This is a genomic window from Streptomyces griseus subsp. griseus (genome assembly GCF_000720255.1).
In the GTDB taxonomy this organism is placed as follows: domain Bacteria; phylum Actinomycetota; class Actinomycetes; order Streptomycetales; family Streptomycetaceae; genus Streptomyces; species Streptomyces griseus_I.
The window spans coordinates 115,343-165,014 of sequence record NZ_JOJE01000012.1 but is presented as its reverse complement, the minus strand read 5'-3'; the positions used below and the strand labels follow the sequence as shown (position 1 = coordinate 165,014).

Sequence of the window (49,672 nt, the reverse complement as noted above, 5' to 3'; positions counted from 1 at the left end):
CGCACCACAGCAATCTCGTCCGGAGTCACACACCCTCAACGCCGCACCCGTCCCGAAGGACACGCGCCACCACAACCGACCTGACCAAGCCCTACTAGGTGCGCGCCGGGGAACCCGGCCGTGCGTCCCGAGCGAAGATCAGACGAACGGTGGGCCCTGTCGGGCAAAGCCCACGTCAAGTGTCCATCATCTCGGTAAAGCGCACGTCAAGTGCCGGCGCGGAGGTGCGGGAACCCGGGCGTGGCCGGAATCGTTCCCTGATTCCAGAGCCATCGACCCCAGAGCCATCGACCCCAGAGCCATCGATTCCAGAGCCATCGACCCCAGAGCCATCGGAGGAGTACCGCCCTTGTCCGCCGAACCGACGGACCCCGCACACCTACCGGCGACTTGCCGATGAGCGCCATGGAGGCCTGGCTGGGTCTGCTGGCCGTCCTCGTCCTCACCGCCGGCACCGGCTACTTCGTCGCTCAGGAGTTCGCCTACGTCTCCGCCGACCGGCTCGCCCTCACGCGGGAGGCCGATGCCGGGGACCGGAGGGCCGCTCGCGCGCTGAAGGTGCTGGAGCGGCTGTCGTTCATGCTGTCGGGGGCCCAGCTCGGCATCACCGTGACCGGTCTGGTCGTCGGTTTCATCGCGGAGCCGTCCGTGTCCGCGCTGCTCGCGCCCGCGCTGTCCGGGATCGGCGTCCCCGAGGGCGCCGTCAGCGGTATCTCGGTGGTGCTCGCCTTCGTGGGGGCCACGGTCGTGCAGATGGTGCTGGGCGAGCTGGCACCGAAGAACCTCGCGATCGCCGTGCCCGAGCGGCTGGCGAAGGGGCTGGCCGGGTCCACGCTGGCGTATCTGCGGGTCGTCGGTCCGGTGGTACGGATCTTCGACGGCGCGGCGGACCGGCTGCTGCGCGGGGTCGGTATCGAGCCCGTCGAGGAACTGCACCACGGCGCCACCCTGGAGGAGCTCGGCCATCTGATCGGCGAGTCCCACGAGCGGGGCGAGCTGCCCAAGGACACCGCGGCCCTGCTGGACCACGCCCTGGAGTTCTCCGAGCGGACGCTGGACGAGGTGCGGGTGCCGCGCGCGGACGCCGTGTTCGTGCGCAAGGACGCGAGCGCCGCGGAGGCGGTCGACCTGATCGCCAAGCACGGCCACTCCAACTACCCCGTCCTGGGCGACCACCCCGACGACGTCACGGGCGTGCTGGGCGTACGGGAGCTGATGCGGCTGCCCGCCGAGAGGCTCACCGGCACCACCGCGGGCGCCCTGGCCCGGCGTCCGCTGCTGCTGCCCGACACGCTGCCGCTGCCGGAGGCGGTGGAGCGGATGCGGGAGTGGGACGACGAGTTCGCGGTCGTCCTGGACGAGCACGGCGGGGTCGCCGGCATCGTCACCTACGAGGACATCGCCGAGGAGCTGGTCGGTGACATCGCCGACGAGTCCGACACGGTCACGGAGGTCGCCGTCGCCGACGGGGACGGCTGGCTGGTGGACGCCGGGCGGCGCCTGGACGAGGTCGCCGAGGTCACGGGCATCGAGCTGCCCGAGGAGGAGGACTACGACACCGTGGCCGGCCTGGTCGTGGACCGCCTGGGCCGCTTCCCCACGGTCGGTGACCGTCTCACGGTCGAACTGTCCGACGGGGGCCGCGCCACCGTCGACGTACGCGCCCTGGACCGGCACGTACCGGAGCGGGTCCGTCTGGAACGGGTGCCCGTGGCGAGGCGGGAGGAGGAGCGGGCGTGAGTTTTCCGATGGCGCTGTTCGTGACCGTGCTGCTGCTGATCGGCAGTGGTTTCTTCGTCGCGGCCGAGTTCGCGCTCGTCGCCGCCAAGCGGCACCGTATGGAGAAGGCGGCGGCCCGGGGGCAGCGGGGTGCCGGGGCCGCGCTGGCCGGGATGCGTGAGCTGTCGCTGATGCTGGCCGGCGCCCAGTTGGGCATCACGGTGTGCACGCTGGGCCTGGGCTCGGTGTCCAAGCCGGCGATCTCGCACGAACTCGACCCGCTGCTGCACCGGCTGGGGCTGCCGAGCGCGTTCAGCTACGGGGTCGCGTTCGCCGTGGCGATGATCGTCGTGGTGTTCCTGCACATGGTGGTCGGCGAGATGGCCCCCAAGTCCTGGGCCATCGCCCACCCCGAGCGTTCCGCGATGCTGCTCTCGCCGGCGTTCCGGGGCGTGGTGAGGGTCGTACGGCCGCTGATCGGGGTGCTGAACCGGGTGAGCAACGCACTTGTACGGCTGTGCCGGGTCGCTCCGCGCGACGAGCTGGCCTCGGTCCACGACCGGGAGCAGCTGACCCAGCTGGTGGAGGAGTCGCAGCGGCTCGGTCTGATCAGCGAGACCGACTCGGAGCTGCTCACCCGCTCGTTGACCGAGCCGGAGACGCCGGTGGGCGAGCTGCGGGTGCCGGCCGCGGAGATCACCTCGGTCGAGGGCGACGCCGGTGTGGAGGAGATCCTGCGGGTGGCCGCCGACAGCGACCGCACCCGGCTGCTGGTGCGGGAGGGCGGCGCCGTCCTCGGCTCGGTGCACGCCCGGGACGCCCTGGTCGCCCGGGCCCGGGGCCGGGTCACGAGTGCCCGTGCGCTGGCCCGGCCGGTGCCCGAGCTGGGTGAGGACACCACCGTCGCCGACGCGATCGAGCTGCTGCGCGCGCGTCGCGCCTCGCTGGCGGTCGTACGGGACGGGTCGGGCCGGCTGACCGGGATCGTGAGCCTGGACGACCTGCTGGCACGGTTCCTGCAACCGCAGACGGCCTGACCGGACGGTTCTCCCCCGAACGGTACGGGGGTTTGCCGTAGCCCCGCCGTCCACCGATCGGTGGACGGCGGGTTCCACCGGACACCTCTGTCCGCCAACTGCCCTGCTCAGCGAGGCTTTTGGGCATGAACTCACTCACTGTGCGCATGGCGCGCTGGAGCGCCCGGCACCCATGGCGGGCCGTCGTCGGATGGCTGGTGTTCGTGGTGCTGTGCCTGGTCGTCGGCGGAGCCGTCGGCACCAACAGCGCCAGGACCGCGGACTACCGGGTCGGCGAGGCCGGGCGGGCCGAGGCCATGGCGGCCGAGGGACACCTGGAACGCCGGTCCACGCAGCAGGTGCTGATCTCCGCGCGCTCGGAAACCCGGCAGCCCGACAAGCAGGCCGCCGAATCCGCCGCCCGCGACCTCACCACCCGGATGACCGCGTTACCCGACGTCGAGGGCGTGGCCGACCCGCTGTGGTCCCGCGACGGGCGGATCCTCATGGTCGAAGTGGCCCTGCGGGGCGAGGAGCGGGACGCCAAGGACAAGGTCGACGCGCTGACGGGGCAGACGGAGGCCGTGCGGAAGGCGTATCCCCGGCTGCTGCTGCAGGAGACCGGCTCTCCGTCCATCAGCAAGGGCGTCGACCAGCAGCGCGCCGACGACCTCGCGCTGTCCGAGAAGATCACGCTCCCGGTCACGCTGGTGCTGCTGCTGGTCGTCTTCGGCTCGGTCGTGATGGCCGCGGTGCCCCTGCTGCTCGCGCTGTCGTCGATCGCGGCGGCCATCGGGCTGTCGATGGTGGTCTCCCACGTCTCCCCCGACGCCGGGGTCGGCACGAACGTCATCCTGATGATCGGTCTCGCCGTGGGCGTCGACTACACGCTCTTCTACCTGAAACGGGAGCGTGAGGAGCGGGCCCGCGCCGGGGGCCGGCTGAGCGCCGAGGCGCTGACGGAGATCGCCGCGGCCACCTCGGGCCGGGCCGTCGTGGTGTCGGGAATGGCGGTCGTGGCCTCCACCGCGACGCTGTACCTCGCCTCCGACGTGATCTTCTCCTCGCTCGCCACCGGCACCATCGTGGTCGTCCTGGTCGCCGTGGCCAGCTCGCTCACGGCGCTGCCCGCCCTGCTGACCGTCCTCGGCAAGCGCGCCGAACGCCGGGCACGGCGTCGGGCGGAACACGGGAAGCCGCCCCGGCGCGCCCGCGGCCGGGACGGCGGCCGGATCTGGAACACGCTGCTCAGGCCCGCCGCCCGACACCCCCTCGGCACGCTCTGCGTCTCCGTCCTCGCCCTGCTCGCCCTGGTCCTGCCGCTGACCGGGCTGAGGATCACGGAGATGAGCCGGGACACCCATTCCCGGGAGATTCCCGCGATGCGGGTGTACGACCGTCTCAACGAGGCGTTCCCCGAGCAGCGAGTCACCCACGACGTCGTCGTACGCGCCGACGCCTCACGCGCCCAGGATGTCGCCCGCGAGCTGCGCGGGGCCGCCGGACTCGCGGGCCGGGACCCGCTGTTCACCGACGGTTCCCGTGTCCGCACCTCCGCCGACCGGCGCATCAGCGTCCTGCGGCTGAAGGTGCCGTATCTCGGCAACTCCGAGGAGGCGTACGACTCCCTCGACCACCTGCGCCACGACTACCTGCCCGCCACCGTGGGCCGGGTCGAGGGTGCGGAGTACGGCGTGAGCGGTGACGTCGCCCGCTACGCCGACTATCCGGCCCACCAGAACAGCAAGCTGCCGCTGGTCCTGGTGGCGTTGCTGCTGGTGACGTTCGGGATGACCCTGTACGCCTTCCGGTCCGTCGTACTCGGTCTGATCGGGGTCGTACTGAACCTGCTGTCGGCCGCGGCCGCGCTCGGGCTGCTCGTCCTCGTCTTCCAGGGGACCTGGGCGGAGGGGGCGCTGGACTTCCACTCCACCGGCTCGATCGGGTCGCGTGTCCCGCTGTTCCTCTTCGTGATCCTCTTCGGACTCTCCATGGACTATCAGGTATTCGTGGTGAGCCGGATCAGGGAGGCCGTCCTCGCCGGCGTACCGACGCGGCAGGCGGTGCCGGCCGGGATCCGTACATCGGCGAGTGTGGTGACCAGTGCCGCCGTCGTGATGACGACCGTCTTCGTGAGCTTCGTCTTCCTGCACATCATCGAGATGAAGCAGATCGGTTTCGTGCTGGCCGTGGCCGTGCTGCTGGACGCCTTCGTGGTGCGGATCCTGGTGCTGCCGGCGGCCATGCTCCTGCTGGGCGAGAGGACCTGGTGGCCGTCGCGTCCGACGCGGGGCGCTCCCGCCACCGCGGCTGATACGGCCCCCAACGCATCGCTGGCCGACGTACGTTGATCGGTATGACCGCTCTCGCCGGGCCCTCCGCCGACGCCTTCTGGGCCACTTCGCTGCGCCGCTGGAACATGGTGTGCTGGGTACTGTTCGCCGGGATGGCCGTCGGTCTCGCCACCATGGACCGGCCCGGCGCGAGCAGGTTCGGGGCGCTGGCGCTGCTCGGCTGCGTGGTGCTCTGCTACGCGCTGCTGGACCGTTTCCCGGACAACCCGGTGGTACGGCCGCACGCGTATCTCGGCGTGCTGGTTCTCGCCCTCGGCGGGACCGCGTATCTGGGCAGCAGCTACGCGGCGCTGTTCATGGTGACGCTGCCGCACTACTGGATGTTCGGGCGGACCCCCAGGGCCTCGATGGGGTTCCTGGGCGCGGCCGCCGTCGCCACGCTGGCGGGGACCTTGTCGCGGCAGGGCTGGTCGCGGGAGTTCCTCAGCGAGACGCTGGTGTCCACCCTGATCGTGGTGGCCGTGGGGGTGCTGATCGGACTGTGGGCGCACTCGGTGGTCGAGCAGAGCACCGAACGGGCCCGGCTGATCACGGAGTTGGAGCGGACGCAGGCGGAGCTGTCGCAGGCGCACCAGCGGCAGGGGGCAGCGGACGAGCGGGAGCGGATGGCGCGGGACATCCATGACACGCTCGCGCAGGGGTTCGCGTCGATCGTCATCCTCGCGGAGGCGGCCCGGGCCGGGATCTCCACCGATCCGGAGCGCAGCGCCCGGCAGTTGCGGTCGATCGAGTCGACGGCCCGCGAGAACCTCACCGAGGCGCGGGAACTGGTGGGCTCGGCGCACACGCGGGTGCAGGGGGAGACGGGTCCCGGCGGGGCGGCCGCCGGATCGGTGGGCCGGACGCTGCGCCGCGTCCTCGACCGCTTCGCGGAGGACACGGGGCTGACCGTGGACGCCGACCTGGCGGAGGTGGCGTGCGACCAGCAGACCCGGATCGCGCTGCTGCGCTGCACCCAGGAGTCCCTGGCCAATGTCCGCAAACACGCCCACGCGTCCACGGTGGGGGTGCTCCTGACCCGGCGGCCGTACGGGGTGGAGCTGGAGGTCACCGACGACGGCACGGGCTTCGCCCCCGAGAAGTCGACGGGGTTCGGGCTCGACGGGATGCGCAGGCGTCTGGCGGAGCTGGGCGGCCGGCTGACGGTCACCAGCTCGGTCGGCGACGGCACGCGGATCCTGGCGGTGCTGCCTCTGGAGATACCCGGCCACGAGCGGGAGGAGGTACGGGTATGACCGGCGGACCGATCCGGGTGGTCGTGGTGGACGACCACACCGTGATGCGGGCGGGCGTGGTGGCGCTGCTCGCCGGTGATGACGGCATCGAGATCGTCGGGGAGGCGGGGGACGGCAGGGCGGCCCTCGAACTCGTCGAGCGGTACGAGCCCGATGTCGCGCTCGTCGACCTGCGGATGCCGGTGCTCGACGGGGTGGGGACGACCGCCGAGATCGTCGCCCGGCACCCGCGCACCAGGGTCCTGATCCTGACGACGTACGACACCGACCAGGACATCGAACGCGGGGTGGAGGCGGGCGCCATCGGCTATCTCCTCAAGGACACCACCCGCGAACAGCTCGCCGACGCGATCCGTTCGGCGGCGCGCGGTGAGACCGTGCTGGCGCCCCGGGTGGCCGAGAAGCTGATCGCACGCATGCGGCGCCCGGCGCAGGAGCCGCTGACCGCCCGCGAGACCGACGTCCTCGACGCGGTCGCCGACGGCCTGACCAACGCCGAGATCGGCCGACGCCTCGTCATCACCGAGGCCACGGTCAAGACCCACCTCCTGCGCATGTTCGCCAAGCTCGACGTGAACGACCGGACGCGGGCGGTGGTGGTGGCGATGGAGAGGGGGCTGCTGCGGCGGCCCTAGTCCAGCAAGGGGCGGGTGGTGGTCGTCAGCTCTGTGACACTCCTGTTGCCGGAACTGTGAGCTCCACCACACGTGGGGCGGGCCGGGCGTGTTGGACTCGGGCGATCACTCGATCACGTTGTCGATCGCCGGAAATCGGGAGCCACGCATGTTCTACCTGCTCCTGCTGCTCGTCATCGTCGCGGCCGTCACCACGTTCGGTCTCACCGGGTTCGGCCTCGGCCGGCTCGCGCGGACCGGCGTACGGGAGGCCGAAGCGGCGACCGAGTTGCGGGCCCTCGGCGCGCTCACCGGTGCGGCCGCGCTCGCCGTGTACACGTGGGGGCTGCTCATCGTCTGCGGGGCGGTACTGACCGCGGAGGACGGCGGGACGGACTCGTCGCCGCCGCAGTCCTGCCGTACGGCCGGATGGGAGGCGCGGCACCAGCAGGGCATCGACATCGTCGACTACACCGTGGACTTCGTCCCCCTCGGCTTCGTCTGCGAGACCAGCGACGGCGGGAGCTACGACAACGGCGACGTACCCGGGTACGTCAACCCCGCCTCCTTCGGGCTCGCGTTGCTCTCCGTGGGCTGTGCCGTGGGGGCGCGCCGCGTGGCCGGGCGGCGCGCCGGGGCGGTGGGGGTCAGCCCGACGGCGTGAGCCGCGCGCGGCCGAAGAGGAGCGCGTAACCGGGCGGGAGTCGGTCCAGGACGCGGTCGGTCAGTTCGTCGCCGACCAGCTTCGGCAGGACGCCGAGGACCGAGCTGACGTCCCAGCGGGCGGTCGCGGTGGTGGCGTGTTCGACGCGGGCGGCGACGGACTCCACGAACTGTGCTGCCGTGAGGGGGCGGATGGCCGGGACCTGGGAGGCCACGATCCTGGCGGCCTCCTCGGGCAGGGCGCGGGCCAGGTCGACGCGTTCGTCGCCGACGACATGCCCGCCGAGGGCGGACAGGACGACGCGGGTAACGCGTTCCGCGTCCGCTCGCGTCGGGTACTGGCCCGCCTCCGCGACCGCGTCGACCAGTCGGGTCCAGCCGTCGGTCGGGCCCTCGCCCGGCGGGGCGGGAATGCTGGTCGTCGGGTGTACGTCGGTCAGCAGCCTCGTCGGCATGCTCGGCACCGTCGTCACGGTCATCGTGCGGGGTCCTCCTCGGTTCCGCGGTCGGGGTGGGCAGGGGTGAGCGCGTCCCGCGGCCCGGCCGGAGCCGCGGGGCGCTGAGGTGGGGTCGGCTGCTCGTTGCTCAGCCGCTGAGGTGGGGTCGGCTGCTCGTTGCTCAGCCGCTGATCTGCTTGCGGCCGCTGTCGCCGCCGCTGATCTGGATGCGGCGCGGCTTGGCCTGCTCGGCGACCGGGACCCGCAGGGTCAGGACGCCGGCCTCGTACGAGGCGTCGATGCGTTCCGTGTCGAGGGTGTCGCCGAGGAAGAGCTGGCGGGTGAAGGTGCCCGTCGGGCGCTCGGCGACGATCGGTTCCGCGCCCTCGGGGGCGGGGGAACGGCGCTCGGCGCGGACGTTCAGGACGTTGCGTTCGACGTCCAGCTCGATCGTCTCGGGGTCGACGCCGGGGAGGTCGAAATGGACGACGAAGTCGTCACCGGACCGGTAGGCGTCCATCGCCATCGCGGCGGGACGGTCGGCCGAGCCGAAGACCTGCTGCGCGAGGCGGTCGAACTCGCGGAAGGGGTCGGTACGCATGAGCATCACAGGTCACTCCTTTCGTCGGGTGCTGGGTGCGATGCCCTACAGGTACTTATATAGCTCGGAGGAGGAAACTTGACAAGCCTGGACTCAGGTCCGGTGAAGGGGCTGGTCGGGGCGTTAGCCTCAAGGCATCACGCGGAGTCGGTCCGAGTCAGTCGGAGGCAGTCATGGCGAGGGTTCCCAGTTCGGTGATCGCGGCGGGTGGGCTCGTCGGCGGGTACGGAGTGGCCCGCTGGACCCGGAAGCGTGAGCTCGGCGGCGTCGTCCTGGCCGTCGCGGGGGCCGCGGCGGCGCAGCAGTGGCGGCAGCGGGCGGGCGGGACGGCCGCGGGCGCGCTGACCGCCGCGTATGTCGCCGCCTTCGCGGGGTCCCACCCGCTGGCCAAGAAGGTCGGCGCGTGGCCGTCGGTGTTCGGCGTGGCGGGCGCGGTCGCGCTGGCGTCCTGGGCGGTGGCGGACCGGCGGGCGTGAGCGGTGCGGTGACGGCCCGATGATCGTCCACCCCGGGCCCACTACCGGGGCGTGAGATGCGCCGGCACGTTCACCACTCTGGTGAGCCGACCTCGACGTCGGGAATGATCCTCAACGGCCCCCGACGGCATTCGACGGATCCTCAGTTTTCGTTATCGTCCCGGCTCCCGCACGTCTCCTCTCCGTCCCCTCCACAGGAACGCGACTCACGACGCCGAGGTAGAAGACGTGACACGACAGATCAGCCGCCGGAGCATGCTGAAGGCCTCGGGCGCGGCAGCCGGAGCGGTCGGCATCGGTACGGCCGTCTCCCCGGGCACCGCGGCCGCGGCCGGCACCGCCTACGCGCACCCCGGCCTGCTGCACACCCGCGACGACCTGGCCCGTATGGCCGCCAAGGTGAAGGCGGGCGCCGCGCCCTACACCACCGGGTTCGCCAAGCTCACCGCCAACCGGCACGCGCAGAGCGGCTGGACGGCCAACCCGCAGGCCACCGTGTACCGGGGCGCGGGCAGCCCGCAGAACTACGCGATCCTCTACAACGACATCCACGCGGCCTACCAGAACGCCCTGCGCCACCACGTCAGCGGCGAGCGCGCGCACGCCGACACCGCCGTCGCGATCCTCAACGCCTGGTCGGCGAAGCTGACGTCGATCGAGGGCAGCGCCGACCGGTTCCTCGCGGCCGGCCTGTACGGCTACCAGTTCGCCAACGCCGCCGAACTCGTCCGCGACCACGACGGCTTCGACCTCGCCCGCGCCCAGAAGGTGCTGCGCGACGTCTTCGCCCCGCTCAGCGAGTCCTTCCTCAAGGACCACAACGGCGCCGTCGTCACCAACTACTGGCCCAACTGGGACCTGGCGGCCCTCGCCTGCGTCCTCGCCGTCGGCATCTTCTGCGACGACAGCGCCAGGGTCGAACAGGCTGTCACCTACTTCAAGCACGGTGCCGGGCTCGGCTCGGTCAAGAACGCCATCCCCGTCGTGCACGACGACGGACTCGGCGAGTGGCTGGAGGCCGGCCGCGACCAGGGGCACGCGCTGCTCGGCGTGGGCCTGATGGGCACAGTCTGCGAGATGGCCTGGAACCAGGGCATCGACCTCTACGGCTACGACGACAGTCGCTTCCTCAAGGGCGCCCAGTACGTCGCCAAGTGGAGCCTCGGCGGGAATGTGTCGTACACCGCCAACACCCGGAAGAAGGGCGCCATCGGCGGCTGGTCGGGGACGGAGACCGCCACCGACGCCGTCGGCGTCGACCCGGCGATGACCCGCCCCATCTGGGCGATGATCGCCAACCACTACACCAAGCGGCGGGGCCTTTCGGCGTCGTACCTGACGCGCGCCGCCGCCAAGGCCGCGCCCGAGGGCGGCGGCGGGGACTACGGCCCCAACAGCGGCGGCTACGACCAACTGGGGTTCGGGACGCTGGCGTACACCCGGGACCGGGCGGCGGACGTGTCGGCCGCGCCGCGGGCGCAGGGCGCGTCCACACCGTCGCCGGCCGCCGCGGCCACCGCGCGGGGTGGGGCGAAGGGCGGCTCGAAGGACGGGGCGAGCGGCGGCTCTATGCACGCTGACCTCGCGGCCACCGGCTCCGCCGACCTCGTCGGCTGGACCGCCGCGACGGGGGTCACCGCCCTCGCCGGAGGACTGCTGTTGCTCCGGCGGCGCGGCCGGGTGCGGGGCGAGTCCGAGTAAGCCGCAAGGGGTGCCCCCTCAGCCCCAGGGGGGCACCCCTTGCTCTGTCAGGTCGCCTCGCGCTGTCAGGTCGACGCCGTCCGCGAGTCCCGCTTCCGCTGCCTCGCGTCCCTCGCCTTCGTCGCCGCGGCAGTCAGCGGCTTGGCGACGTCCTCCAGGGAGCGCCGCTCGGCGTTCACGGCCAGCAGCGCGGCCACCAGCCCGGCCGCGCACATCAGCCCCGCGCCGATCTGGAAGGCGAGCACCGTGTCGCCGACCTGGCCCGTGCCGGTGAGGTCGGCGAACAGCAGCGGGCCGCTGATACCGCCGGCGGCGGTGCCGATGGCGTAGAAGAAGGCGATGGACATCGCCCGGGTCTCCATCGGGAAGACCTCGGAGACGGTGAGGTACGCGCTGGACGCGCCCGCCGAGGCGAAGAACAGCACCGCGCACCAGCAGGCCGTCAGCGTCCCGGCGCCCAGCGAGCCGTGGTCGAACAGCCAGGCGGTGACGAAGAGCAGCAGGCCGGAGAGGAGGTACGTCGACGAGATCATCACCCGGCGGCCGACGGTGTCGAAGAGCTTGCCGAGCAGCAGCGGGCCGCAGAAGTTGCCGATGGCGATGACGGCGAAGTAGTAGCCGGTGTTGCCGCTCGGCACGTCGAAGAACGTGGTGAGGATCGCGCCGAAGCCGAAGGTGATGGCGTTGTAGAGGAACGCCTGACCGATGAAGAGGGCGAAGCCGAGGATGGCCCGCTTGCGGTAGTCGGAGAAGACCGTGCGGCCGATCTCGAGGAACGTGACGCTGCGGCGCTGGTGGATGGTGATCTCGCCCTCGGCGGGCGGCAGCCGTTCGCCCTTCTCCTCCTCCACGCGCTGCTCGATCGAGGAGACGATGCGTTCCGCCTCGCCGTCGCGGCCGTGGATCATCAGCCAGCGCGGGCTCTCCGGGACGTGCCGTCGCACCAGGAGGATCACCAGGGCGAGTACGGCACCCAGGGCGAACGTCAGCCGCCAGCCGACGTCGGCCGCGAAGATGTCGGTGTTCAGCGCGACGATCGACAGCAGGGACCCGCCGACCGCGCCCAGCCAGAAGCTGCCGTTGATCATCAGATCGACGCGGCCGCGGTACTGCGCCGGGATCAGCTCGTCGATGGCGGAGTTGATCGCCGCGTACTCGCCGCCGATGCCGAAGCCGGTGAGGAAGCGGAAGAGCAGGAACCACCAGGTGTCGAAGGAGACCGCGGTCAGGGCGGTGGCGGCGAGATAGACCGCCAGGGTGATCATGAAGAGTTTTTTGCGGCCCCAGATGTCCGTCAGCCGGCCCCAGAAGAGGGCGCCGACGCAGGCACCCGCCACATACAGCGCGGCCGCGATTCCGGTGACCTGCCCGGAGGTGATCGGCAGTCCGCTGTCGGGCTCCGACAGACGGCTGGCGATGTTGCCGACGACCGTGACTTCCAGGCCGTCGAGGATCCATACGGTGCCGAGTCCGATGACGATCGTCCAGTGCCAGCGGGACCAGGGCAGGCGGTCCAGGCGGGCGGGGACGTTCGTGGTCACGGTACGGCCGGTCGCGGCGTGCGCGGTGGTCATGGGCTCCCTCCCCATCGAGCGAACCCCGGTCGGGTGCCCTGGGACGGCTGCCCTACGCCCCCAGCACGCGTGACACCGTGTAGATCAGCAGGCCCGCCAGGGAGCCCACCACCGTGCCGTTGATGCGGATGAACTGCAGGTCGCGGCCGATGTGGGCCTCGATCTTGCGGGTGGTGTGCTCGGCGTCCCAGCCCGCCACCGTGTCGGTGATCAGGGAGGTGATCTCCTTGCGGTAGGTGGTCACGACGTGCACGGCGGCGCCCTCGACCCAGCTGTCGACCTTGTTCTGGACCTTGGGTTCGGTGGCCATACGGGTGCCGAGGGAGAGGAAGGACGCGCGTGCGCGCAGGCGCAGTTCGCTGCGCTCGTCCTCGGCGGCCGACACGATCATGGCCCGTACGGCGGTCCAGGCGGAGGCGATGAGGTCCTGGACCTCGCCGCGGCCCAGCACCTCGCCCTTGAGCCGCTCGACGCGCGCGCGGGTGTCCGTGTCGGACTGGAGGTCGGAGGCGAAGTCGGTGAGGAAGCGGTCGAGGGCGCCGCGGGCGGGGTGGGAGGGCATGTCGCGCATCTCGGTGACGAAGCGCAGCAGCTCCTTGTAGACGCGCTCGCCGACCTTGCGGTCCACGAAGCGGGGGGTCCAGCCGGGCGCGCCGCCCTGCACTGCGTCCATCACGGAGTCGCCGTGCAGCACCAGCCAGTCGTGGGCGCGGGCGACGACCAGGTCGACGACGCGTTTGTGGCCGCCGTCCAGGACGATCCCCTCCAGCATCTTGCCGATGGCGGGCCCGATCTCCTTGGCGTTGGCACGGCGGGTGATCGCCTCGCCGACCACCGCCTGGACGTCCGAGTCGCGCAGGACGGTCAGCGCCCCCCTGAGGGCGGTCGACAGCTCGGCGGTGACCCGGTCGGCGTGCTCCGGCTCGGCCAGCCACGCGCCGAGGCGGCTGCCGATGCCGACGGACCGCAGCCGCTGGCGTACGACGTCCTCGGAGAGGAAGTTCTCGCCGACGAACTCGCCCAGGGAGACGCCCAGCTGGTCCTTCTTGTTCGGGATGATCGCGGTGTGCGGGATGGGCAGGCCCAGGGGGTGGCGGAAGAGGGCGGTGACGGCGAACCAGTCGGCGAGCGCGCCGACCATGCCGGCCTCGGCGGCGGCGGCCACGTACCCCGCCCAGGGGCCGGCGCCCTGGTGCCTGGCCCACTCGGCGAGGACGTACACCAGCGCCACGAACAGCAGCAGCCCGGCGGCGGTGAGCTTCATCCGGCGCACTCCGCGCCGCTTCTCCTCGTCGGCGGCGCTGAAAACGGTCATCGCGCGCGGGGGCCGCCCCGGCCGCCCCACATCCGCCGCGTCCGTTTCGCCCGGATTCATACGCTTCATCCGCTCCATCCGTCACCTTTTTCCAGACACATTGTCCCTTCCTGCCTTACTCCTGGAACAGATCGGGAGTTCCCAGCGTCTGTGTACCGGGGGCCCAATGGGGGGCCTGCTCAATCCTCCTTCACCGCATGTCGCATCATGAGGTGATCATTTTTCGGAGCTCTCGGCTCCCCTCCTCTAGGAGACGCACACCCGCATGACCAAGCGTCACGGTTATGCCCTGCTGTCCGCGATCATCGCCGTGATCGTGGCTCTGTCCGCCGCCATATACGTCGGGGTCGCAGCGGACGACGGCAACAGCGAGGACACCCTCGCCGCACCCCGCACTCCCCACAACTCCGCCGCCCCCGCCTCCACCGGCGTCTGGGTCGGCACCTGGGCCGCGGCCCCCGTGGGCGCCGAACCCGGCACCGAGGTGAACGGCCTCGCGGGCCACTCGGTCCGCAACGTCGTCCACACCGGCGTCGGCGGGACGAGTGCCCGCATCACGCTGTCCAACCTCTACGGCACCCAGCCGCTGACCATCGCGCACGCCTCCATCGCCGTCGCCGCCGCCGACAACACCGCCGCGGCGGCCGCGGAGACCATGCGGAACCTCAGCTTCAACGGCGACCCCGCCGTCGTCATCCCGGCCGGCGGCCAGGTGATCAGCGACGCCGTCGCCGTGCTCATCCCGCGCGACACCGACGTGCTGGTCTCCACCTACTCCCCCACCCCGTCGGGGCCGGTCACCTACCACCCGCACGCCCGGCAGCTCTCCTACCTCGCCCAGGGCGACCGGACGGAGGACATCACCGGGTCCGTGTACACGGCCGACCGGCTCGACTACTGGCGGTACCTGACCGCGCTGGACGTGCTGAGCAACGAGGCCGACGGCACGGTCATCACCTTCGGCGACTCCATCACCGACGGCGTCACCTCCACCCTGGGAGCCAACCGCCGCTGGCCCGACGTCCTCGCCGAGCGGGTGCGCTCGGCGGTCGAGGAGGGCACGGGCGTACCGCGCTACAGCGTCGTCAACGAGGGCATCAGCGGCAACCAGATCCTCGTGGACGGCCGGGGACGGCCCGCCGACAACCCCAGCGGCCTCAAGCGGTTCAGCCGCGACGCGCTCGGCCGGACCAACGTCAAGGTCGTCGTCATCGACCTCGGCATCAACGACATCCTGCGCAACCCCCGCCTCGCCGACCCCGACCGGATCCTGACCGGACTGCGCCTGATGGTCAGGCAGGCCCACGCCCGCGGCATCAAGGTCGTCGGCGCGACCCTCATGCCCTTCCAGGGCCACCGCGGCTACACCCCGGCCCGCGAGGCCGTCCGCCAGGAGATCAACGCCGCAATCCGCGCCGGCGACGTCTTCGACGCGGTCGCCGACTTCGACAAGGCCCTGCGCGACCCCTACGACCCCCGCCGCTTCCGCCCGGACTACGACTCCGGCGACCACCTCCACCCCAGCGACGCCGGCTACGCCCGGATGGCGGAGGCCTTCAGCCTGTCGGCCCTGAAGGGCTCGGCCCCGGCGGAGCTGTAGCGCACGGCCTCTGTGCCGACGGGTGGGCCGCGCACCTCGGCGCTGCCGGGTCGCCGCCCGCGCCCACCCGTGCCGCCGTGCGACGGCGGGAGGGCCCGGGCGGCGCCCTGTCAGCGCGTGGCCGCGCGGCCGGTTTTCCGGCCCGGCACCACTCCGCCCCAGCCCGCAGCGGCCGATCAGTGTTCCCGGTGGCGGTGCCTGTCCCGGCGTTCCTCATGACGTTCGTCGCGGCGCCTCTCGCGGCGTTCCTCGCGGCGTTCCCGCATCGCGTCGCGGTGCCCGTCCAGCATCTTGCGGTGGGCCTCCTGGATGTCCTCGCGGAAGGTCTCGTGGAGTTCCCTCATGGCCGCCTTGCGGTCCAGCTTCGCCTGCCTCCGCTCGGCCTTCGTCAGCTTGCGCTCGACGCCCACCCCGCCCCAGAAGGCGAACCCGGTGATGACCACGCGGGGCGCCCCCGGCTCACCGGGCACCCCCTCCTCGTGGTGGTCGAAGCCGCCCATCACGCCGATGCCGCGCACCACGACCTCGACCCCGGGCGGCACGACGACGTTCACCCCGCCCATGATCGCGACGCAGTTGATCTCGACCTCGCCGTCCGCGAAGTTCGCCTCGCGCAGGTCGATCTCGCCGCCGCCCCAGAAGGCGAAGCAGTTGAACCGCCTGGGCACGGTCCAGCGCCCCTTGCGCTGGAACCCCGACATGACGGCCACCGCCCACGTCGACGACCCGTCACCGCCCACGATCCGCCGGCCCCAACCGGGCCCACCCTCCGGCTCCTTCGTCAGGGACACCGACGGCGGCGCGACCCCCGGGGCCGGCAGATCACGGGTGATCGGCGCCAGCTCGCCGTACGTCCGCGCCTTGTAGGTCGTCTCCAGCCGCTCCTCGAACTCCTCCATGTCGAGACGCCCCTCGGCGAGAGCGTCCCGCAGGACCTCGGCGACTCGCTCACGATCGGCGTCGGAGGCCCGCAGTTCCGGGGCGTTGTCGGTCATATCAGCAGACTACGAGTTCCCGGAGCGGGGCACTATGCCGTTCACAGCACTATGCCGTCGTACGCTCCGGCGGGGGTTTCGGGGTGTCCCCCAAAGAGTGCAGCATCTTGGCGATCACCGCCTCGATGTCCGGCTCCCGCACCGACAGATCCACCAGCGGATATTCCTGCGCGATCCGGGCCACCAGCGGTGCCGCCGACTGTGACGCGGGGAACGCCAGCCACTGCCGCGGCCCCTCCACCCGCACCACGCGCGCGGGCGCCGGCGCCTCGATGGGCGGCAGTTCCCGCTCCAGGTCCACCACCAGGGTCCGCTCGCTCTCCCCGGCCTCGTGCAGGCCCGCGAGCGGACCGTCGTACATCATCCGGCCGTGGTCGATGACCATCACGCGGGAGCACAGCTGCTCGATGTCCTGGAGGTCGTGGGTGGTCAGCAGCACCGTCGTGCCGCGCTCGGTGTTCAACTCCCGCAGGAAGTCACGCACCTTGGCCTTGGAGACCACGTCCAGGCCGATCGTCGGCTCGTCGAGGTACAGCACCTCGGGGTCGTGCAGCAGGGCCGCCACGATGTCGCCGCGCATCCGCTGGCCGAGCGAGAGCTGCCGTACGGGCACGTCCAACAGTTCGCCCAGGCCGAGGAGTTCGACGAGCCGGTCCAGGTTCTCGCGGTAACGGGCGTCGGGGATGCGGTACATGCGGTGCATCAGCCGGTAGGAGTCGATCAGCGGCAGGTCCCACCACAGGGTCGTACGCTGCCCGAACACCACCCCGATGCGGTGCGCGAGGCGGGTGCGCTCGCGGGACGGGTCGATGCCCGCCACTCGCAGCCGGCCGCCGCTCGGCGTGAGGATCCCCGTCAGCATCTTGATCGTCGTCGACTTCCCGGCACCGTTCGGCCCGATGTAGCCGACCATCTCCCCGCGCGCCACGGTGAAGGAGAGCGAGTCGACCGCCCGGACCCGCCGCACCTCCCGCTTCAGGAAGCCGGTCTTCTTGCGCACGTCGAAGACCTTCTCGACGCGGTCCATCTCGATGAAGGCGCTCTCGGTCACGCTCAACTCCCTGTACTCCGATACGACCGCAGCCCCGCCCGCCAGGCCAGCCCCGCCAGCGCACAGCACACCGCCGCCACCAGCGGAGGCGTGAACGCCGCCCACTCCGGCAGGCCGAGCGGGTACGGCCGCCCCAGCACGTACGCCGCGGGCACCCAGTTGACGAAGGCCAGCGGCAGTACGAAGGTCACCCCGCGCACCAGTTCCTTGCCGAAGACGGTCGGCGGGTACTGCAGCAGCGTCGTCCCGCCGTACGTGAACGCGTTCTGCACCTCCGCCGCGTCCTGCGCCACGAACTGGAAGGCCGCGCCCGCCACGAACACCGCGCAGAAGATCAACCCGCCGCTGGCCAGCATCACCGGCATGAGCAGCAGCTTCAGCGGGGTCCAGGCGATGTCGCAGGCGGCGAGCCCGTAGCCCAGCACCACGGTTCCCTGGGTGATCCGGCCGATGCGGCGCAGCGCGAAGCGGTCCGCGGCGACCTGCGCGAGCACCGGCGCGGGGCGCACGAGCAGCGTGTCGAGGGTGCCGTCGCGGACCCGGGTGCCCAGCCGGTCCATCGAGCCGATCGCCAGGTCCGCGAAGCCGAACGCCAGCGCGGACAGCCCGTAGAGGAAGGCGATCTCGGGCAGCGCGTAGCCGCCGAGCGTGTCGATCCGCGAGAACATCAACAAGATCGCTACAAAATCGAGCCCGTTCACGACCAGACCGCCGACCGCGGTCAGGGCGAAGGAGAGGGGGTAGGCCATGGTGGAGCGGATCCACATCACGGCGATCAGCCGGTAGGCGCGCAGCCCTTCGCGGAGCCGGCTGTCCTCAGTCGCCCAGGTGTCCTCAGCCACCCTGCACCACCACCCGCCGCGTCGCCGCCGACTGCAGCAGACGCCCCGCCGTCAGCAGCGCCACCGCCCACGTCACCTGAAAGACGTACGTGCCCAGTGGAGCGGCCTCACCCATGAGGACGTCGGCGGGCATCTGGAGCATCGCCGACCACGGCAACGCCCGTACGACCTCCCCGAACGCCCCCGGGAACACGTTCAGCGGCAGCATCATCCCCGAGCAGAACATGCCGGTGATCACCAGCGTCTGCGTCACGCCCGTGCCGTCCAGCAGCCAGAACGCGCTCAGGGCGACCAGGTACCGGACGGCGAAGCTGACGATCCATCCGAGCGCCACCGCGACCAGGAACGCCACCCAGGTCAGCCAGTGGTCCGGCAGCGCCATCGGGAAGAACAGCATCCCGAAGGCGAAGGGGACCACACCCCGTCCCGCCAGCTGGAACAGTGCCCGCCCCAAGTCGGTCGCCAGCCACCACAGTTGGAGGTCCGCCGGCCGGTACAGGTCGACGGCGACCTCGCCGGTGCGGATGCGCGCCATGAGATCATTCTCGAAGCCGCCCCCCTGGACGGCCAGCGTCGAGTACAACGCCTGCCCCAGCCACACGTAGGTGACGGCCTGCGCCTGGTCGTAACCGCCCAGATGCGGCCGCTCGTCCCACAGGGCGAGATATGTGTAGACGAGGATCAGGCCGAAGACCGTGTTGGTGAACACCCCGGCGGCAGTCGCCGCCCGATACGTCGCGTACCGTCGGAAACCACCCGCCGCGACGGCCGCGTACAACCGCGCCGAACCCACGGCAACCGCCCTCCTCGTCCGCCCGAAGCCTGCTCGACACCGAAGCGCAGGAGCCTAGCCCCGGGCGACCTGGTGTGCCACGCCTTTTCCGGGCGCCACGCGTGTGACCAACACGTGCCCTTTGACCGGGAACGGAACGCACCGGTGCGACAGTCTTCAACCGGGGGCGCAGAAGGCGTACGAGGGCGTACGAGGGCGTACGGGAACGTACGACGCGAAACAGACGCGAAACAGGAGTCCGTGCACGAATGAGTGACGAGCCGCAGCCGCAGCAGGCGACCCAGGCCCTGCCACCGAGTGAGCCCGAGGGGGACGGCAAGAAGGCGAAGCGACCCAAGCGCACCGGCTGGCGCCGGATCATCCCGACCTGGCGCATGGTGCTCGCCACCTTCGTCCTCGGCGTGCTGCTCCTCGTCGGCCTGTTCTTCCTCGGCTACTCGATGGTGAAGATCCCACCGGCCAACGCGCTCGCCATGCAGCAGGCCAACGTCTACCTGTACGCGGACGGCAGCGAGATCGCCCGCGACGGCAAGACCAACCGCGAGAACGTCACCCTCGCGCAGATCTCCAAGGACGCACAGCACGCCGTCCTCGCCGCCGAGGACCGCGACTTCTACACCGAGTCCGCCGTCGACCCCAAGGCGATGCTGCGCGCCGGCTGGAACACCGCCCTGGGCAAGGGCAAGCAGTCCGGCTCCACGATCACCCAGCAGTACGTCAAGAACTACTACCTCGCGCAGGAGCAGACCGTCTCCCGCAAGGTGAAGGAGTTCTTCATCTCGATCAAGCTGGACCGCACCCAGAGCAAGAACCAGATCCTCCAGGGCTACCTCAACACCAGCTACTTCGGCCGCAACGCCTACGGCCTCCAGGCCGCCGCCCAGGCGTACTACGGCGTCGACGCCATCGACCTCACCCCGGCCCAGGGCGCCTACCTCGCGGCCCTGCTCAACGCGCCCAGCGAGTACGACGTCGTCGCCCACCCGCAGAACAAGGCCGCCGCCGAGGCCCGCTGGAAGTACGTCCTGGACGGCATGGTCAAGAAGGGCTGGCTCACCGAGTCCAAGCGCGAGGGCATGAAGTTCCCCGTGCCGAAGGAGCAGACCGTCTCCACCGGCCTGTCCGGGCAGCGCGGCTACCTCGTCGAGGCGATCAAGGAAGACCTGCAGAAGAACAAGATCCTCACCTCGGACGAGCTGACCGCGGGCGGCTACCGCATCACCACGACCATCCAGAAGAAGAAACAGGACGCGTTCGTCGACGCCGTCAACGACCAGCTGATGTCCAAGCTGGACAAGAAGAACCGCAAGGTCGACAACTACGTCCGGGCCGGCGGCGCCTCGGTCGACCCCAAGACCGGCAAGATCATCGCCATGTACGGCGGCGTCGACTACGTCAAGCAGTACACGAACAACGCCACCCGCGGGGACTTCCAGGTCGGTTCCACCTTCAAGCCCTTCGTGTTCACCTCCGCCGTCCAGAACGGCTCCGTCACCCAGGACGGCCGCGTCATCACCCCGAACACGATCTACGACGGCACCAACAAGCGCCCCGTCCAGGGCTGGACCGGCGGCACCTACGACCCCGAGAACGAGGACCAGAGGTCCTACGGCGACATCACGGTGCGCACCGCCACCGACAAGTCCGTCAACTCGGTGTACGCGCAGATGGCGGTCGACGTCGGCGCGGAGAAGGTCCGGGAGACCGCGATCGACCTCGGCATCCCCGCGGGCACCAAGGACCTCAACCCCTACCCCTCCATCGCGCTGGGCACCGCCACCGCCAGCGTCCTCGACATGGCGGAGGCGTACGCGACGCTCGCCAACCACGGCAAGCACGGCACGTACACGCTGATCGACAAGATCACCAAGGAGGGCAAGGACGTGGTGGAGCTGCCCAAGCGCAGCACCCGCCAGGCCGTCCCCCGCGAGGCCGCCGACACCACGACCTCGATCCTGCAGAGCGTCGTCCAGAACGGCACCGCGACCGCCGCGCTCGCCGCCGGCCGCCCCGCCGCCGGCAAGACCGGCACCGCCGAGGAGGACACCGCGGCCTGGTTCGCCGGCTACACGCCCGACCTGGCCACGGTCGTCGCCGTCATGGGCCAGGACCCGGTCACGGCCGCCCACAAGCCGCTGTACAACGCGCTGGGCCTGCCCCGCATCAACGGTGGCGGCGCGCCCGCCGACATCTGGGCCCAGTTCACCAGGAACGCCCTCAAGGGCAAGCCGGTCAAGGACTTCGACCTGGAGCTGGAGGACGGCGCCGAACAGATCCAGGAGCCCCCGGCCCAGTCCAGCCCCGATCCGAGCGCGAGCGAGGAGGAGGACGACGAGGAGAAGACCCCCAGCGGCCAGGCGACCGACAAGGGCCGCACCGCGGGTCAGAGCCAGGGCCAGACCAACGGCGGATCCACCGCCGGTGCCGGCACCCCCTCGGCGCCCACGAACGGCGGCACGCAGGACGGCGGAACCACCGCCGGTACGCCCACCTCGGGCGGCACGGAGGACGGCGGCACCACCGACGGCACCACCGACGGCGGGACCACCGACCAGGGGACCACGACCGGCACGACCGCGGGCACCGGCACCAACACGGGGACCACGAGCGGAACGGACCCGTTCCAGCCGGCCCGCAGGGAGTGAGAGCGCCGACAGGCATGAGGAAGGGCTGGTGGCAGTGGGCCACCAGCCCTTCCTCGTACGCGTTGCCCTACGGGTCTCTGAAGATCCCTACAGGTACAGCCCGGTGGAGTCCTCCGACCCCTCGAACCGGTCGGCGGCCACGGCGTGCAGGTCACGCTCACGCATGAGCACGTACGCCACGCCCCGCACCTCCACCTCGGCGCGGTCCTCCGGGTCGTACAGCACCCGGTCGCCCGGCTCCACGGTCCGTACGTTCTGCCCCACCGCCACGACCTCGGCCCAGGCCAGCCGACGGCCCACGGCCGCCGTGGCGGGGATCAGGATGCCGCCGCCGGAACGCCGCTCGCCCTCGCTGGTTTCCTGCCGCACGAGTACACGGTCGTGCAGCATGCGGATGGGCAGCTTGTCCTGGTGGGTGCTGTGCTCGTTTCTGTTGGCGCTCACGCCTTAGAACCTACCTGTGTGAAACGGATCCGTACGCCGCCGGGTCAGCCCTTGCGCCGCCGCGTGCTCAGGGCGAGCAGCCCCACCACGCCGACGACGGCGAGCGCGACCGGCACGACCCGCTCCAGACGGGGCGCGCCGTCCTCGTCCACGAACTGGGCCCGCACCTGGCTCACGGCCCGGTTGACCTGGACGTAGGCCCGCCCGACCGTGTGGTCGATGTTGGCCGCCACCTTGGCCTTCGCGTCCCCGACGATGGTCTTCGGGTGCACCCGCACCCCGATCTCGTCGAGCGTCTCGGCCAGCACCTCGCGGCGACGCTTGATGTCCGCCTCGATCTGCGCCGGGGTTCTGGTGTCCGACGTGTCCGCCACCGTACGGCCTCCGAAGTCTGCTGATGCTGTTCTGGACAGTCTGTCAGCTTCATGCCCGCTATCACCGTCAGGACCCCCCGTTAGGCTCGGACCGACACCGCACCGCCGCGCACACGAGGAGACGACACCGATGTCCGAGCGACTGCAGCCCGGGGACGAGGCCCCCGCGTTCACCCTGTCCGACGCCGACGGCAACGAGGTGTCCCTGTCCGACCACCTGGGCCGCAAGGTCATCGTCTACTTCTACCCGGCGGCCCTCACGCCCGGCTGCACCAAGCAGGCGTGCGACTTCACCGACAACCTCGACCTCCTCGCTGGCGCGGGCTACGACGTCATCGGCATCTCCCCGGACAAGCCCGAGAAGCTCGCCAAGTTCCGCGAGAAGGAGTCCCTCGAGGTCACCCTGCTCGCCGACCCCGACAAGAAGGTCCTGGAGGCGTACGGGGCGTTCGGCGAGAAGAAGCTCTACGGCAAGACGGTCGTCGGCGTCATCCGCTCCACGGTGGTCGTCGACGAGCAGGGCAAGGTCGAGCGCGCCCTCTACAACGTGAAGGCGACGGGGCACGTGGCGAAGATCATCAAGGACCTGGGGGTCTGAGGGCACGTGCTCGCGGAAGCGGCTCACACCGGGCGCCCGGTGTGAGCCGCTTCACGCTTTTCGGGCGCGACGGTCCGAGCTTGGGCCCGTTTCTCCGTGCGAGTACACGAACGGACAGTCGAGGCAGGGGGACCCATGGGTGCACAGAGGGCGTCGCAACGTTCGGGCGCTACGGCAAAGAGCGGCTGGCGTCGGCAGTCGCCGAAGCGGGTAACTGGACGGATCTGATGCGGCGGCTCGGTCTGAGTCCAAGTGGCGGTCAACGGCGGGTACTGCAGGAGCACGTTGCGCGTCACGGAATCGATACGAGCCACTTCGTCAAGCGCAGCCCATGGCGAAAGTACCCGGACGCCGCGATCGCGGAAGCTGCCGCTTCCTCGTCCTCGCTGCGTGAAGTGGCCCTGAAGCTGGGTGCCACGCCCGCTACGGGAACCCTCTCCCACATCCGGCGGCGCATCGATGCCGCAGGCATCGACATCAGCCATTTCCCTGGCGTTGACCGTCCCGAATTGGACCTGCCTTTCACACCGGAACAACTTCGGGCGGCCGCCCGCGCAGCCACAAGCGTGCGTGGCGTCGCCCGTGCGCTGGACATTCCCGATGAGGGCCGGTCCCGGGCGCCACTGAGTCGCATACTGGCGACCGAACACATCGACACCAGCCATTTCTCGCATCGGCGCGTAGTGGTTGCCGAAGCCACGTTGCGGAGCCTGGTACGGACCTCCACCAGCTACGCCGACGTCATGCGCGGTCTCGGTATGGAGGTCAACGACACCAATCACCGTCGTGTACGGCGGACCGCTTCTCGCCTCGACCTCGACACCAGCCATTTCAAGCGCCGGTCCTGGGGGCGGCCCGAGCGCCCGGCGCCTCCACCGACCGCGCATCGAGTGCTCGTCGTCCTGCCCGAGCAAGCCGGACGGACGAACAGGACCCGGCTTCATCAGGCCCTGACCGAGATTGGGGTGCCCTACGCATGTGCGGAGTGCGGCAACACCGGCGAGTGGCGGGAGCGGCCCATCACCTTGCAGATCGACCATGTCAACGGGAACTGGCGGGACAATCGCCGGGAGAACCTGCGATACCTGTGTCCCAACTGCCACGCTGTGACGGAGTCGTGGTGTCGCCAGAAGGGCAGAGTCTCACTCGCCGAGTGACCGACAGCCCCGTACACTGAGGGCCGCCGGTCGAGCGTGATGACCGTTATTGAGCGGCCGTGATGGAATTTGGCAGTCATGCTGGGTTTAGGTCCCAGTGGGTTCACACCCGTGTGGGTTCGAGTCCCACCGGCCGCACGCAGACAGAGGGGCCGCCCGGCTGAGCGGCCCCTCTCCCGTGTCTCAGCCCAACAGCTCCCGAACCACCGGCACCAACGCCCGGAACGCCTGCCCCCGATGACTGATCGCGTTCTTCTCCTCCGGCGTCAACTGCGCGCACGTACGCGTCTCGCCGTCCGGCTGGAGGATCGGGTCGTAGCCGAAGCCGTTGGTGCCGACGGGGGTGTGGCGGAGGGTGCCTCGCAGGCGGCCCTCGACGACCCGTTCGCGGCCGTCAGGCAGTGCCAGCGCTGCCGCGCAGGCGAAGTGGGCCGCCCGGTGCTCCTCGTCGATGTCGGAGAGCTGGGCCAGCAACAGCTCCAGGTTGGCGCGGTCGTCGCCGTGCTTGCCGGACCAGCGGGCCGAGAAGATGCCCGGGGCGCCGTTGAGGACGTCGACGCAGAGGCCGGAGTCGTCGGCCACGGCGGGCAGGCCGGTGGCCTGGGCGAGGGCGTGGGCTTTGAGGAGGGCGTTCGCCGCGAAGGTGACTCCCGTTTCCTTGACGTCCGGGATGTCGGGGAAGGCGTCGGCGCCGACGAGGTCGTGCGTGAGCCCTGCGTCGGCGAGGATCGACCGGAGCTCGGTGATCTTTCCGGCGTTGCGGGTGGCGAGGATCAGGCGGGTCATGGGACCAGTATCCCGACCCTCGGTTCCAGCCCTCCTACGGCGTGCACACCTTCGTCAGTTCGCCCGCCGCGTCCGTGATCGGGGTCAGGTCGGGGGTCTTGTCACCGTTGTCGACCGCGGTGCGGACGTTCTTCACCGCCGTGCCCAGGTCCTCGACCGCCTTGTTGACGTCGGCGTTGTCGGTCTTGTCGCCGATCTTGTCGAGGTTGTTGTCGATGGAGGTGAGGGACTCGTCCAACTGCGTCGGGTCGTTGGCGGCGTTGTTGACGGCCTGCTGGAGGTCCGTGACGCTGTCGGCGATGGCGTCAGCGGTCTGGACGCAATCGAGCGCCTTGTTCACGGCGTCGCAGCCGGTGGTGAGCCCGGCGGTCAGTGCGACGGCCGCCAGGGTGGCGGCAACGGCGGCGGTGCGGCGTCCGCGTCGGCGGCTCGCGGCCATGGAACGGTCCCTCCCTCGTTCGGGCCCCGTCGGGGCACCGGGTCATGGCCGGGCGCACGGCGGTGAGCCGTGCGCCCGTACTCCTGGAGACGCGATGGCGGTCGGTGTGGTTGCCGCCGCCGATCGATTCCTTTGGCGCGCCTTTTACCTTTCGAGGGCCGCGTCGAGGGCCTTGTGCTGGAGCGCCGCGAGGTCGGTGCAGCCGGCAACGGCCAGGTCGAGCAGGGAGTCGAGCTCGGCGCGGTCGAACGGCTGGGCCTCGGCCGTGCCCTGGACCTCGACGAAGCGGCCGTCGCCGGTGCAGACGACGTTCATGTCGGTCTCGGCGCGGACGTCCTCCTCGTAGCAGAGGTCGAGGAGGGGGACTCCGCCGACGATGCCGACGGAGACGGCGGAGACCGTGCCGGTGAGGGGCTGGCGGCCGGCCTTGATGAGCTTCTTGCCCTGGGCCCAGGCGACGGCGTCGGCGAGGGCGACGTACGCGCCGGTGATGGCGGCGGTACGGGTGCCGCCGTCGGCCTGGAGGACGTCGCAGTCCAGGACGATGGTGTTCTCGCCGAGTGCCTTGTAGTCGATCACCGCGCGCAGGGAGCGGCCGATGAGGCGGCTGATCTCGTGGGTGCGGCCGCCGATCTTGCCCCGGACGGATTCGCGGTCGCCGCGGGTGTTGGTGGCGCGGGGCAGCATGGAGTACTCGGCGGTGACCCAGCCCTCGCCGCTGCCCTTGCGCCAGCGGGGGACGCCTTCGGTGACGGAGGCGGTGCAGAAGACCTTGGTGTCGCCGAAGGAGACGAGGACGGAGCCCTCGGCGTGCTTGCTCCAGCCGCGTTCGATGGTGACCGGGCGGAGTTGTTCGGGGGTGCGGCCGTCGATTCGAGACATGGCCTTGAGCCTAGCCGCACAAGGGCTGAGGCCTCTCCCACGGTGGGGAAAGGCCTCAGTCCGGGACACCTCAAGGTGGTCCGGGTGTCACATCATGTCTTCGATCTCCGCGGCGATGGGGTCGGCGTCGGTGCCGATGACGACCTGGATCGCGGTGCCCATCTTGACGACGCCGTGGGCGCCGGCGGCCTTCAGGGCGGCGTCGTCGACCTTGCCGGCGTCGATGACCTCGGTGCGCAGGCGGGTGATGCAACCCTCGACTTCTTCGATGTTGTCGATGCCGCCGAGCCCGGCAACGATCTTCTCAGCCTTGGTGGCCATGTTCCTTCTCCTGTCGAGGACGTCATGAGGATACGAAAGGGGTCAGTCGGCGCCACGGAGGGTAGCGCTCCGGTTGCGGGATCCGAACGGGTTCCTTATCCCGCCTTCATCATGCTACAAACAGGTCTACACCACTGAGTGGTGTAGACCACCACCGATGGAGGACGTATGAGCACCGCCACCGCAACGGCGGCCCCCGCGAAGAAGCGGGGTTCCGGTCTGTTCCAGGGCCTGCAGAAGGTCGGCCGCAGCCTTCAGCTCCCCATTGCCGTACTGCCGGCGGCGGGCATCCTGCTTCGGCTGGGCCAGCAGGACGTGCACGACAAGCTCAACCTGCCCGACAAGGTCACGGCGGTGTTCGCCACTGCAGGTGGCGCGATCTTCGACAACCTGCCGATGTTGTTCTGCATCGGTGTCGCGATCGGCTTCGCCAAGAAGGCGGACGGCTCCACCGCGCTGGCCGCCCTGGTCGGCTTCCTGGTCTACAGCAACGTCCTGAAGGCGTTCCCGGTCACCGAGGCGAAGATCCAGAAGGGCGCGGACATCGCCGCGACCTACAACAACCCCGGTGTGCTCGGCGGCATCGTGATGGGTCTGCTGTCCGCCGTGCTGTGGCAGCGCTACCACCGCAAGAAGCTGGTCGACTGGCTCGGCTTCTTCAACGGCCGCCGTCTGGTACCGATCATCATGGCCTTCGTCGGCACCGCCATGGGCGTCTTCTTCGGCCTGGTCTGGAAGCCGATCGGCGAGGGCATCTCGGACGTCGGCGAGCAGATCACCGGTCTCGGCGCCGCGGGTGCCGGTCTGTTCGGTCTGATCAACCGCGCCTTGATCCCGATCGGCATGCACCAGTTCGTGAACTCCGTCGCCTGGTTCCAGATCGGCGACTTCAAGGACTCCGCCGGCACGGTCGTGCACGGTGACCTCACCCGCTTCTTCGCCGGTGACCCGACCGCCGGACAGTTCATGTCGGGCTTCTTCCCCATCATGATGTTCGGCCTCCCGGCCGCCGCGATCGCCATCGCGCACTCCGCCCGCCCCGAGCGCCGCAAGGCCGTGCTGGGCATGATGATCTCGCTCGCGCTCACCTCCTTCGTGACCGGTGTGACCGAGCCGATCGAGTTCTCGTTCATGTTCATCGCCCCGGTCCTGTACGCGATCCACGCGGTGCTCACCGCCCTGTCCATGGCGATCACCTGGGCGCTCGGCGTGCACGCCGGGTTCACCTTCTCCGCGGGCTTCATCGACTACGCGCTGAACTGGAACCTGGCCACCGAGCCATGGCTGATCATCCCCATAGGCCTGGTCTTCGGCGCCATCTACTACTTCGTCTTCCGCTTCGCCATCGCCAAGTGGAACCTCCCCACCCCCGGCCGTGAACCCGAGGAGGAGGTCGAGGACCTCACCAAGGCCTAGCCGCACGACACACCCAGGCCACGACACACCGAAGGCCCCCGGAGCCCTGAACCGCTCCGGGGGCCTTCTGTGTGGCGGGACTAGATCTCGTACGTCGTGCGGGGTACCGCGAGTTCCACCGGGCCGTCGTAGACGTCGCGGGCGTCGACGAGGTTGGCCTGCGGGTCGGTCCACGGGGGGATGTGGGTGAGGACCAGGCGTCTCGCCTTGGCGCGGCGGGCCGTCTCGCCGGCCTCGCGGCCGTTGAGGTGCAGGTCGGGGATGTCTTCCTTGCCGTACGTGAACGCGGCCTCGCACAGGAACAGGTCGGCGTCCCGGGCGAGTTCGTCGAGGTGCGCGCTGACGCCGGTGTCGCCGGAGTAGGTCAGCACCTTCCCGCCGTGCTCGATGCGGATGCCGTACGCCTCCACCGGGTGGGCCACGCGTTCCGTGTGCACCGTGAACGGGCCGATGTCGAAGGTGGAGGGCTTCACCGTGTGGAAGTCGAAGACCTCGCTCATCGAGGAGGCCGACGGGGTGTCGGCGTAGGCGGTGGTCAGCCGGTGTTCGGTGCCCTCGGGCCCGTAGACCGGCAGGGGGGCGCAGCGTCCGCCTTCGTGCCGGTAGTAGCGCGCCACGAAGTACGCGCACATGTCGACGCAGTGGTCGGCGTGCAGATGGCTGAGGAAGATCGCGTCGAGGTCGTAGAGACCGCAGTGGCGCTGCAGCTCGCCCAGGGCGCCGTTGCCCATGTCGAGAAGCAGCCGGAAGCCGTCGGCCTCGACGAGGTAGCTCGAGCAGGCCGATTCCGCGGACGGAAACGACCCCGAGCAGCCGACGACGGTGAGCTTCATGGAACAGAAACCTCCGCTGGCGGGGGAACGGGAGAAGGGGCGTCGGGGGTCGTGCGGTCCGTCGAGCGTAAGGCGCAAAACCCCCGGTCGCTCCTCCGCCAAGGGCTGTTGTGGGCGAACTCACCTGTGCTGTCACCGGTTCGGCTGGCCCTGAGCGCCACTGCTTGTACCGTCATCCAGTATGGACACGTCCTGGTGGCTGGCGATCGCGGCGGTGGTGCTGCTCGCCCTGGTCTCGACCCTCGTCGACGGGTGGGGGCGCGGGCGGCGTCCCGGGGGTCGCAGGACACGGCCGCCGGGGCGGCCCGGGCGGCGGCCCGCCGGGCGGCCGCAGCCTGCGGAGATCTGGTGGGCGAAGGTGCCGTTCGAGGACGGGCGGGGTGAGAAGGACCGGCCGTGTCTGGTGCTGGCGGTGCGGGGGCGGCACGTGACCGTCGCGAAGATCACCAGCAAGAACCACAGCGGGCGGGCCGGGGTGATCGCGCTGCCGCCGGGCTCCGTGGGCGACGCTCGGGGCCGGGCGAGCTTCCTGGAGACGGACGAGGTGCGCCGCGTCCGGGTGGACGACTTCCGTCGCCGGGTGGGTGTGGTGGACCCGGTCCTGTGGGACCAGGTCCGTCACCTGACGGGGTGAGCCGGGTTCACGCCCAGAGCTGCCCCTGGAGGGTCTCGATCGCTTCCTCGGTGGTGGCGGCGGTGTAGACGCCGGTGGAGAGGTACTTCCAGCCGCCGTCGGCGACGACGAACACGATGTCGGCGTTCTCGCCCGCCTTCACGGCCTTGTTGCCGACGCCGATGGCGGCGTGCAGGGCGGCGCCGGTGGACACGCCCGCGAAGATGCCCTCCTGCTGGAGCAGCTCACGGGTGCGGGTGACGGCGTCCGCCGAGCCGACGGAGAAGCGGGTGGTGAGGACGGAGGCGTCGTACAGCTCGGGGACGAAGCCCTCGTCGAGGTTGCGCAGGCCGTAGACCAGGTCGTCGTAGCGCGGCTCGGCGGCGACGATCTTCACGTCCGGCTTGTGCTCGCGCAGGTAGCGGCCGACGCCCATGAGGGTGCCGGTGGTGCCGAGGCCCGCGACGAAGTGGGTGACCGAGGGGAGGTCGGCGAGGATCTCCGGGCCGGTGGTGGCGTAGTGGGCGCCCGCGTTGTCCGGGTTGCCGTACTGGTAGAGCATCACCCAGTCGGGGTGCTCGGCGGAGAGCTCCTTGGCGACGCGGACGGCGGTGTTGGAGCCGCCCGCGGCCGGGGAGGAGATGATCTCGGCGCCCCACATGGCGAGCAGGTCCCGGCGCTCCTGTGAGGTGTTCTCGGGCATCACGCAGACGATGCGGTAGCCCTTGAGCTTGGCCGCCATGGCCAGGGAGATGCCCGTGTTGCCGCTGGTCGGCTCCAGGATGGTGCAGCCGGGGGTCAGGCGGCCGTCCTTCTCCGCCTGCTCGATCATGTGCAGGGCCGGGCGGTCCTTGACCGAGCCGGTGGGGTTGCGGTCCTCCAGCTTGGCCCAGATCCGGACGTCGGCGGACGGCGACAGCCGCGGCAGGCACACCAGGGGGGTGTTGCCCACCGCAGCCAGCGGGGAGTCGTAGCGCATAGGGATCAGGCCATACCGCCGGCGACGGCCGGCAGGATCGTCACGCTGTCGCCGTCGGACAGCTTGGTGGTGATGCCGTCGAGGAAGCGGACGTCCTCGTCGTTCAGGTAGACGTTGACGAAGCGGCGCAGCTGCTCGCCGTCCACGATGCGGGCCTGGATGCCCGCGTGCCGGGTCTCGAGGTCGGCGAACAGGTCGGCGAGGGTGTCACCGCTGCCCTCCACCGCCTTCTGACCGTCGGTGTACTGGCGGAGGATGGTGGGGATGCGGACCTCGATGGCCATGGCTCAGGGCTCCTGTCGGATGGTGTCGGGTCGGTGGGCGCGCGGCAGCGCGGGTGAAGCGGTACAGCAGGAGTGTGACGCGCCACGGCTCACGGGCCGTACGGCGGCAGGGCCGGCGTCAACAGATGGCGCTGGCGAGCCTGCACAGGTCGACGTGCAGCCGCGCGACGAGCAGCGGGCCCGGCGTCTTGTCGCTCACGTCGTGGAAAACCATGGGCTCATCGTATCGATTCCCGGTCCGGCTCCTGGAATGTGATCCCACATCGCGGACGAATTCCGGCCGGGTAGTGAGACCACCCTGTTCAGACGGGCGGGTACGGCCGCTCAGGCGGAGTCGCGCCGCACCAGTTGTGTGGGTATGACCACGGAGGACACGTCCGTAGCGGCGATCCCGGCGGTGCGGTCGAAGAGCAGGCGGGCCATCAGCCGGCCCATCTCCTCGGCGTCCTGGCGGATCGTGGTCAGGGGCGGGTCGGTGGCCTCGGCGATGTCGGTGAGGTCGTCGAAGCCGACGACGGCCACGTCCTCGGGGACCCGGCGGCCGTGCTCCCGCAGGGTCTGCAGGGCGCCGGAGGCCATGAGGTCGGAGGCGACGAAGACGGCGTCGAGGTCGGGGCACCCGGCGAGCAGCTTGGCCATGGCGTCGGCACCGCCCTGCCGGGTGTAGTCGGCGCGCTCGACGAGGTCCGAGGAGGTGTCGGGGAGGACGTCCCGGTAGCCGGCGAGGCGTTCGGCGGCGGAGTTCTCCTGGTCGTAGGGGCCGGTGACGGTGGCGACGCGGGTGCGGCCGAGCGAGACGAGGTGCTGGACGGCCTGGCGGGCCCCGCCGCGGTTGTCCCCGTCGACGTAGGGGTGGCGGGGCGCGGTGTCGCCGTCGCCGGGGAGGGGGCGGCCGCCGAAGACGGCGGGCAGGCCGGCCCGGTCGGTCATCTCGGGCAGCCGGTCGCCGGGGCGCAGGGAGAACAGCAGGGCGCCGTCGACGTGGCCGCCGCCGAGGTAGTCGGCGACCCGGGCGTGGTCGTCGGGCTCGTCGAGGAAGAGCAGGACCGGCTGGGAGCCGTGCCGGGCGAGTTCCCGGCGGATGCCCCGTAAGAGGCAGTCGAAGAACGGGTCGAGGAAGAGCCGGTCCTGTGGCTGGGTGGCCACGACCGCGACGGCGTTCGTGCGGCGGGTGACGAGCTGACGGGCGGCCTGGTTGGGGACGTAGCCGAGCTCGGCGATCACCTCGCGGACGCGTTCGACGACCTCGGCGCGCACCTTGGGCTCGGCGTTGATCACCCGTGACACCGTGGATCTCGACACCCCCGACCGGCGTGCGACGTCCTCGATCGTGGGGCGCTGTCCGTGCGGGCGTCGCGTCAACACCATCTCCGATACGGCGAGTTGTCCGAGCGTACGACGTGTGCGTACGACGGTCAGTATGCCTCGACGACCTTGACGTCCTCCTCGGTCACCACGCCCTCGACGATGCGGAACGAGCGGAACTGGAAGTCGCCGGCCCCGTCGGTGTCGGCGGTGGAGACCAGGACGTAGTGGGCGCCGGGCTCGTTGGCGTAGGAGATGTCGGTGCGGGAGGGGTAGGCCTCGGTCGCGGTGTGGGAGTGGTAGATGACCACCGGCTCCTCGTCGCGGTCGTCCATCTCGCGGTAGAGGTTGAGCAGGTCCTGCGAGTCGAACTCGTAGAAGGTGGGCGAGCGGGCCGCGTTCAGCATGGGGATGAAGCGCTCGGGGCGGCCGGAGCCCGCGGGGCCCGCGACGACGCCGCAGGCCTCGTCGGGGTGGTCCTCGCGCGCGTGGGCGACGATCTGGTCGTGGAGGGCCTGGGTGATGGTCAGCATGGTCGTCAGGATAAGCATGTGGGCCACCGCGTACCGAGGGATGGTACGCGGCGGCTCATATGCCGGACGTCCTGAGCGGCTGCCGTGGGGAGTGCCACGAGTACTCCCTACGGCCGGACGTCCTGTCGGGTACCGGTCAGCCGATCTTTTCGAGCTCCGGGTCGCGGCGCTGGGTGACCTGCGGGTTGCTCGCCTTGAGGGCGAACCAGCCGATGGCGAGGGCGGCGGCCCAGCCGGCCATGACGTACAGGCAGACGCGCGATTCGCTGTCGTAGGCGATGAGGCCGGTGACGAAGAGCAGGAAGACGATGGCGATCCAGCTGCACACCGTGCCGCCCGGCGCCGGGAAGGAGGAGGCGGGCAGGCGGCCCGCGTCGACCGCGCGGCGGTAGAGGACGTGGCTGACCAGGATCATCAGCCAGGTCCAGATGCCGGCCGCGGTGGCGACGGAGGTGACGTAGCCGAAGGCCTTCTCCGGGACGATGTAGTTCAGGACCACGCCGATGCCCATGAAGAGGACCGAGACCGTGATGCCGAAGGCCGGGGTCTTGGACCCGGACAGCTTCTTGAAGACCGCGGGGGCCTCGCCGCTGTCGGCGAGGTTGCGCAGCATGCGGCCCGTGGAGTACATGCCGGAGTTGCAGGAGGACAGGGCCGCGGTCAGCACCACGAAGTTGACGATGCCCGCGCCCGCCGGGATGCCGATCTTGGCGAAGGCGGCGACGAAGGGGCTGACGCCCGGCGCGAACTCGGTCCACTTCACCACGCAGAGGATCACGGTGAGGGCGCCGACGTAGAAGAGCGCGATGCGCCAGGGCAGGGTGTTGATCGCCTTGGGCAGGGTCTTCTCGGGGTCCTCGGACTCGCCGGCCGTGACGCCGACCAGTTCGACGGCGAGGTAGGCGAACATGACGCCCTGGAGGGTCATCAGGGACGAGCCGACACCCTTGGGGAAGAAGCCGTCGAAGGCCCAGAGGTTGGAGACCGCTGCGGTGTCGCCGGCGGAGCTGAAGCCGAAGGTGAGCACGCCGAGGCCGATGACGATCATGCCGATGAGGGCGGTGACCTTGACCATCGAGAACCAGAACTCCAGCTCGCCGAAGAGCTTCACGGAGATCAGGTTCACCCCGAAGAGGATCACCAGGAAGACCAGGGCCGTCACCCACCGGGGGATGGCCGGGAACCAGTAGTTGACGTAGATCGCGGCGGCGGTGAGTTCCGCCATGCCGGTGACGACCCACATCAGCCAGTACGTCCAGCCGGTGAAGTAGCCGAAGAACGGGCCGAGGAATTCGCGCGAGTACTCCGCGAAGGAGCCCGAGACGGGGCGGTAGAGCAGGAGTTCGCCGAGCGCCCGCATGATGAAGAAGATGATCACGCCGGCGAGGGCGTACATGAAGATGAGGCTGGGACCGGCCTTGGCGATGTTCGCCCCGGCGCCCAGGAAGAGGCCGACGCCGATGGCGCCGCCGATCGCGATCATCTGGACCTGGCGGCTGCCGAGCCCGCGCTCGTACCCCTCTTCGGGGGTCGTGTCCTTGTCGACCTGCGCTGAGGTCATGTGTGGTGCGCCTTTCTCCATGCCGATCCGGGCCTCTCGTCGGCCTCGGATCGGGTCTCGATCCCCCCGGATGATGGAGTTGAGCGGGCTTCGCGAGCCCGCTCGTGCCTGGCCGACGATCCGTCGGCTCGGTGGCGCACCCGGCCGAACATTCGGGTGGTGTTCGCCCGGGCGGTCGTGAAGATTTATCACGGCCGCAACATTGATCACGCGCTCGGTTTGTGACGCATGACTCAAGAAGAACCGGACAAATCGCTTACCGGAACCCCAAGGGGGCCGTCACGGTGACGCGATCGTTATCCGGATTTGAGCGTCCTCTGAGCGAACACAGAACCCACACACATCAGGGCATATGTCAGGGGAGCAGGGTGGAGATGAGCGTTTCCTGGAGGCCGCCCAGCCACAGATAGGCCATCACCATCGGCTTGCGCGGGTCGTCGTCCGGGAGCCGGTAGAGCAGATCGGTGTCGTCCTCGTCGGAGATGTCCAGCCGCGAGCCGATCGCCAGCCGGAGGTCGTTGAGGGCGCCGAGCCACCGCTGGGCCTCCTCGGGCGACAGTTTGAGGACCGCCCCGCCCTCCCCCTCCGGCGCGAGCGCGTCCAGGGAGCGGATCACGGCGAGGGCGTTGTCGCGCTTGCCGGCGCGCAGGTCGTTCTCGGTGTAACGGCGGAACTCGGCGGAGTGCGCCCGCTCCTCCTCGGCCCGCTGGGGACCCGGGGTGCCCTCCGGGTCGCCGTAGGCGTCGGGGAAGAGCCGACGCAGGACCGGGTCGGCGGGCGGTTCGCTCGGGCCCTCGGAGAAGAGCTCGGCGAGCGGGTCGTCGGGGGCGTCCTCGGCGGGGCCCGGGCCGATGAGTTCCAGCAGCTGGACGGCCAGCGACCGGATGATGGAGATCTCGACGTCGTCGAGGGCGACGGCCGCGCCGCCGCCGGGGAGCGGTTCGAAGGTTCCTGGCATCAGGGCGTATCGCTACTTCCGGTCCTGCGGGCGGGGTCGGGTCATTTCCGGTCCTGCTGAAGCGTGGCCCACAGGCCGTAGCCGTGCATGGCCTGCACGTCGCGTTCCATCTCCTCACGCGTGCCGCTGGAGACGACCGCCCGACCCTTGTGGTGGACGTCGAGCATGAGCTTGGTGGCCTTGTCCTTGGAGTAGCCGAAGTACGTCTGGAAGACGTACGTCACATAGCTCATGAGGTTGACCGGGTCGTTGTGGACGATGGTGACCCAGGGGACGTCCGGCTCGGGGACGGCGAAGACCTCCTCCGCCGACTCGGTACGTTCGATCTCCAGGGGCGCGGGTGACGTCACAAGGCCCATGCTGCCACGCATTCTAGAAATCGTCACACCGACGAAAAGGGAGTACGATCTCTAGTCATGAACACAGCGGACCTTGGACTGCCGGAAGAAGAAGGGCGCGAAGCGCTTCCTCAGAAGGACGGTGGTGGGCGACGGGTGGGCGTTCCCTCCACGGCGCTCTTCACGGACCAGTACGAGTTGACGATGCTGCAGGCCGCGCTGAAGGCGGGCACCGCCGGGCGGCGGTCGGTGTTCGAGGTCTTCACCCGGCGGCTGCCGGAGGGCCGGCGCTACGGAGTCGTCGCGGGCACCGGGCGTGTCCTGGACGCCGTGGAGAACTTCCGCTTCGACGCGGACGTCCTCGGCTTCCTGCGCGAGCGGCAGATCGTGGACGAGGAGACCCTGGACTGGCTCGGCGCGTACCGCTTCTCGGGTGACATCTGGGGTTACCCCGAGGGCGAGGTGTACTTCCCCGGCTCCCCGATCATGCGCGTCGAGGGCTCCTTCGCGGAGTGCGTGCTCCTGGAGACCGTGATCCTCTCCATCCTCAACCACGACTCCGCGATCGCGGCCGCCGCCTCCCGGATGTCCTCGGCCGCCGGGGAGCGGCCGCTGATCGAGATGGGCGCCCGCCGTACTCACGAGCTGGCCGCCGTCGCCGCGTCCCGCGCCGCGTACATCGGTGGCTTCACCACCACCTCCGACCTCGCCGCCGGCTTCCGCTACGGAATCCCGACGGTGGGCACGTCCGCCCACGCCTTCACCCTGCTGCACGACACCGAACGGGACGCCTTCACGGCCCAGGTCGACTCGCTGGGCCGGGGCACGACCCTGCTCGTCGACACCTACGACGTCACCGAGGCCGTGCGGCTGGCCGTCGAGGTGGCCGGGCCCGAGCTGGGCGCCGTCCGCATCGACTCCGGGGACCTGCTGCTCGTCGCGCACCGGGTGCGCCAGCAGCTGGACGCGCTGGGCGCGACCGACACGAAGATCATCGTGACCTCCGACCTCGACGAGTACGCGATCGCCTCGCTGGCCGCGGCGCCCGTCGACGCGTACGGCGTCGGCACGCAGCTGGTGACCGGGTCCGGGCACCCGACGGCCTCGATGGTCTACAAGCTGGTCGCCCGCGCCGAGACCGCCGACCCGGAGGCACCGCTGGTGCCGGTGGCGAAGAAGTCGTCCGGCGGCAAGACCTCCATCGGCGGCCGCAAGTGGGCCGCGCGGCGGCTGGACGCGTACGGGGCGGCGGAGGCCGAGGTCGTCGGCACCGGCCCGGTGCCTCCCGAGCTGGCGGACCTCCGGCTCCTGGTCGAGCTGGTCAAGGGCGGCGAGGTCGTCGCCCACGAGCCGCTGGACGTCGTCCGCGACCGTCACACGGCGGCCCGCGGCGGCCTACCGCTGTCGGCGACCCAGCTGTCCCGAGGGGAACCCGTGATTCCGACGGAGTACGTGCAGGGGCAGTCGGGTAGCTAGAGCAAGTGCCGCATACGCCCCCTTGACGCCCCCTCCCGCACCGCCCAGGAAGTCTCTAGGCTCGGAAGCTTCTGAAACTCACGGCCGGGCCAGCACCCCATCACCGAGATCCCACAGTCGAAGGACACCGACCATGCGCCGCGCCTTGATCGTCGTAGACGTGCAGAACGACTTCTGCGAGGGGGGCAGTCTCGCGGTGGCCGGGGGTGCCGACGTCGCCGCCGCCATCACCGAACTCATCGGGCAGGCGCCGGCCGGCTACCGGCATGTCGTGGCCACCCGCGACCACCACATCGCACCCGGCGGTCACTTCGCCGACAACCCCGACTTCGTCCGCTCCTGGCCCGCGCACTGCGTCGCGGGTACGGAGGGTGTCGGCTTCCACCCGAACTTCGCGCCCGCGGTCGCGTCCGGGGCGATCGACGCGGTCTTCGACAAGGGGGCCTACGCGGCCGCCTACAGCGGGTTCGAGGGCACCGACGAGAACGGGGTGAAGCTGAGCGACTGGCTGCGCGCCCGGGAGATCGACGAGGTGGACGTCGTGGGCATAGCGACCGACCACTGCGTGAAGGCCACCGCCCTGGACGCGGCCCGCGAGGGCTTCCGCACCCAGGTCCTGCTGGACCTCACCGCCGGAGTGGCCGAGGAGACCACCGACCGAGCGCTGGGCGAGCTGCGCGCGGCCGGGGTGGAGCTCTCCGGGAAGCCGGTGGTGTAGCGGCTCCCCGGCCGCGGCGCGGGACTCACGGGGGCTCACGGGGGTCATGTCTGGGGCGTGGGCCGCCTCAGGAGGGAGCGGATCGGGCGCCACAGTTCGATGACCGTGACCCCGTTGTCGGGGGCCGTGCGCCATATCAGGCCGTCGGGGTGGTGCAGGACGGCCGTGATCTCGTCCGGGGTGGGCGGGGCGGCGTTGCCCCGCAGGTAGATCGCGCGCATGCCGAGGTTGCGGAGCCTGGTCAGGGCCCGGGCGCGGTTCTGCGCGTGGACGAGCACGCGCACTCCCCCGGGAGCGGTGCTCCCGGCGAAGCCGTCGGCGGCGGGGCTGGGCAGGTTGAGTGCCACCACCACCATGCCGTTCGGCAACTTGCAGAAGCCTCCTGCGGCCATGCGGTCAGACCCCCGTGCGCGTCGGTGTCGACGTCGGTGTCAACGTCGGTGTCAATAAGGAAACCACAGCACGCACCTAAACACGATCGGCGGCGACCCGCCAGGGGGTCGCCGCCGATGCGCTTCTGACCTGCGGAAACGTCGACTACTTCGCGGACGGTCCGACCTGGAGCGAGATCGTCGAGCCGTCGGCCGGCTCCTGAGTGATCTTGATCCGGGTGTTGGTGTCAGTGACCTTGACGCCCGCGAGCGGGGTCTTCGGGTCGTAGTACGTCGACGTGCCGTCGTCGAAGACCGGGACGCCGGCCCTCGCCTTGACCTTGGTCGCCGCGCCCGCCTTGTGGAGCGTGAACGCGTCGGTCAGGTAGCGGCTGAAGGTCGAGTCGAAGGACTGGACCCGGTTGGGCATGAACGTGCCGTCGGACCACTTCATCGCCTGCGGGTGGGAGTCGACCGGAAGGATCAGGCCGGTGCCCTTGTGCTGGCTGGTGTTGTTGTCCGCCTGGGAGGTGTCCCACTTCCAGATGAGCAGACCGTTCTGGTACGCGTAGTGCTCGACCCAGGACGGCTTGGTCGACGTGAAGCCGAAGTTGTACGGGCCGACCTTGAGGGTCTTGTCGTACGACACGTACTGGCGGTTCTCGGCGATGTAGTACTGCGGGTAGTCGTCCGTGATGGACGCGCCGATGCGGGTGAAGCCGTTCGCCGTCCAGCCCGCGTCCTGGGACTCGGCGTTGTCGGCGAAGACGGTCGCGCCGTTCGCGGTGACGGTGATCTCGTCGGCCGCGAAGCCCTGCTGGGCCACACCGCCGTCGGTCTGGTAGCGGAAGCGCAGGTCGATCTTCTTGCCCGCGTACGCGTCCAGCGGGTACGTCAGCTTCTGGTACGCCGTGACCGTGCCGGTGAGGACGGGCTTGCCGCTGCCGTCACGGGGGATGGCGGTGCCGTCGGCCAGCTTGCCGTCGACGGGCGTCCAGTTGGCGCCGCCGTCGGTGGACACCTCGGTGTAGACGTAGTCGAAGTCCTTCTCGGTGTCCCACCAGCCGTCGAGGGTGAGGCTCGCGGTGGTCTTGCCGGTCAGGTCGACCGAGCGGGACAGGGTGTTGCGCAGGTCGTTGCCGCTGCCGCTCCACCACTGGGTGGCGCCCTGCGCGGGGGTCACGACCTTGGTGGTGACGCGCTTGTCCGGCAGCGTGACCACGAGGGCCTGCGGGTTCGCGGTGTTGTACTCCGCGACGCCCAGCTTGTGGTTGGACCGGACGCCGGCCTTGGCCACGTCGTAGTCGAGCCAGCCGAGCTGGAGCTTGTCCCAGGCGTTCATGTCGCCGGGCAGGTCGCCGATGGCCTCCTTGCCGGTGCCGAGCCAGGAGCCGGACGACATCAGGGTCCAGAAACCGGTGGAGTTGTCGCCGCCGCCGGAGGTGTCGTACTCGTCGGGCAGGCCGAGGTCGTGGCCGTACTCGTGGGCGTAGACACCGAGTCCGCCGTTCTCCGGCTGGATGGTGTAGTCGCCGACCCAGATGCCGGTGTTGCCGATCTGGGTGCCGCCGAGCTTGTTGGTGGCCGGGCCGGTGGTGCCGGAGTCGGTGCCGAAGGCGTACCAGCGGTGGGCCCAGATGGCGTCCTCACCCTGGGCGCCGCCGCCGGCCGACTCGTCCTCACCGGCGTGCACGATCTGGAAGTGGTCGATGTAGCCGTCGGGCTCGTTGAAGTCGCCGTCGCCGTCGAAGTCGTAACGGTCCCACTGGTCGAAGGCGGCCAGTTCCTTCTTGATCTTGGCGGGGCTGTCACCGGCCGCCTTGCGCTGGGCGACCCAGGCGTTGACGCCGTCCTGCACGGCGTACCAGGCGCCGGTGGAGGCGTCGTTGGAGCCGTAGCGGGCCTCGTTGTAGGGGACCTTGACCCAGTCGGTGACCTCACCGTCGACCGAGTAGCGGCCCGAGGACTGCTTCTCGTAGTACTTCTTCAGCGACTCGGTGTTCTTGCCGGCGCCGAAGTACAGGTCCTGGAAGTGCTTCTGGTCGTAGTCCGCCTGCCAGGCGGTGCTGTTGTCCTGCTTGCGGTCCGGCTTGGCTATCTTGTTGTGCAGCGGGCCGGGGGTGCCGCCGTAGCGGCTGTCGACCTTGTCGCCGAACTCCACGAGGATCGTGAAGATCTTGTCGGTCTTCTCGCGGCCGAGCTCGACGTACTTGCTGTCGCCCTTGGTGCTCTTGAGCTGGACGACCTTCGAGCCCTCGCGGTCCTTGACCTTGGCCTTGCCGGATATGACCTGCTTCAGGGCCTCTTCCCGCTGGGCCTCCTGAGTCTTGCTCAGCGGCCCGTCGAAGTCGTGTTCCTTCATCTTGGCCGGCTGCGGGTCGTGCCGGTCCACTGCGGGTGTACCTGCCGACGCGTGGTCGGCGGCCTGTGCCACGGCGAACGTCGAGAACGTCGCCGAGGCCGCCGCGAGCGCGACGACCGTCGCGGCGGCCCTGAAAGTCCAGGGTCTGCTGGTCACTTGCTGTCCTCCCCTGACGCGCCCGTACGCGCGGAAGGGGGGTCCCTGGTCATGGAAGTCCGCGCGCGGTTATACGCGTGTAGTCAAGTGACGACATTTGACTACTGGTTGGCAAGAAAAGACAGACCTTGACTTGAGCAGGTCAAGTGCATTATTGGGAGCCCACGTCCGCATTGCGAACACATGACCTTGGCATAACCGGCGCGCGGGTTCGTCCACTTACTGGACGGCATGACTCCGTGCGCCCCCCGTGCACCGGTAGTGTTGGTTAGGTCACGCTTACTGTTCGATCTGTTCGGGCATGCAGCCGAGTAGGACACCCCCACTTCGAGGACACGATTGCCATGCCTCGTCCGACTGCCGCACAGATCGCCTACGGTTCGTGCACCGTGATCTTCTCGACGCTCGCCATGCTGTTGCTGTCGCAGACGAGTTCGGGTGGGGGGATCGCGGTCATCGCCCTGGCCGCACTCGCCCTAGGGCTCCTCGTCGCCATGACGGTACCCCTGCCGAAGCAGGCCCCCCGGGCCGCGGCGACGTCCCCGGCACCACAGCCCGTGGCGGCCTCGGTCACGGCGGGCACACCGGAACCGGTGCGCGAGACGTCCGCTCCCTGAACCCGCCGTAGTCCTTGGGCTCATGTCATCGTGACCACCACGGTCTTCGCCGCCTTGTCGTGCAGTCCCTGCTTGTACGGCTTGTCGAAGAAGCTCCAGCCGCCACAGATGATGGTCCAGACGCAGGCGCAGCAGAACGCGAACGGCAGCCACAGCACCGACGCGCGCACCAGTGACGTCTGCACGGACGGAGTGGCGCCGTTGTCGAGGTTCGCCACCCGCATGCCCAGCCACTTCTTGCCCAGCGTCTGTCCCGACCTGCTGATCAGGAAGGTGTCGTACGCGATGTAGAGCACGGCGGCGACCACGGACTGGCCCAGGGACTTGCCGACCTCGATGCGGTCGCTGTCCACGTTGTACTCGTGGACGTTGAACCCCCAGGTGACCAGCCAGACCACGATGCCGACGAGGATCATGTCGATGATGCGCGCGAGGGTGCGCTTGCCGCTGTCGGCGAGCGGGGGCATGCCCGCGAGCGGATCACCCGGGTGCGGGCCCCCGCCGTACGGGCCGCCCGGGCCCTGTCCGTACGGAGGGGGCGGCGGCTGACCCCCGTGCGGGGCGTCGTACGGCGAACCGGCACCCTCGCCCTGCGGGGGCCGCTTCCTGAAGCGGTCGTCGTCTTCCGGCGGCTGGTCTCCGGAGCCGGGAGGCGGTTCGGTGGTCATGGCCCGAGTGCACCGCGAACCCACCGGCTCCGCATCCGGCGGGCCGCCGTCCGGAGTACGGCTCCGCTAGACGCGGCCGGCGACGAAGGTGCGCGCGGCCTTGTCGTGCCAGCACTGGTGCCAGGGCCGGTCGAACAGGCACCAGAGCACTCCGAGGACACCGATGCCGAGCAGGCCGGGGACGCTGTAGACCAGCCAGCGGCGCAGGGCACCGCCGAAGGTGGGCGGTTCGTGCGCCTCGATGTCCCGCACCTCCAGACCCAGCAGCTTCTTGCCCAGGGTGCGGCCCCACTTGGCGGTGGGCACCGCCTCGTAGAGGACGCCGAACACGAGCAGGACGGCGAGGACGATGCCGAGGTAGGTCGCCGTCGTGCCGTCGAGCAGCCAGACCGTGACGGTGCGGCCGGAGAGCTTGGCCTCGTCGATCTTCTCGTTGACGTGGTCGAGCGCCTTGACGCCGAGCGGGACGGCGGCCGCGGCGGCGACGGCGGCGAGGACGACGGTGTCGATGAGCCGGGCGACGAGCCGCTTGCCCATTCCCGCGGGACGCGCCGCCGCCTGCCGTCGCGCGGCCGCCTGGAACATGTCCTCGACGGGCGGCTTCCAGGGTGCGACGCGTTGCTCGTCCTCCCCCGCCTCCGCCAGCCGGTGCACCTGCTGCGCCCATGACTGCTGCCCACCCCCGACGTCGGCGGCCATCGGGGTGGAGGCCGCCACCTGCGCGGGGGCGGCCTGTTGGGGGACGACGCTCGGGGCGCCGGCGGAGTTCGGGATGTTCGGGGTGTTCGGGGTGTTCGGGATGTCGGTGCTGTGTGGGGCAGCCTGGGCCTGCGCCGCACGCTCGGCCGCCGCCTTGCCCGCGCCGAAGCCGGGGCCGGCACCCGCTCCGGGAGCCCCCATACCGACCGGGCCTTGCGTACCGAACCCCGCCGCCGCCCCCTGGGATGCTCCCGGGCCCCCGCCCCGCGGCCCCTGCTGTGACTGTTGGCGGCGGAACGTCATCGTGCCGTCGTCGGGGACGGGCGGGGTGTCGTTTCTGGGGCGGCGGAAGACGAAGGTGCTGCCGGAGGCCGGGTTGCCGGGGCCCGGGGACGGTTCGGGGCCGGTGGGCGGGATCGTGGCCGTGCCGTCGGTGTGGGCGGAGTGGCCGTCGGGCTGGGACGGGGTTCCGGACGGCACCCTGGGATCGGCGCCCTGCGGTGCGCCCCACGACACCCGCCGGTCCTGCTCCCCGCCGAAGCCGGACTGTCGGGAGCGTTCGGCGCCCCACGCGGACGCCGGCTCGGGACGGTTGCCGTACTGCTGCTCGTCGCCCGCGGCGGGCGCCGGTTCCGGGTCCTCGTCGAAGAAGTGCGGCCCCGTCTCCTCCACGGAGGACGGGGGCGTGAGCGGTTCGCCGTCGGACGGCGCCGGACGGCTGGTGCCCGGCACCCAGGCGGAGCCGTTCCAGTACCGGACGTATCCAGGGATGGACGGGTCAGGGTAATACCCTTCGCGGGGCCTGTCGTCGCCGGGTGCCGGGGTTGGGGCGCTCATGTCCGTCGTCCCGTATCTGCTCGGGGGTCGTTGAGGGGCTCCACATCTATCATCCCGGCGCACGCCGCAGCGCCTGTCCTGTCGTACCCACTCCTTTCCGGGCAACCTCGTACACGTACTTCACACGAGCGGAACGCAGTCGGAAGAAAATCCCGCCGAACCCGCGTAATGCTTTGGGCCGAACCCCCTCTCTCCCGGCACGGGCCCGCCCACAGGGCCGTAGGAGAGAGGACGTACGACCATGCAGCACACCGTGGTGGAACGCGAGTTGGAGATCAGACTCGTCCTGTCGCCGGAGCGCAGCATCCCGGTCCCGGCCAGACTGGCCTACCGCAGCGAAGACCCGTTCGCCGTCCACGTCACCTTCCACATCACCTCCGAGCACCCGGTGGAGTGGACGTTCGCGCGTGAACTCCTGGTCGAGGGGGTGTTCCGGCCGTGCGGGAACGGGGACGTGCGGGTGTGGCCCACGAAGGTGGACGGTCGCGCCGTCGTCCTGATGGCGCTGAGTTCACCCGAGGGGGACGCACTGCTCCAGGCGCCCGCCGCGCCGGTGTCGGCCTGGCTGGAGCGGACGCTGCGGGTGGTGCCACCGGGCACCGAGGCCGAGCAGCTGGGGCTGGACGACGCCCTGGCCCAGCTGCTCGCGCGGTGAGTCAGAACAGCTTGCCGGGATTGAGGATGCCCAGCGGGTCGAAGACCTGTTTGACGGCCCGCTGCATCTCCACGCCCACGGGGCCGATCTCGCGCGCCAGCCACTCCTTCTTCAGTACGCCGACGCCGTGCTCACCGGTGATGGTGCCGCCGAGTTCCAGGCCGAGCGCCATGATCTCGTCGAAGGACTCGCGGGCGCGCCGGGACTCGTCGGGGTCCTGGGCGTCGAAGCAAACGGTGGGGTGGGTGTTGCCGTCACCCGCGTGGGCGACGACGCCGATGGTCAGCCGGTGCTTCTCGGCGATGCGCTCGACCCCGTCGAGCATGTCGCCGAGCCGGGAGCGGGGCACGCACACGTCGTCGATCATCGTGGTGCCCTTGACCGCCTCCAGCGCGACGAGCGAGGAGCGCCGTGCCTGGAGGAGCAGTTCGGACTCGGCCGCGTCCTCGGCCGGTACGACCTGGGTGGCGCCGGCGGCCTCGCACAGCGCGCCGACGGCGGCGAGGTCGGCGGCCGGGTCGGTGGTGTCGAAGGCGGCGAGGAGCAGGGCCTCGGTGGTCTCGGGGAGGCCCATGTGGGTGAGGTCGTTGACGGCCTTCACCGTCGTACGGTCCATCAGTTCGAGGAGGGACGGGACGTGCCCGCCCGCCATGATCCGGCACACCGCGTCGCAGGCGGCGGCGCCGGAGGCGAACTCGGCGGCCAGCACCAGCTGCCCGGGCGGCTGCGGCTTCAGGGCGAGGGTCGCCCGTACGACGATGCCGAGGGAGCCCTCGGAGCCGACGAAGAGGCGGGTGAGGTCGTACCCGGCGACGCCCTTGGCGGTGCGGCGGCCGGTGGACATCAGCCGCCCGTCGGCGAGCACCACGTCGAGACCGAGAACGTACTCGGCGGTCACCCCGTACTTCACGCAGCACAGCCCGCCGGACGCGGTGCCGATGTTGCCGCCGATGGTGCACATCTCCCAGCTGGAGGGGTCGGGAGGGTAGGCGAGTCCGTGCTCGGCGACCGCGCGGGAGAGGGCTGCGTTGACGACGCCCGGTTCGACGACGGCGATGCGGTCGACGGGGTTGATCTCCAGGATGCGGTCCATCTTGGTGAGGGACAGCACGACGCAGCCGTCGGAGGCGTTCGCGGCGCCCGACAGGCCGGTGCGGGCGCCCTGTGGGACGACCGGGACGCGCAGCTCGGTCGCGACGCGCATGACGTGCTGGACGTGTTCGACCGTGCGGGGCAGGACGACGACCGCGGGGGTGCCGGCCGGGCAGAAGCTGGCCATGTCGTTGGCGTAGGAGGCGGTGACGTCGGGGTCGGTGTGGATCGCCTCGGCGGGCAGGCCGCTCAGCAGGCGGTCGACGAGGCTGCCCGTTGTCGCCGTGTCCTCGGTGCGGGGCGCTTCGAAACGGCTCATGATCACAGGTTCGCACCCGGGGCCATCGGTGTGAACCCCGCCCACGGCCCCCTTGGGCCGCCGGGGTGCGCTCGTCGTGCTGCCGCACAGTGAGCGCCATGGAGAACGAACAGGGCGCGGTGAGGCAGGGGCGCGGGCGGGTGCTCAGGCGGACGCTCGTCGTCTTGCTCTCGGTGGGTGCGGTCGTCGGCGCGGTGCTGCTGTTCCTGCAGGGTGGACGGCAGACCGCTCGGCCGGTGGGCCCGGCTCCGGGAGCGCAGGCGGGTTCGGCGGTACGGGCCGGGGTGCCGGCCGCGCTGCCCGATCTGGCGGTGCTGATCAGCGAGCGCGAGGCGCGGCTGCGGAAGCATCCCAAGGACGCGCGGTCATGGGCGGTGCTCGGGGCGGCCTACGTCGAGCAGGGCCGGCGGACCGCCGACGCCGCCGCGTACTACCCGAAGGCCGAGCGGGCGCTGCGGACGTCGTTGACGGTGCGCCCGCGGCGCAACCCGGAGGCGCTGGACGGCCTGGCGGCGCTGGCCGTGGCGCGCCGGGACTTCCGGGCGGCGCGGCAGCTGGGCGAGGCCGCGCTGAAGGCGGACCGGAAGCGGTGGACGGCGTATCCCCCGCTGATCGACGCCTACACCGGGCTCGGCGACCACAAGGCGGCGAAGCGGGCGCTGGACCGCTTGGTCGAGCTGCACTCCGGGCCGGTCGTCCTGGCGCGGGCCGCGGCCGTCTACCGGGACCAGGGCTGGCGGGAGGACGCGGCGGCCGCGCTGTCGGACGCGGTGGCGCAGGCGCAGGCGCCGGCCGAGCGGGCGGCGTGGCTGGAGCGGGCCGGGCAGCTGGCGTGGGAGCGCGGTGAGCGGGAGGCCGCGCTGCGGCACTTCGAGGAGGCGGTGCGGCTCGACCCTGACCAGCGGGCCGCGCAGGCCGGGCAGGGGCGGGCGCTGGCGGCGCTGGGGCGGACGTCGGAGGCGCTGAGCGCGTACCGGGTGGCGCTCGCGGGGCAGCCGGTGCCGCAGTACGCGCTGGAGCTGGGCGAGCTGTACGAGTCGCTGGGGCTGTCGCAGGCGGCGAAGGTGCAGTACGACCTGCTGCGCGACCGGGTGCGGCGGGAGGCGGCGGGCGGGGTCGACGGGGATCTGGTCCTCGGGGTGTTCGAGGCGGACCACGGCGACCCGCTGACGGCGGTGCGGCTGCTGCGCGAGGAGTGGGCGCGGCAGCCGGGGATCGAGGTGGCGGACGCGCTCGGATGGGCGCTGCACCGGGCCGGGGAGAGCAAGGAGGGGCTGCGGTTCGCGGCGGTCGCCACGGACCGGGCCCACGGGGGCATGGTGCGCAGCGCGTCGTACCTGTACCACCGGGGCATGATCGAGCGGCGGCTGCGGCTGGGCGGGCCGGCCCGCAGACACCTGGAGGAGGCGCTGCGGATCAACCCGTACTTCTCGCTGCTGGGCGCGCCCGCGGCACGCACGGCCCTGGCGGAACTCGGTGAGGCGCCGTGGACGGACGTGCCGGTGATGGACGACGGGGAGGAGCCGCAGGAGAAGGAGCCCGAAGCGGAGGAGCCCGAAGAGGAGGAGTGAGCGCCCGTTACAGGTTGCCGCGCTTGGCCTGCTCGCGTTCGATCGCCTCGAAGAGCGCCTTGAAGTTGCCCTTGCCGAAGCCCATCGAGCCGTGGCGTTCGATGAGTTCGAAGAAGACGGTCGGCCGGTCCTGGACCGGCTTGGTGAAGATCTGCAGCAGGTAGCCGTCCTCGTCGCGGTCGGCGAGGATCTTCAGTTCGCGCAGGGTCTCGACGGGGACGCGGGTGTCGCCGACCCACTCGCCGAGGGTGTCGTAGTACGAGTCGGGCGTGTCCAGGAACTGCACGCCGGCCGCCCGCATCGTCCGTACGGTCTGGACGATGTCGTTGGTGTTGAGCGCGATGTGCTGGACGCCCGCGCCGCCGTAGAACTCCAGGTACTCGTCGATCTGGGACTTCTTCTGGGCGACGGCGGGCTCGTTGATCGGGAACTTGACCTTGAGGGTGCCGTCGGCGACGACCTTCGACATCAGCGCGCTGTACTCGGTGGCGATGTCGTCGCCCACGAACTCCTTCATGTTCGTGAAGCCCATGACGTTGTTGTAGAACTCCACCCACTCGTTCATCCGGCCGAGCTCGACGTTGCCGACGCAGTGGTCGACGGCCTGGAAGGTGCGGTGGGCGGGCGGCTCGACCAGCGGGGCGGCGGCCTCGTAGCCGGGCAGGTAGGGGCCGTCGTAGCCACTGCGGTCGACGAGGGTGTGCCGGGTGCTGCCGTAGGTGGCGATGGCGGCGAGAACGACGGTGCCGTGCTCGTCCTTCAGCTCGTACGGCTCGGCGACGGAGCGGGCGCCGTGCTCGATGGCGTAGGCGTACGCGGCGCGCGCGTCCGGCACCTCGATGGCGAGGTCGACGACGCCGTCGCCGTGCTCGGCCACGTGCTCGGCGAGGAAGTGGCCCCAGGTGGTGGCGGGCTTGATGACCGAGGTGAACACGAAGCGGGCGGAGCCGTTCTCCAGTACGTAGCTCGCGGTCTCGCGGCTGCCGTTCTCCGGTCCGGAGTAGGCGACCAGCCGCATGCCGAAGGCCGTGCAGTAGTAGTGCGCCGCCTGCTTGGCGTTGCCCACGGCGAAGACGACCGCGTCCATTCCCTTCACCGGGAAGGGGTCGGCCTGCCGGGCGGTGTCGGGAGTGTGGTGTGTGGTCTGGGTCATGACGAAAGCGTCGCGCCGGTTCGCAAGGTGCGCAATAGTTTGCGTATCGACTGGGCAACCTGCTCAGCACCAGGCCGGTTGTATCGGTCTTTCTGTACATGATGACCATCCCCGGAGGTGCCGTGGCGATCGATCGGCTGGACGGCCGGATCATCGCGCTGCTGGCCCGCGAACCGCGTGTCGGCGTGCTGGAGATGTCACGGCGGCTCGGGGTGGCCCGGGGGACCGTGCAGGCGAGGCTGGACCGCCTTCAGTCGAATGGAGTCATCCGCGGCTTCGGGCCCGAGGTGGACCCGGCGGCGCTCGGCTATCCCGTGACCGCGTTCGCGACGCTCCAGATCCGGCAGGGGCAAGGGGCCGATGTACGGGCGCACTTGACGACCGTGCCGGAGGTGCTGGAACTGCACACGACCACCGGCAGCGGGGACATGCTGTGCCGTCTGGTGGCCCGCTCGAACGCCGATCTCCAGCGGGTCATCGACCTGGTCGTCGGCTTTGATGGGATCGTCCGGGCCTCCACCGCGATCGTGATGGAGAACCCCGTTCCGCTGCGGATCATCCCGCTGGTGGAGCAGGCGGCGGAGGGCACGGAACGGACTTAGCGGAGCGGGGTGAGCGGGTTGGACTTCTGGGAGTACCTGGGCAACCGGCACCAGCAGCTGCTCACCGACGCCTACCAGCACGCCAGTGTCGTCTTCCAGTGCATGGTCGTGGCGACCGCGATCGGCGTGCTGATCGGGGTCGCCACCTACCGCTCCGAGTGGGCCGGCAACCTCGCCACCACGACCACCGCGACCTTCCTCACCATCCCCTCCCTCGCCATGATCGGTCTGCTGATCCCGGTCGTGGGCCTGGGCGTGCAGCCCACCGTCATCGCACTGACGCTGTACGGACTGCTGCCGGTGGTACGGAACTGCATCGTGGGCCTGCGGGGCGTCGACCCGTCACTGGTGGACGCGGCCGACGGCATCGGGATGTCCCGTCCGGGGCGGCTCGCGCGGGTCGAGCTGCCGCTGGCCTGGCCGCCGATCCTGATCGGGATCCGGGTCGGCACCCAGATGCTGATGGGCATCGCGGCCATCGCCGCCTACGCCTCCGGGCCCGGCCTCGGCAACGAGATCTTCCGCGGTCTCGCCTCCCTGGGCAGCGCCAACGCGCTCAACCAGGTCCTCGCGGGAACCCTCGGGATCGTCGTCCTGGCGTTGCTGTTCGACGCCGCGTACGTCGTCATCGGCCGGCTGACCATTCCGAGGGGGATCCGTGCCTGAGAGGAGCGCCACCGGCGCCACGATCGAGCTGGAGAACCTCTCCAAGCGGTACCCGGGCAGTCCCAGCCCGGCCGTCGACAACGTGAACATGGAGATCGGCGCGGGTGAGACGGTCGTCTTCGTCGGCCCGTCCGGGTGCGGCAAGTCGACCACCCTGAAGATGATCAACCGGCTGATCGAGCCGACCGGCGGCCGTATCCGCATCGGCGGCGCGGACGTCACCCACATCGACCCGGTGAAGCTGCGCCGCGAGGTCGG

51 protein-coding genes and 1 tRNA gene (1 of these 52 only partly in view) are annotated in these 49,672 nt (G+C 70.5%); 23 read left to right on the top strand and 29 right to left on the bottom strand.

Annotation, left to right across the window (positions count from 1 at the left end; translation table 11 throughout):
- The first annotated feature begins 396 nt into the window (after positions 1–396).
- The 6 genes from IG99_RS18735 to IG99_RS18710 all read left to right on the top strand — a co-directional run bounded on the left by IG99_RS18735 (position 397) and on the right by IG99_RS18710 (position 7,602).
- Positions 397–1,740 (top strand): hemolysin family protein, encoded by a 1,344-nt coding sequence (locus IG99_RS18735; protein ID WP_037675455.1) that lies wholly within the window; start codon positions 397–399, stop codon positions 1,738–1,740.
- Positions 1,737–2,756: a hemolysin family protein gene (locus IG99_RS18730; RefSeq protein ID WP_037675453.1), complete on the top strand. Its 1,020-nt coding sequence runs from the start codon at positions 1,737–1,739 to the stop codon at positions 2,754–2,756. The genes IG99_RS18735 and IG99_RS18730 overlap by 4 nt, the downstream gene beginning before the upstream one ends.
- Positions 2,757–2,881: 125 nt before the next feature.
- Positions 2,882–5,086, top strand: a complete 2,205-nt coding sequence (locus IG99_RS18725) for an MMPL family transporter (RefSeq protein ID WP_037675451.1) — start codon at positions 2,882–2,884, stop codon at positions 5,084–5,086.
- A gap of 5 nt (positions 5,087–5,091) precedes the next feature.
- The gene (locus IG99_RS18720) at positions 5,092–6,324 is read left to right on the top strand and encodes a sensor histidine kinase (RefSeq protein ID WP_199815552.1); all 1,233 of its coding nucleotides are present in this window, start codon (positions 5,092–5,094) and stop codon (positions 6,322–6,324) included.
- Positions 6,321–6,959, top strand: a complete 639-nt coding sequence (locus IG99_RS18715; protein ID WP_037675447.1) for a response regulator — start codon at positions 6,321–6,323, stop codon at positions 6,957–6,959. Before IG99_RS18720 ends, IG99_RS18715 begins: the two co-directional genes overlap by 4 nt.
- Positions 6,960–7,107: 148 nt before the next feature.
- Entirely contained in the window at positions 7,108–7,602 is a 495-nt protein-coding gene (locus IG99_RS18710) for a hypothetical protein (protein ID WP_107055960.1), read from the top strand.
- On the opposite strand, the gene IG99_RS18705 is transcribed toward IG99_RS18710, so the two are convergent.
- Positions 7,586–8,080 carry a DUF2267 domain-containing protein gene (locus tag IG99_RS18705; RefSeq protein WP_037675446.1) on the bottom strand — a complete coding sequence of 165 codons (495 nt, stop codon included), beginning with the start codon at positions 8,078–8,080 and terminating at the stop codon, positions 7,586–7,588. The two genes, IG99_RS18710 and IG99_RS18705, sit on opposite strands and share 17 nt — an antisense overlap.
- 139 nt (positions 8,081–8,219) lie before the next feature.
- A complete protein-coding gene (locus IG99_RS18700; protein ID WP_199815551.1) occupies positions 8,220–8,645 on the bottom strand; it encodes an Hsp20/alpha crystallin family protein in 426 nt (141 codons plus the stop codon).
- 167 nt (positions 8,646–8,812) lie between these two features.
- On the opposite strand from IG99_RS18700, the gene IG99_RS18695 reads away from it, so the two are divergent.
- Entirely contained in the window at positions 8,813–9,115 is a 303-nt protein-coding gene (locus IG99_RS18695) for a hypothetical protein (protein WP_037675443.1), read from the top strand.
- 255 nt (positions 9,116–9,370) lie between these two features.
- On the top strand, positions 9,371–10,816 hold the full coding sequence (locus IG99_RS18690) for an alginate lyase family protein (protein WP_037675442.1): 1,446 nt from the start codon (positions 9,371–9,373) through the stop codon (positions 10,814–10,816).
- 65 nt (positions 10,817–10,881) lie between these two features.
- Here the strand turns inward: IG99_RS18690 and IG99_RS18685 are convergent, their stop codons facing one another.
- The gene (locus tag IG99_RS18685) at positions 10,882–12,390 is read right to left on the bottom strand and encodes an MFS transporter (RefSeq protein WP_037675440.1); all 1,509 of its coding nucleotides are present in this window, start codon (positions 12,388–12,390) and stop codon (positions 10,882–10,884) included.
- 52 nt (positions 12,391–12,442) lie between these two features.
- On the bottom strand, positions 12,443–13,765 hold the full coding sequence (locus tag IG99_RS18680) for a DUF445 domain-containing protein (protein WP_051865542.1): 1,323 nt from the start codon (positions 13,763–13,765) through the stop codon (positions 12,443–12,445).
- Between the two features lie 205 nt (positions 13,766–13,970).
- On the opposite strand from IG99_RS18680, the gene IG99_RS18675 reads away from it, so the two are divergent.
- The gene (locus tag IG99_RS18675; RefSeq protein WP_037675437.1) at positions 13,971–15,305 is read left to right on the top strand and encodes an SGNH/GDSL hydrolase family protein; all 1,335 of its coding nucleotides are present in this window, start codon (positions 13,971–13,973) and stop codon (positions 15,303–15,305) included.
- A gap of 176 nt (positions 15,306–15,481) precedes the next feature.
- Here the strand turns inward: IG99_RS18675 and IG99_RS18670 are convergent, their stop codons facing one another.
- The 4 genes from IG99_RS18670 to IG99_RS18655 form a co-directional block, all read right to left on the bottom strand.
- Complete coding sequence (locus tag IG99_RS18670; RefSeq protein ID WP_037675435.1) at positions 15,482–16,300, bottom strand: DUF1707 SHOCT-like domain-containing protein; 819 nt, start codon at positions 16,298–16,300, stop codon at positions 15,482–15,484.
- Between the two features lie 49 nt (positions 16,301–16,349).
- Positions 16,350–17,351: an ABC transporter ATP-binding protein gene (locus tag IG99_RS18665; RefSeq protein ID WP_037675434.1), complete on the bottom strand. Its 1,002-nt coding sequence runs from the start codon at positions 17,349–17,351 to the stop codon at positions 16,350–16,352.
- A 2-nt stretch (positions 17,352–17,353) separates the two neighbouring features.
- Positions 17,354–18,118: an ABC transporter permease gene (locus IG99_RS18660; protein ID WP_107055962.1), complete on the bottom strand. Its 765-nt coding sequence runs from the start codon at positions 18,116–18,118 to the stop codon at positions 17,354–17,356.
- A 67-nt stretch (positions 18,119–18,185) separates the two neighbouring features.
- Positions 18,186–18,986, bottom strand: coding sequence for an ABC transporter permease (locus IG99_RS18655; RefSeq protein ID WP_037675432.1), 801 nt, complete (start codon positions 18,984–18,986; stop codon positions 18,186–18,188).
- Between the two features lie 248 nt (positions 18,987–19,234).
- Here IG99_RS18655 and IG99_RS18650 point away from each other — a divergent pair, with 248 nt between their 5' ends.
- Positions 19,235–21,631 carry a transglycosylase domain-containing protein gene (locus tag IG99_RS18650; protein ID WP_037675430.1) on the top strand — a complete coding sequence of 799 codons (2,397 nt, stop codon included), beginning with the start codon at positions 19,235–19,237 and terminating at the stop codon, positions 21,629–21,631.
- An 87-nt stretch (positions 21,632–21,718) separates the two neighbouring features.
- Here the strand turns inward: IG99_RS18650 and IG99_RS18645 are convergent, their stop codons facing one another.
- Both IG99_RS18645 and IG99_RS18640 read right to left on the bottom strand, forming a co-directional pair.
- The gene (locus IG99_RS18645; RefSeq protein WP_037675427.1) at positions 21,719–22,075 is read right to left on the bottom strand and encodes a GroES family chaperonin; all 357 of its coding nucleotides are present in this window, start codon (positions 22,073–22,075) and stop codon (positions 21,719–21,721) included.
- Between the two features lie 44 nt (positions 22,076–22,119).
- Complete coding sequence (locus IG99_RS18640) at positions 22,120–22,449, bottom strand: DUF3618 domain-containing protein (protein WP_037675426.1); 330 nt, start codon at positions 22,447–22,449, stop codon at positions 22,120–22,122.
- Positions 22,450–22,579: 130 nt separating this feature from the next.
- Here IG99_RS18640 and bcp point away from each other — a divergent pair, with 130 nt between their 5' ends.
- The 3 genes from bcp (at position 22,580) to IG99_RS18625 (ending at position 24,342) form a co-directional block, all read left to right on the top strand.
- Positions 22,580–23,047: a thioredoxin-dependent thiol peroxidase gene (gene bcp, locus IG99_RS18635; RefSeq protein ID WP_037675425.1), complete on the top strand. Its 468-nt coding sequence runs from the start codon at positions 22,580–22,582 to the stop codon at positions 23,045–23,047.
- 227 nt (positions 23,048–23,274) lie between these two features.
- Complete coding sequence (locus IG99_RS18630; protein WP_158973199.1) at positions 23,275–24,204, top strand: HNH endonuclease; 930 nt, start codon at positions 23,275–23,277, stop codon at positions 24,202–24,204.
- 53 nt (positions 24,205–24,257) lie between these two features.
- Positions 24,258–24,342: transfer RNA gene (locus IG99_RS18625), tRNA-Leu, on the top strand.
- A gap of 45 nt (positions 24,343–24,387) precedes the next feature.
- Here the strand turns inward: IG99_RS18625 and rdgB are convergent.
- The 4 genes from rdgB to IG99_RS18605 all read right to left on the bottom strand — a co-directional run bounded on the left by rdgB (position 24,388) and on the right by IG99_RS18605 (position 26,632).
- Positions 24,388–24,990, bottom strand: a complete 603-nt coding sequence (gene rdgB, locus IG99_RS18620) for an RdgB/HAM1 family non-canonical purine NTP pyrophosphatase (RefSeq protein ID WP_037675423.1) — start codon at positions 24,988–24,990, stop codon at positions 24,388–24,390.
- A gap of 34 nt (positions 24,991–25,024) precedes the next feature.
- The gene (locus IG99_RS18615; protein ID WP_037675421.1) at positions 25,025–25,429 is read right to left on the bottom strand and encodes a hypothetical protein; all 405 of its coding nucleotides are present in this window, start codon (positions 25,427–25,429) and stop codon (positions 25,025–25,027) included.
- 144 nt (positions 25,430–25,573) lie between these two features.
- Entirely contained in the window at positions 25,574–26,311 is a 738-nt protein-coding gene (rph, locus tag IG99_RS18610) for a ribonuclease PH (protein ID WP_037675419.1), read from the bottom strand.
- Positions 26,312–26,398: 87 nt separating this feature from the next.
- Complete coding sequence (locus tag IG99_RS18605; RefSeq protein ID WP_037675416.1) at positions 26,399–26,632, bottom strand: glucose PTS transporter subunit EIIB; 234 nt, start codon at positions 26,630–26,632, stop codon at positions 26,399–26,401.
- A gap of 168 nt (positions 26,633–26,800) precedes the next feature.
- On the opposite strand from IG99_RS18605, the gene IG99_RS18600 reads away from it, so the two are divergent.
- Positions 26,801–28,048, top strand: coding sequence for a PTS transporter subunit EIIC (locus IG99_RS18600; protein ID WP_037675413.1), 1,248 nt, complete (start codon positions 26,801–26,803; stop codon positions 28,046–28,048).
- 80 nt (positions 28,049–28,128) lie between these two features.
- Here the strand turns inward: IG99_RS18600 and IG99_RS18595 are convergent, their stop codons facing one another.
- Positions 28,129–28,881 carry an MBL fold metallo-hydrolase gene (locus IG99_RS18595; protein ID WP_037675410.1) on the bottom strand — a complete coding sequence of 251 codons (753 nt, stop codon included), beginning with the start codon at positions 28,879–28,881 and terminating at the stop codon, positions 28,129–28,131.
- Positions 28,882–29,062: 181 nt separating this feature from the next.
- Between IG99_RS18595 and IG99_RS18590 the strand changes: the two genes are divergently transcribed.
- Positions 29,063–29,515 carry a type II toxin-antitoxin system PemK/MazF family toxin gene (locus IG99_RS18590; RefSeq protein ID WP_037675408.1) on the top strand — a complete coding sequence of 151 codons (453 nt, stop codon included), beginning with the start codon at positions 29,063–29,065 and terminating at the stop codon, positions 29,513–29,515.
- Positions 29,516–29,522: 7 nt separating this feature from the next.
- Here IG99_RS18590 and IG99_RS18585 read toward each other — a convergent pair whose 3' ends face one another.
- The 8 genes from IG99_RS18585 to clpS all read right to left on the bottom strand — a co-directional run bounded on the left by IG99_RS18585 (position 29,523) and on the right by clpS (position 35,473).
- Positions 29,523–30,473 (bottom strand): PLP-dependent cysteine synthase family protein, encoded by a 951-nt coding sequence (locus IG99_RS18585; protein WP_037675407.1) that lies wholly within the window; start codon positions 30,471–30,473, stop codon positions 29,523–29,525.
- 5 nt (positions 30,474–30,478) lie between these two features.
- Entirely contained in the window at positions 30,479–30,757 is a 279-nt protein-coding gene (locus IG99_RS18580; RefSeq protein WP_037675405.1) for a MoaD/ThiS family protein, read from the bottom strand.
- A 118-nt stretch (positions 30,758–30,875) separates the two neighbouring features.
- A complete protein-coding gene (locus IG99_RS51670) occupies positions 30,876–30,971 on the bottom strand; it encodes a putative leader peptide (protein ID WP_324606136.1) in 96 nt (31 codons plus the stop codon).
- A gap of 110 nt (positions 30,972–31,081) precedes the next feature.
- Positions 31,082–32,125, bottom strand: a complete 1,044-nt coding sequence (locus IG99_RS18575; RefSeq protein WP_051865530.1) for a LacI family DNA-binding transcriptional regulator — start codon at positions 32,123–32,125, stop codon at positions 31,082–31,084.
- Positions 32,126–32,172: 47 nt separating this feature from the next.
- Positions 32,173–32,595: a M67 family metallopeptidase gene (locus IG99_RS18570; RefSeq protein ID WP_037675465.1), complete on the bottom strand. Its 423-nt coding sequence runs from the start codon at positions 32,593–32,595 to the stop codon at positions 32,173–32,175.
- Positions 32,596–32,731: 136 nt separating this feature from the next.
- Entirely contained in the window at positions 32,732–34,156 is a 1,425-nt protein-coding gene (locus IG99_RS18565; protein WP_037675401.1) for an amino acid permease, read from the bottom strand.
- Between the two features lie 355 nt (positions 34,157–34,511).
- Positions 34,512–35,114 carry a DUF2017 domain-containing protein gene (locus IG99_RS18560; RefSeq protein WP_037675398.1) on the bottom strand — a complete coding sequence of 201 codons (603 nt, stop codon included), beginning with the start codon at positions 35,112–35,114 and terminating at the stop codon, positions 34,512–34,514.
- A gap of 41 nt (positions 35,115–35,155) precedes the next feature.
- Entirely contained in the window at positions 35,156–35,473 is a 318-nt protein-coding gene (gene clpS / locus IG99_RS18555) for an ATP-dependent Clp protease adapter ClpS (protein WP_037675463.1), read from the bottom strand.
- A 57-nt stretch (positions 35,474–35,530) separates the two neighbouring features.
- Between clpS and IG99_RS18550 the strand changes: the two genes are divergently transcribed.
- Positions 35,531–36,928, top strand: coding sequence for a nicotinate phosphoribosyltransferase (locus tag IG99_RS18550; RefSeq protein WP_394298035.1), 1,398 nt, complete (start codon positions 35,531–35,533; stop codon positions 36,926–36,928).
- A gap of 133 nt (positions 36,929–37,061) precedes the next feature.
- Complete coding sequence (locus tag IG99_RS18545; protein ID WP_037675394.1) at positions 37,062–37,646, top strand: isochorismatase family protein; 585 nt, start codon at positions 37,062–37,064, stop codon at positions 37,644–37,646.
- 44 nt (positions 37,647–37,690) lie between these two features.
- On the opposite strand, the gene IG99_RS18540 is transcribed toward IG99_RS18545, so the two are convergent.
- Together IG99_RS18540 and IG99_RS18535 are read right to left on the bottom strand one after the other, a co-directional pair.
- Positions 37,691–38,038, bottom strand: a complete 348-nt coding sequence (locus IG99_RS18540) for a hypothetical protein (RefSeq protein ID WP_037675393.1) — start codon at positions 38,036–38,038, stop codon at positions 37,691–37,693.
- Positions 38,039–38,183: 145 nt separating this feature from the next.
- On the bottom strand, positions 38,184–40,535 hold the full coding sequence (locus IG99_RS18535; RefSeq protein WP_037675391.1) for an immune inhibitor A domain-containing protein: 2,352 nt from the start codon (positions 40,533–40,535) through the stop codon (positions 38,184–38,186).
- 344 nt (positions 40,536–40,879) lie between these two features.
- Between IG99_RS18535 and IG99_RS18530 the strand changes: the two genes are divergently transcribed.
- On the top strand, positions 40,880–41,152 hold the full coding sequence (locus IG99_RS18530) for a hypothetical protein (RefSeq protein WP_037675389.1): 273 nt from the start codon (positions 40,880–40,882) through the stop codon (positions 41,150–41,152).
- A 20-nt stretch (positions 41,153–41,172) separates the two neighbouring features.
- Here the strand turns inward: IG99_RS18530 and IG99_RS18525 are convergent, their stop codons facing one another.
- On the bottom strand, positions 41,173–41,820 hold the full coding sequence (locus tag IG99_RS18525; protein ID WP_037675388.1) for an RDD family protein: 648 nt from the start codon (positions 41,818–41,820) through the stop codon (positions 41,173–41,175).
- A gap of 66 nt (positions 41,821–41,886) precedes the next feature.
- Positions 41,887–43,356, bottom strand: a complete 1,470-nt coding sequence (locus IG99_RS18520; RefSeq protein WP_037675386.1) for an RDD family protein — start codon at positions 43,354–43,356, stop codon at positions 41,887–41,889.
- Between the two features lie 241 nt (positions 43,357–43,597).
- Here IG99_RS18520 and IG99_RS18515 point away from each other — a divergent pair, with 241 nt between their 5' ends.
- The gene (locus tag IG99_RS18515; protein WP_037675384.1) at positions 43,598–44,011 is read left to right on the top strand and encodes an SsgA family sporulation/cell division regulator; all 414 of its coding nucleotides are present in this window, start codon (positions 43,598–43,600) and stop codon (positions 44,009–44,011) included.
- Between the two features lies 1 nt (position 44,012).
- Here the strand turns inward: IG99_RS18515 and IG99_RS18510 are convergent, their stop codons facing one another.
- The gene (locus IG99_RS18510) at positions 44,013–45,428 is read right to left on the bottom strand and encodes an FAD-binding oxidoreductase (RefSeq protein ID WP_037675382.1); all 1,416 of its coding nucleotides are present in this window, start codon (positions 45,426–45,428) and stop codon (positions 44,013–44,015) included.
- Between the two features lie 92 nt (positions 45,429–45,520).
- Here IG99_RS18510 and IG99_RS18505 point away from each other — a divergent pair, with 92 nt between their 5' ends.
- Positions 45,521–46,993: a tetratricopeptide repeat protein gene (locus IG99_RS18505; RefSeq protein ID WP_037675379.1), complete on the top strand. Its 1,473-nt coding sequence runs from the start codon at positions 45,521–45,523 to the stop codon at positions 46,991–46,993.
- A gap of 7 nt (positions 46,994–47,000) precedes the next feature.
- On the opposite strand, the gene hppD is transcribed toward IG99_RS18505, so the two are convergent.
- Positions 47,001–48,146 carry a 4-hydroxyphenylpyruvate dioxygenase gene (gene hppD / locus IG99_RS18500; protein ID WP_037675377.1) on the bottom strand — a complete coding sequence of 382 codons (1,146 nt, stop codon included), beginning with the start codon at positions 48,144–48,146 and terminating at the stop codon, positions 47,001–47,003.
- 122 nt (positions 48,147–48,268) lie between these two features.
- Here hppD and IG99_RS18495 point away from each other — a divergent pair, with 122 nt between their 5' ends.
- The 3 genes in view from IG99_RS18495 to IG99_RS18485 are tightly spaced (at most 18 nt apart) and all read left to right on the top strand, a layout consistent with a single transcriptional unit that may run on beyond the window.
- Entirely contained in the window at positions 48,269–48,748 is a 480-nt protein-coding gene (locus IG99_RS18495) for an Lrp/AsnC family transcriptional regulator (protein ID WP_037675376.1), read from the top strand.
- An 18-nt stretch (positions 48,749–48,766) separates the two neighbouring features.
- Positions 48,767–49,414, top strand: coding sequence for an ABC transporter permease (locus IG99_RS18490; protein ID WP_037675373.1), 648 nt, complete (start codon positions 48,767–48,769; stop codon positions 49,412–49,414).
- On the top strand, positions 49,407–49,672 hold the 5' end (the start) of the coding sequence (locus tag IG99_RS18485) for a betaine/proline/choline family ABC transporter ATP-binding protein (protein ID WP_037675372.1). The gene runs 973 nt beyond the window's last position; only the first 266 of its 1,239 coding nucleotides appear in the window; the start codon lies at positions 49,407–49,409; its stop codon lies off the right edge, out of view. The genes IG99_RS18490 and IG99_RS18485 overlap by 8 nt, the downstream gene beginning before the upstream one ends.

Bases quoted from the DNA above. Each gene is read 5' to 3' on its own strand.
- IG99_RS18735 (WP_037675455.1), top strand. From the start codon at position 397: ATGAGCGCCATGGAGGCCTGGCTGGGTCTGCTGGCCGTCCTCGTCCTC.
- IG99_RS18725 (WP_037675451.1), top strand. From the start codon at position 2,882: ATGAACTCACTCACTGTGCGCATGGCGCGCTGGAGCGCCCGGCACCCA.
- IG99_RS18720 (WP_199815552.1), top strand. From the start codon at position 5,092: ATGACCGCTCTCGCCGGGCCCTCCGCCGACGCCTTCTGGGCCACTTCG.
- IG99_RS18715 (WP_037675447.1), top strand. From the start codon at position 6,321: ATGACCGGCGGACCGATCCGGGTGGTCGTGGTGGACGACCACACCGTG.
- IG99_RS18710 (WP_107055960.1), top strand. From the start codon at position 7,108: ATGTTCTACCTGCTCCTGCTGCTCGTCATCGTCGCGGCCGTCACCACG.
- IG99_RS18705 (WP_037675446.1), bottom strand. From the start codon at position 8,080: ATGACCGTGACGACGGTGCCGAGCATGCCGACGAGGCTGCTGACCGAC.
- IG99_RS18700 (WP_199815551.1), bottom strand. From the start codon at position 8,645: ATGCTCATGCGTACCGACCCCTTCCGCGAGTTCGACCGCCTCGCGCAG.
- IG99_RS18695 (WP_037675443.1), top strand. From the start codon at position 8,813: ATGGCGAGGGTTCCCAGTTCGGTGATCGCGGCGGGTGGGCTCGTCGGC.
- IG99_RS18690 (WP_037675442.1), top strand. From the start codon at position 9,371: ATGCTGAAGGCCTCGGGCGCGGCAGCCGGAGCGGTCGGCATCGGTACG.
- IG99_RS18685 (WP_037675440.1), bottom strand. From the start codon at position 12,390: ATGACCACCGCGCACGCCGCGACCGGCCGTACCGTGACCACGAACGTC.
- IG99_RS18680 (WP_051865542.1), bottom strand. From the start codon at position 13,765: ATGAATCCGGGCGAAACGGACGCGGCGGATGTGGGGCGGCCGGGGCGG.
- IG99_RS18675 (WP_037675437.1), top strand. From the start codon at position 13,971: ATGACCAAGCGTCACGGTTATGCCCTGCTGTCCGCGATCATCGCCGTG.
- IG99_RS18670 (WP_037675435.1), bottom strand. From the start codon at position 16,300: ATGACCGACAACGCCCCGGAACTGCGGGCCTCCGACGCCGATCGTGAG.
- IG99_RS18660 (WP_107055962.1), bottom strand. From the start codon at position 18,118: ATGTGGATCCGCTCCACCATGGCCTACCCCCTCTCCTTCGCCCTGACC.
- IG99_RS18650 (WP_037675430.1), top strand. From the start codon at position 19,235: ATGAGTGACGAGCCGCAGCCGCAGCAGGCGACCCAGGCCCTGCCACCG.
- bcp (WP_037675425.1), top strand. From the start codon at position 22,580: ATGTCCGAGCGACTGCAGCCCGGGGACGAGGCCCCCGCGTTCACCCTG.
- IG99_RS18630 (WP_158973199.1), top strand. From the start codon at position 23,275: ATGCGGCGGCTCGGTCTGAGTCCAAGTGGCGGTCAACGGCGGGTACTG.
- rdgB (WP_037675423.1), bottom strand. From the start codon at position 24,990: ATGACCCGCCTGATCCTCGCCACCCGCAACGCCGGAAAGATCACCGAG.
- IG99_RS18615 (WP_037675421.1), bottom strand. From the start codon at position 25,429: ATGGCCGCGAGCCGCCGACGCGGACGCCGCACCGCCGCCGTTGCCGCC.
- rph (WP_037675419.1), bottom strand. From the start codon at position 26,311: ATGTCTCGAATCGACGGCCGCACCCCCGAACAACTCCGCCCGGTCACC.
- IG99_RS18605 (WP_037675416.1), bottom strand. From the start codon at position 26,632: ATGGCCACCAAGGCTGAGAAGATCGTTGCCGGGCTCGGCGGCATCGAC.
- IG99_RS18600 (WP_037675413.1), top strand. From the start codon at position 26,801: ATGAGCACCGCCACCGCAACGGCGGCCCCCGCGAAGAAGCGGGGTTCC.
- IG99_RS18595 (WP_037675410.1), bottom strand. From the start codon at position 28,881: ATGAAGCTCACCGTCGTCGGCTGCTCGGGGTCGTTTCCGTCCGCGGAA.
- IG99_RS18590 (WP_037675408.1), top strand. From the start codon at position 29,063: ATGGACACGTCCTGGTGGCTGGCGATCGCGGCGGTGGTGCTGCTCGCC.
- IG99_RS18585 (WP_037675407.1), bottom strand. From the start codon at position 30,473: ATGCGCTACGACTCCCCGCTGGCTGCGGTGGGCAACACCCCCCTGGTG.
- IG99_RS18580 (WP_037675405.1), bottom strand. From the start codon at position 30,757: ATGGCCATCGAGGTCCGCATCCCCACCATCCTCCGCCAGTACACCGAC.
- IG99_RS51670 (WP_324606136.1), bottom strand. From the start codon at position 30,971: ATGGTTTTCCACGACGTGAGCGACAAGACGCCGGGCCCGCTGCTCGTC.
- IG99_RS18575 (WP_051865530.1), bottom strand. From the start codon at position 32,125: ATGGTGTTGACGCGACGCCCGCACGGACAGCGCCCCACGATCGAGGAC.
- IG99_RS18570 (WP_037675465.1), bottom strand. From the start codon at position 32,595: ATGCTGACCATCACCCAGGCCCTCCACGACCAGATCGTCGCCCACGCG.
- IG99_RS18565 (WP_037675401.1), bottom strand. From the start codon at position 34,156: ATGACCTCAGCGCAGGTCGACAAGGACACGACCCCCGAAGAGGGGTAC.
- IG99_RS18560 (WP_037675398.1), bottom strand. From the start codon at position 35,114: ATGCCAGGAACCTTCGAACCGCTCCCCGGCGGCGGCGCGGCCGTCGCC.
- clpS (WP_037675463.1), bottom strand. From the start codon at position 35,473: ATGGGCCTTGTGACGTCACCCGCGCCCCTGGAGATCGAACGTACCGAG.
- IG99_RS18550 (WP_394298035.1), top strand. From the start codon at position 35,531: ATGAACACAGCGGACCTTGGACTGCCGGAAGAAGAAGGGCGCGAAGCG.
- IG99_RS18545 (WP_037675394.1), top strand. From the start codon at position 37,062: ATGCGCCGCGCCTTGATCGTCGTAGACGTGCAGAACGACTTCTGCGAG.
- IG99_RS18540 (WP_037675393.1), bottom strand. From the start codon at position 38,038: ATGGCCGCAGGAGGCTTCTGCAAGTTGCCGAACGGCATGGTGGTGGTG.
- IG99_RS18530 (WP_037675389.1), top strand. From the start codon at position 40,880: ATGCCTCGTCCGACTGCCGCACAGATCGCCTACGGTTCGTGCACCGTG.
- IG99_RS18525 (WP_037675388.1), bottom strand. From the start codon at position 41,820: ATGACCACCGAACCGCCTCCCGGCTCCGGAGACCAGCCGCCGGAAGAC.
- IG99_RS18520 (WP_037675386.1), bottom strand. From the start codon at position 43,356: ATGAGCGCCCCAACCCCGGCACCCGGCGACGACAGGCCCCGCGAAGGG.
- IG99_RS18515 (WP_037675384.1), top strand. From the start codon at position 43,598: ATGCAGCACACCGTGGTGGAACGCGAGTTGGAGATCAGACTCGTCCTG.
- IG99_RS18505 (WP_037675379.1), top strand. From the start codon at position 45,521: ATGGAGAACGAACAGGGCGCGGTGAGGCAGGGGCGCGGGCGGGTGCTC.
- hppD (WP_037675377.1), bottom strand. From the start codon at position 48,146: ATGACCCAGACCACACACCACACTCCCGACACCGCCCGGCAGGCCGAC.